At 73.3% G+C, this 55,441-nt stretch carries 54 protein-coding genes (2 of these 54 only partly in view); 29 read left to right on the forward strand and 25 right to left on the reverse strand.

The window, feature by feature from the left end; translation table 11 throughout:
* Positions 1–453: the final stretch of a cholesterol oxidase substrate-binding domain-containing protein gene (locus ACZ3UD_RS27410; protein WP_465593069.1), read on the forward strand. 1,437 nt of this gene lie to the left of the window's left edge; the window shows 453 of its 1,890 coding nt (coding positions 1,438–1,890); its start codon lies beyond the left edge, outside the window; the stop codon is at positions 451–453.
* A gap of 44 nt (positions 454–497) precedes the next feature.
* On the opposite strand, the gene ACZ3UD_RS27415 is transcribed toward ACZ3UD_RS27410, so the two are convergent.
* Complete coding sequence (locus tag ACZ3UD_RS27415) at positions 498–1,088, reverse strand: helix-turn-helix domain-containing protein (protein WP_387614249.1); 591 nt, start codon at positions 1,086–1,088, stop codon at positions 498–500.
* 189 nt (positions 1,089–1,277) lie between these two features.
* Here ACZ3UD_RS27415 and ACZ3UD_RS27420 point away from each other — a divergent pair, with 189 nt between their 5' ends.
* Positions 1,278–1,982, forward strand: coding sequence for an AzlC family ABC transporter permease (locus tag ACZ3UD_RS27420; RefSeq protein WP_465593073.1), 705 nt, complete (start codon positions 1,278–1,280; stop codon positions 1,980–1,982).
* A complete protein-coding gene (locus ACZ3UD_RS27425) occupies positions 1,982–2,290 on the forward strand; it encodes an AzlD domain-containing protein (protein WP_465593289.1) in 309 nt (102 codons plus the stop codon). The genes ACZ3UD_RS27420 and ACZ3UD_RS27425 overlap by 1 nt, the downstream gene beginning before the upstream one ends.
* A 129-nt stretch (positions 2,291–2,419) precedes the next feature.
* Here the strand turns inward: ACZ3UD_RS27425 and ACZ3UD_RS27430 are convergent, their stop codons facing one another.
* Positions 2,420–2,731 (reverse strand): hypothetical protein, encoded by a 312-nt coding sequence (locus ACZ3UD_RS27430; protein WP_465593076.1) that lies wholly within the window; start codon positions 2,729–2,731, stop codon positions 2,420–2,422.
* A gap of 166 nt (positions 2,732–2,897) precedes the next feature.
* On the opposite strand from ACZ3UD_RS27430, the gene ACZ3UD_RS27435 reads away from it, so the two are divergent.
* From ACZ3UD_RS27435 to ACZ3UD_RS27450, 4 genes are all read left to right on the forward strand, one after another.
* Positions 2,898–4,085 (forward strand): acyl-CoA dehydrogenase family protein, encoded by a 1,188-nt coding sequence (locus ACZ3UD_RS27435; RefSeq protein WP_465593079.1) that lies wholly within the window; start codon positions 2,898–2,900, stop codon positions 4,083–4,085.
* Between the two features lie 72 nt (positions 4,086–4,157).
* On the forward strand, positions 4,158–4,541 hold the full coding sequence (locus ACZ3UD_RS27440; RefSeq protein WP_465593082.1) for an ADP-ribosylation/crystallin J1: 384 nt from the start codon (positions 4,158–4,160) through the stop codon (positions 4,539–4,541).
* Positions 4,542–4,924: 383 nt separating this feature from the next.
* Positions 4,925–5,803, forward strand: coding sequence for an alkaline phosphatase family protein (locus ACZ3UD_RS27445; RefSeq protein WP_465593085.1), 879 nt, complete (start codon positions 4,925–4,927; stop codon positions 5,801–5,803).
* Between the two features lie 341 nt (positions 5,804–6,144).
* Positions 6,145–6,627, forward strand: a complete 483-nt coding sequence (locus ACZ3UD_RS27450; RefSeq protein WP_465593088.1) for a hypothetical protein — start codon at positions 6,145–6,147, stop codon at positions 6,625–6,627.
* Between the two features lie 360 nt (positions 6,628–6,987).
* On the opposite strand, the gene ACZ3UD_RS27455 is transcribed toward ACZ3UD_RS27450, so the two are convergent.
* From ACZ3UD_RS27455 to ACZ3UD_RS27505, 11 genes are all read right to left on the reverse strand, one after another.
* On the reverse strand, positions 6,988–8,730 hold the full coding sequence (locus ACZ3UD_RS27455; RefSeq protein WP_465593091.1) for a glycosyl hydrolase family 18 protein: 1,743 nt from the start codon (positions 8,728–8,730) through the stop codon (positions 6,988–6,990).
* Between the two features lie 382 nt (positions 8,731–9,112).
* Positions 9,113–9,274: a hypothetical protein gene (locus ACZ3UD_RS27460; protein WP_465593094.1), complete on the reverse strand. Its 162-nt coding sequence runs from the start codon at positions 9,272–9,274 to the stop codon at positions 9,113–9,115.
* Positions 9,275–9,435: 161 nt separating this feature from the next.
* A complete protein-coding gene (locus ACZ3UD_RS27465; RefSeq protein WP_465593097.1) occupies positions 9,436–10,011 on the reverse strand; it encodes a hypothetical protein in 576 nt (191 codons plus the stop codon).
* 151 nt (positions 10,012–10,162) lie between these two features.
* Positions 10,163–11,104, reverse strand: coding sequence for an ABC transporter substrate-binding protein (locus ACZ3UD_RS27470; protein WP_465593100.1), 942 nt, complete (start codon positions 11,102–11,104; stop codon positions 10,163–10,165).
* Between the two features lie 41 nt (positions 11,105–11,145).
* Complete coding sequence (locus tag ACZ3UD_RS27475; RefSeq protein ID WP_465593103.1) at positions 11,146–11,823, reverse strand: ABC transporter permease; 678 nt, start codon at positions 11,821–11,823, stop codon at positions 11,146–11,148.
* Positions 11,820–12,488, reverse strand: coding sequence for an ABC transporter permease (locus ACZ3UD_RS27480; protein WP_465593106.1), 669 nt, complete (start codon positions 12,486–12,488; stop codon positions 11,820–11,822). Before ACZ3UD_RS27480 ends, ACZ3UD_RS27475 begins: the two co-directional genes overlap by 4 nt.
* Positions 12,478–13,674 (reverse strand): ABC transporter ATP-binding protein, encoded by a 1,197-nt coding sequence (locus tag ACZ3UD_RS27485; RefSeq protein WP_465593109.1) that lies wholly within the window; start codon positions 13,672–13,674, stop codon positions 12,478–12,480. The genes ACZ3UD_RS27480 and ACZ3UD_RS27485 overlap by 11 nt, the downstream gene beginning before the upstream one ends.
* A 263-nt stretch (positions 13,675–13,937) precedes the next feature.
* Complete coding sequence (locus tag ACZ3UD_RS27490; protein ID WP_465593112.1) at positions 13,938–14,324, reverse strand: rhodanese-like domain-containing protein; 387 nt, start codon at positions 14,322–14,324, stop codon at positions 13,938–13,940.
* Positions 14,318–14,842: a cysteine dioxygenase gene (locus tag ACZ3UD_RS27495; protein ID WP_465593115.1), complete on the reverse strand. Its 525-nt coding sequence runs from the start codon at positions 14,840–14,842 to the stop codon at positions 14,318–14,320. The genes ACZ3UD_RS27490 and ACZ3UD_RS27495 overlap by 7 nt, the downstream gene beginning before the upstream one ends.
* A gap of 219 nt (positions 14,843–15,061) precedes the next feature.
* Positions 15,062–15,139 carry a putative leader peptide gene (locus ACZ3UD_RS27500; protein WP_452149056.1) on the reverse strand — a complete coding sequence of 26 codons (78 nt, stop codon included), beginning with the start codon at positions 15,137–15,139 and terminating at the stop codon, positions 15,062–15,064.
* Positions 15,140–15,203: 64 nt separating this feature from the next.
* Complete coding sequence (locus ACZ3UD_RS27505) at positions 15,204–18,302, reverse strand: hypothetical protein (protein ID WP_465593118.1); 3,099 nt, start codon at positions 18,300–18,302, stop codon at positions 15,204–15,206.
* A 552-nt stretch (positions 18,303–18,854) separates the two neighbouring features.
* Here ACZ3UD_RS27505 and ACZ3UD_RS27510 point away from each other — a divergent pair.
* The 5 genes from ACZ3UD_RS27510 to ACZ3UD_RS27530 all read left to right on the forward strand — a co-directional run bounded on the left by ACZ3UD_RS27510 (position 18,855) and on the right by ACZ3UD_RS27530 (position 24,296).
* On the forward strand, positions 18,855–19,697 hold the full coding sequence (locus ACZ3UD_RS27510) for a nitrilase-related carbon-nitrogen hydrolase (RefSeq protein ID WP_387614196.1): 843 nt from the start codon (positions 18,855–18,857) through the stop codon (positions 19,695–19,697).
* 11 nt (positions 19,698–19,708) lie between these two features.
* On the forward strand, positions 19,709–21,139 hold the full coding sequence (hydA, locus tag ACZ3UD_RS27515; RefSeq protein ID WP_465593122.1) for a dihydropyrimidinase: 1,431 nt from the start codon (positions 19,709–19,711) through the stop codon (positions 21,137–21,139).
* Between the two features lie 76 nt (positions 21,140–21,215).
* The gene (locus ACZ3UD_RS27520) at positions 21,216–22,229 is read left to right on the forward strand and encodes a TIGR03842 family LLM class F420-dependent oxidoreductase (RefSeq protein ID WP_465593125.1); all 1,014 of its coding nucleotides are present in this window, start codon (positions 21,216–21,218) and stop codon (positions 22,227–22,229) included.
* A 27-nt stretch (positions 22,230–22,256) separates the two neighbouring features.
* On the forward strand, positions 22,257–23,828 hold the full coding sequence (locus ACZ3UD_RS27525; RefSeq protein WP_465593128.1) for an NCS1 family nucleobase:cation symporter-1: 1,572 nt from the start codon (positions 22,257–22,259) through the stop codon (positions 23,826–23,828).
* 201 nt (positions 23,829–24,029) lie between these two features.
* Positions 24,030–24,296 carry a GlsB/YeaQ/YmgE family stress response membrane protein gene (locus ACZ3UD_RS27530; protein WP_465593131.1) on the forward strand — a complete coding sequence of 89 codons (267 nt, stop codon included), beginning with the start codon at positions 24,030–24,032 and terminating at the stop codon, positions 24,294–24,296.
* Between the two features lie 92 nt (positions 24,297–24,388).
* Here ACZ3UD_RS27530 and ACZ3UD_RS27535 read toward each other — a convergent pair whose 3' ends face one another.
* The 4 genes from ACZ3UD_RS27535 to ACZ3UD_RS27550 form a co-directional block, all read right to left on the reverse strand.
* The gene (locus ACZ3UD_RS27535) at positions 24,389–25,306 is read right to left on the reverse strand and encodes an ADP-ribosylglycohydrolase family protein (RefSeq protein ID WP_465593134.1); all 918 of its coding nucleotides are present in this window, start codon (positions 25,304–25,306) and stop codon (positions 24,389–24,391) included.
* Positions 25,307–25,413: 107 nt separating this feature from the next.
* The gene (locus ACZ3UD_RS27540; protein ID WP_465593137.1) at positions 25,414–26,001 is read right to left on the reverse strand and encodes a TetR/AcrR family transcriptional regulator; all 588 of its coding nucleotides are present in this window, start codon (positions 25,999–26,001) and stop codon (positions 25,414–25,416) included.
* 54 nt (positions 26,002–26,055) lie between these two features.
* Entirely contained in the window at positions 26,056–27,069 is a 1,014-nt protein-coding gene (locus ACZ3UD_RS27545) for an aldo/keto reductase (RefSeq protein ID WP_465593140.1), read from the reverse strand.
* A 106-nt stretch (positions 27,070–27,175) separates the two neighbouring features.
* On the reverse strand, positions 27,176–28,108 hold the full coding sequence (locus ACZ3UD_RS27550; protein ID WP_465593143.1) for a class I SAM-dependent methyltransferase: 933 nt from the start codon (positions 28,106–28,108) through the stop codon (positions 27,176–27,178).
* 180 nt (positions 28,109–28,288) lie between these two features.
* Here ACZ3UD_RS27550 and ACZ3UD_RS27555 point away from each other — a divergent pair, with 180 nt between their 5' ends.
* The 8 genes from ACZ3UD_RS27555 to paaE all read left to right on the forward strand — a co-directional run bounded on the left by ACZ3UD_RS27555 (position 28,289) and on the right by paaE (position 36,605).
* Positions 28,289–29,611: a sensor histidine kinase gene (locus ACZ3UD_RS27555; RefSeq protein WP_465593146.1), complete on the forward strand. Its 1,323-nt coding sequence runs from the start codon at positions 28,289–28,291 to the stop codon at positions 29,609–29,611.
* A complete protein-coding gene (locus ACZ3UD_RS27560; protein ID WP_465593149.1) occupies positions 29,608–30,267 on the forward strand; it encodes a response regulator in 660 nt (219 codons plus the stop codon). The genes ACZ3UD_RS27555 and ACZ3UD_RS27560 overlap by 4 nt, the downstream gene beginning before the upstream one ends.
* A gap of 651 nt (positions 30,268–30,918) precedes the next feature.
* Complete coding sequence (locus tag ACZ3UD_RS27565; RefSeq protein WP_465593152.1) at positions 30,919–32,352, forward strand: M20 family metallopeptidase; 1,434 nt, start codon at positions 30,919–30,921, stop codon at positions 32,350–32,352.
* Positions 32,353–32,667: 315 nt separating this feature from the next.
* A complete protein-coding gene (paaA, locus tag ACZ3UD_RS27570; RefSeq protein WP_465593155.1) occupies positions 32,668–33,669 on the forward strand; it encodes a 1,2-phenylacetyl-CoA epoxidase subunit PaaA in 1,002 nt (333 codons plus the stop codon).
* Positions 33,666–33,983, forward strand: a complete 318-nt coding sequence (gene paaB, locus ACZ3UD_RS27575) for a 1,2-phenylacetyl-CoA epoxidase subunit PaaB (protein ID WP_355670425.1) — start codon at positions 33,666–33,668, stop codon at positions 33,981–33,983. The genes paaA and paaB overlap by 4 nt, the downstream gene beginning before the upstream one ends.
* Positions 33,967–34,902 carry a 1,2-phenylacetyl-CoA epoxidase subunit PaaC gene (gene paaC / locus ACZ3UD_RS27580; RefSeq protein ID WP_465593159.1) on the forward strand — a complete coding sequence of 312 codons (936 nt, stop codon included), beginning with the start codon at positions 33,967–33,969 and terminating at the stop codon, positions 34,900–34,902. The genes paaB and paaC overlap by 17 nt, the downstream gene beginning before the upstream one ends.
* Positions 34,903–34,910: 8 nt before the next feature.
* The gene (gene paaD, locus ACZ3UD_RS27585) at positions 34,911–35,441 is read left to right on the forward strand and encodes a 1,2-phenylacetyl-CoA epoxidase subunit PaaD (protein WP_465593162.1); all 531 of its coding nucleotides are present in this window, start codon (positions 34,911–34,913) and stop codon (positions 35,439–35,441) included.
* Positions 35,442–36,605 carry a 1,2-phenylacetyl-CoA epoxidase subunit PaaE gene (gene paaE, locus ACZ3UD_RS27590; RefSeq protein WP_465593165.1) on the forward strand — a complete coding sequence of 388 codons (1,164 nt, stop codon included), beginning with the start codon at positions 35,442–35,444 and terminating at the stop codon, positions 36,603–36,605.
* A 14-nt stretch (positions 36,606–36,619) separates the two neighbouring features.
* Here paaE and ACZ3UD_RS27595 read toward each other — a convergent pair whose 3' ends face one another.
* Together ACZ3UD_RS27595 and ACZ3UD_RS27600 are read right to left on the reverse strand one after the other, a co-directional pair.
* The gene (locus tag ACZ3UD_RS27595) at positions 36,620–37,774 is read right to left on the reverse strand and encodes an NAD(P)-binding domain-containing protein (RefSeq protein WP_465593168.1); all 1,155 of its coding nucleotides are present in this window, start codon (positions 37,772–37,774) and stop codon (positions 36,620–36,622) included.
* 113 nt (positions 37,775–37,887) lie between these two features.
* Positions 37,888–38,259 (reverse strand): YbjQ family protein, encoded by a 372-nt coding sequence (locus ACZ3UD_RS27600; RefSeq protein WP_465593171.1) that lies wholly within the window; start codon positions 38,257–38,259, stop codon positions 37,888–37,890.
* A gap of 124 nt (positions 38,260–38,383) precedes the next feature.
* Between ACZ3UD_RS27600 and ACZ3UD_RS27605 the strand changes: the two genes are divergently transcribed.
* The 3 genes from ACZ3UD_RS27605 (at position 38,384) to ACZ3UD_RS27615 (ending at position 40,826) form a co-directional block, all read left to right on the forward strand.
* The gene (locus ACZ3UD_RS27605) at positions 38,384–39,313 is read left to right on the forward strand and encodes a hypothetical protein (RefSeq protein ID WP_465593174.1); all 930 of its coding nucleotides are present in this window, start codon (positions 38,384–38,386) and stop codon (positions 39,311–39,313) included.
* A 68-nt stretch (positions 39,314–39,381) separates the two neighbouring features.
* The gene (locus tag ACZ3UD_RS27610; RefSeq protein ID WP_465593177.1) at positions 39,382–39,918 is read left to right on the forward strand and encodes a hypothetical protein; all 537 of its coding nucleotides are present in this window, start codon (positions 39,382–39,384) and stop codon (positions 39,916–39,918) included.
* 161 nt (positions 39,919–40,079) lie between these two features.
* On the forward strand, positions 40,080–40,826 hold the full coding sequence (locus ACZ3UD_RS27615; protein WP_465593180.1) for an aminoacyl-tRNA hydrolase: 747 nt from the start codon (positions 40,080–40,082) through the stop codon (positions 40,824–40,826).
* Between the two features lie 167 nt (positions 40,827–40,993).
* On the opposite strand, the gene ACZ3UD_RS27620 is transcribed toward ACZ3UD_RS27615, so the two are convergent.
* From ACZ3UD_RS27620 to ACZ3UD_RS27630, 3 genes are read right to left on the reverse strand one after another with little or no spacing between them, the layout of a single operon-like run.
* Positions 40,994–41,740, reverse strand: a complete 747-nt coding sequence (locus tag ACZ3UD_RS27620) for a hypothetical protein (protein WP_465593183.1) — start codon at positions 41,738–41,740, stop codon at positions 40,994–40,996.
* A gap of 23 nt (positions 41,741–41,763) precedes the next feature.
* Positions 41,764–42,510 carry a hypothetical protein gene (locus ACZ3UD_RS27625; protein ID WP_465593186.1) on the reverse strand — a complete coding sequence of 249 codons (747 nt, stop codon included), beginning with the start codon at positions 42,508–42,510 and terminating at the stop codon, positions 41,764–41,766.
* The gene (locus tag ACZ3UD_RS27630) at positions 42,507–43,424 is read right to left on the reverse strand and encodes an ABC transporter ATP-binding protein (protein ID WP_465593189.1); all 918 of its coding nucleotides are present in this window, start codon (positions 43,422–43,424) and stop codon (positions 42,507–42,509) included. The genes ACZ3UD_RS27625 and ACZ3UD_RS27630 overlap by 4 nt, the downstream gene beginning before the upstream one ends.
* Positions 43,425–43,660: 236 nt before the next feature.
* On the opposite strand from ACZ3UD_RS27630, the gene ACZ3UD_RS27635 reads away from it, so the two are divergent.
* Both ACZ3UD_RS27635 and ACZ3UD_RS27640 read left to right on the forward strand, forming a co-directional pair.
* On the forward strand, positions 43,661–44,932 hold the full coding sequence (locus ACZ3UD_RS27635) for a sensor histidine kinase (RefSeq protein WP_465593192.1): 1,272 nt from the start codon (positions 43,661–43,663) through the stop codon (positions 44,930–44,932).
* A complete protein-coding gene (locus ACZ3UD_RS27640; protein ID WP_465593195.1) occupies positions 44,929–45,636 on the forward strand; it encodes a response regulator transcription factor in 708 nt (235 codons plus the stop codon). The genes ACZ3UD_RS27635 and ACZ3UD_RS27640 overlap by 4 nt, the downstream gene beginning before the upstream one ends.
* Positions 45,637–45,667: 31 nt before the next feature.
* Here the strand turns inward: ACZ3UD_RS27640 and ACZ3UD_RS27645 are convergent, their stop codons facing one another.
* From ACZ3UD_RS27645 to modA, 3 genes are all read right to left on the reverse strand, one after another.
* Positions 45,668–46,735: an ABC transporter ATP-binding protein gene (locus tag ACZ3UD_RS27645; RefSeq protein ID WP_465593198.1), complete on the reverse strand. Its 1,068-nt coding sequence runs from the start codon at positions 46,733–46,735 to the stop codon at positions 45,668–45,670.
* A gap of 87 nt (positions 46,736–46,822) precedes the next feature.
* On the reverse strand, positions 46,823–47,623 hold the full coding sequence (locus ACZ3UD_RS27650; protein ID WP_465593293.1) for an ABC transporter permease: 801 nt from the start codon (positions 47,621–47,623) through the stop codon (positions 46,823–46,825).
* A 95-nt stretch (positions 47,624–47,718) separates the two neighbouring features.
* Positions 47,719–48,567, reverse strand: coding sequence for a molybdate ABC transporter substrate-binding protein (gene modA / locus ACZ3UD_RS27655; protein WP_465593202.1), 849 nt, complete (start codon positions 48,565–48,567; stop codon positions 47,719–47,721).
* Positions 48,568–48,923: 356 nt separating this feature from the next.
* Between modA and ACZ3UD_RS27660 the strand changes: the two genes are divergently transcribed.
* The 4 genes from ACZ3UD_RS27660 to ACZ3UD_RS27675 all read left to right on the forward strand — a co-directional run.
* Positions 48,924–49,991: an RNA ligase (ATP) gene (locus ACZ3UD_RS27660; RefSeq protein ID WP_465593205.1), complete on the forward strand. Its 1,068-nt coding sequence runs from the start codon at positions 48,924–48,926 to the stop codon at positions 49,989–49,991.
* A 149-nt stretch (positions 49,992–50,140) separates the two neighbouring features.
* Positions 50,141–51,505, forward strand: coding sequence for a cytochrome P450 (locus ACZ3UD_RS27665; RefSeq protein ID WP_465593208.1), 1,365 nt, complete (start codon positions 50,141–50,143; stop codon positions 51,503–51,505).
* A 402-nt stretch (positions 51,506–51,907) separates the two neighbouring features.
* Positions 51,908–52,771 (forward strand): MHYT domain-containing protein, encoded by an 864-nt coding sequence (locus ACZ3UD_RS27670; RefSeq protein ID WP_465593211.1) that lies wholly within the window; start codon positions 51,908–51,910, stop codon positions 52,769–52,771.
* Positions 52,772–52,882: 111 nt separating this feature from the next.
* Positions 52,883–55,441 carry the 5' portion of a sensor histidine kinase gene (locus tag ACZ3UD_RS27675; RefSeq protein WP_465593214.1) on the forward strand. The gene runs 213 nt beyond the window's last position, so 2,559 of the gene's 2,772 nt are visible here — the first part of the coding sequence; its start codon is at positions 52,883–52,885; its stop codon lies beyond the right edge, outside the window.

Genomic DNA, 55,441 nt, shown 5'->3' on the forward strand with positions numbered 1-55,441 from the left:
CAGGCCAGGGGCGAGTTCCCGGTGAACGGCGCGGTGGAGATCCGGGTCACCGGCCTGGAGGACCCCGCGTACTCCGGCGTCCCCGGCGCCCGGCCACCGCTGCTGTCCGCGCTGCGGCCCCGGGCCGACCGGCCGGAGTGGGACACCGCGGTCTGGCTCGACGTGCTCGCCTTCCCCGGCACCCCCGGCCTGGAACGTTTCGCCCGGGACCTGGAGCAGTGGCTGCTGCGCACCTTCGACGGCACCCGGGCGGGCGTGCGGGTCGAGTGGTCCAAGGGCTGGGCCTACACCGCCGACGCGGCCTGGTCCGACCCGGACCTGCTCGGCCGGGTCATCCCCGACAGCCTGCGCGCCGGGGGCGGGCCGGGCTGGGACGAGGCGGTCGCCGTACTGGACCGGCACGATCCGCACCGGGTGTTCGGAAACCCCTTCCTGGACGGGCTGTTGGCGTAAGGCGGACCCGGGTCGTCAGGGGGGAGGAGGAGAGCGGTGGTTCGTCAGATGTGCTCCATCACGATCACCGCGAGGGTGTCCGGTACGAGGGCGCGGAACAGGTGCGGAGCGTCGCCCGGGTAGCTGATGTAGTCCCCCGGGCCCAGCTCGACCGGTGCCTCGGTCGGGCCGACCAGGGCCCGGCCCGAGCCGATCATCACGTGCTCGACGGTGCCGGGCATGTGCGGGTCGGAGGCCCTGGTCTCGCCGGGCTGGGCCTCGATCCGGTAGATGTCGCGCCGGGCGTTCGGCGGGCAGGAGGAGAGTACGGTGGCCGCGTAGTTGGCCTGCTCGGAGTGGGTCACCGGGCCCTCCCCGGCCCGGAGCACCTTGACCGTCGGGCGCGGAGGGTCGACCAGTCGGCTGAAGGGCACGTTCAGTGCGACCCCGAGCGCCCAGAGGGTCTCCACGCTGGGGTTGCCCGCGCCCGACTCCAGCTGCGAGAGCGTCGACTTGGCGATGCCCGCGCGCCGGGCCAGCTCGGTCATCGACAGTCCGCTGCGCTCGCGCTCGCGCCGGATGGAGGCGGCGATCTGGCCGATCAGCTCCGTGCCGGAGCCGTTGGCGCCCGTGGGCTGGGCGGTCTGGTCACTCATGCTCGCCACTCACGCTTTCTCCCGGCTCCCTCGTCGGTGTCGGTCGGTCGGTCTTCGGTGGTTGGTGCCGTTCATGCTGCCACGACCGTCCGCGGCGATGTTCGTTCGCTATGGCGGTCCCCTCGTTCGCCTTGACGAACCATGCCCGGTGGGTTCACTCTGATGGACATGCGTTCGCTTCTCCGAACAATGGAACATGCCACGCTCCGTGACATCGCCCTGGTCTGCCTCGCCGACGCCCTGGTCGGCGCCTCCTTCGGCGCGATCAGCGTGTCCGGCGGCCTGCCCCTCTGGGTGCCGGTCGCCCTCTCCGTCCTCGTCTTCGCGGGCGGCTCGCAGTTCGCGGCCGTCGGCGTGGTGCTGTCCGGCGGCGGCGCGCTCGCGGCCGTCGCCACCGGGCTGGTGCTCAACGCCCGGCTGCTGCCGTTCGGGTTCGCCGTCGCCGACGTGCTCCAGGGCCCGTGGTGGCGACGGCTGTTCGGCGCGCAGCTGCTCACCGACGAGAGTGCCGCCTTCGTGCTGCAGCAGCGCGACCCGCGGCGGCGCCGGGCGGTGTTCTGGATCTGCGGGATCTCGCTGTTCGTGGTGTGGAACGCCGCGGTGCTGCTCGGCGGATTCGCGGGCGGGCTGATCGGCGACACGGACGTGCTGGGCCTGGACTCGGCCTTTCCGGCGGTGCTGCTCGCGCTGGTTGTGCCCTCGCTCGCGGACCGTGGGACTCGTACGGCGGCGGTGGCGGGCGCGGTCGTGGCCGTCGCGGCCACGCCGTTCGTGCCGGCCGGGGTGCCCGTGCTGCTCGCCCTGGTCGGGCTGCTGTTCGCGGGCCGACCGGGAGTGAAGAAGGCGGCGGAGCCGGAGGCTGCCGTCGCGGCCGTGAAGGAGGACGTCCGATGATGCCGCTCTACGCCATCCTGCTGCTGGCGGTCGGGACGTACGCCTACCGGGTGGCCGGGCCGCTGCTCGGGCACCGGCTCGCGCTCTCGGATCGGCTCCGGCACCTGCTGGCCGTCGCGGCGGCGGTGCTGCTGGTCGCGCTGGTGGCGACCGGCGCGCTGACCCAGGGGCACGGCTTCGCGGGGTGGGCGCGCCCGGCGGGAGTGCTGGTCGCCGGGGTGCTCGCCTGGCGTCGGGCACCCTTCCCGGCGGTGGTCGTCGCGGGCGCGGCGACCACGGCGCTGCTGCGGCTGTGCGGGGTGGCGTGACGGCGGGCGGCAGCCGGCTGGCGGCGAACAGCTGACAACTTTCAGCGAACGGATGACAGATTTCGAAATCTGTCATCCGTTCGCTGTCGTCTGTCCGCCGCCGTGCGCCCCACCCGCGTCGGTTACCGGTTACTCCTCCGTCAACCGCTCCGCCTGTACCTCCGGCCGCTTGCTGTCCCACAGCATTTCCCACACCTTGAACACACAGTGGTAGTCGCGCATGCTCCCCTGCGAGATCAGCAGATAGGTGTCCCCGTTCCGGAGGAGCGTCCGCCGCCGGCTGCCCATCGGGTGATCCGGGGTGTACGTCGGCACGATCCGCCGTAGCTCCGCGACGGCCTCCTCGCGGGTGCCCTCGACCTCGCCGAGCACCTTGTTGCCCCAGGTCCGGTCCCTGCCGATGCCGACCGTCTCCTCGACCACCAGCGCCCAACGCGCCATGTTCCGCCTCCCCGTGTCCCCGTGTCGCTTTCCTCACGCCTTCGCGTCCGTCCGACGCCCGGCCGCGTGCGCGATACTCCCGGTACCCGGCACCCGGCCGACCACCGAACATCCCGCATATTCCGCCATATTCCGCCATATTCTGCCGAGAGTACAAGGAGCTTCAATGACGAAGCCGACCCGGATCGACCCGTCCGACCTGCTCGCCGTCGGCGACCTCCTCTCCGACGAGGAGCGGCTGATCCGTGACACCGTCCGCAAGTTCACCGAGGAGCGGATCCGTCCGCACATCGGCGACTGGTTCGAGCGCGGCGTCTTCCCGGTCCGTGAACTCGCCCCCGAGCTCGGTGCCCTCGGCGTGCTCGGCATGCACCTCGACGGCTACGGCTGCGCGGGCGCCGACGCCGTGGCCTACGGGGTCGCCTGCATGGAGCTGGAGGCGGCCGACTCCGGACTGCGCAGCTTCGTGTCCGTCCAGGGCTCCCTGGCGATGCGTTCGATCCACGCCTTCGGTTCCGAGGAGCAGAAGCAGCGCTGGTTGCCCGGCATGGCGGCCGGCGAGCTGATCGGCTGCTTCGGCCTCACCGAGCCTGATTTTGGCTCGGACCCGGCCAACATGCGCACCCGGGCGGTCCAGAAGGGCGGCAAGGGCGGCGACTGGGTGCTGTCCGGCAGCAAGATGTGGATCACCAACGGCAGTATCGCCGACGTCGCCGTGGTCTGGGCGCAGACCGAGCAGGGCGTGCGCGGCTTCCTGGTCGAGCGCGGCACCCGCGGCCTGACCGCCACCGACGTGCACGGCAAGCTCTCGCTGCGCGCCTCGGTCACCAGCGAGCTCGCCTTCGACGAGGTGGTGCTGCCCGCCGACGCCGTGCTGCCCGGGGTCACCGGCCTGCGCGGACCGCTCTCCTCCCTCAACGAGGCCCGCTACGGCATCCTCTGGGGCACCGTCGGCGCCGCCCGCGACTGCTACACCGCGGCCCTCGACTACGCCAAGAGCCGGATCCAGTTCGACCGCCCGATCGCCGGCTTCCAGCTGACCCAGCAGAAGCTGGTCGAGATGATGCTGGAGGTCGAGAAGGCCTACCTGGTGGCGCTGCGGATCGGTCGGCTCAAGGAGGAGGGCGCGGCTCGCCCGCCGCACATCAGCTTCGGCAAGCTCAACAACGTCCGCACCGCGCTGGAGATCGCCCGCAGCGCCCGGACCGTCCTCGGCGCCAACGGCATCACCACCGAGTACCCGGTGCTGCGGCACGCGAACAACCTGGAGTCGGTGCTCACCTACGAGGGCACCAGCGAGATCCACACCCTGGTCCTCGGTGAGGCCATCACCGGCGAGTCCGCCTACCGCTGACGGCCCGTCCGCCCCGTCGACCAGCGGAAATCCGGTAGCCGGGCCCGTCGCGGCCCGGCTACCGTTCCCGCCATGAACGGCCAGAGCACCGGGACGACCCGGACGCCCCCGACCACCACCCTCTGGCGCCCCACCGGGCCCGAGGAACTGGCGCTGGTCGAGGCCGCCGACTGGCGCGCCTGGCCGCCGAGGCTGCCCGAGCAGCCGATCTTCTACCCCGTCCTCAACGAGGACTACGCGATCCGGATCGCCCGCGACTGGAACGTGCCCGCCTCCGGCGTGGGCTACGTGACCCGCTTCAAGGTCGAGGCCGCCTTCCTGGCCCGCTACCCCGTGCAGCGGGCCGGCGGCCGGACCATCCTCGAACTCTGGGTGCCCGCAGAGGAGTTGGCGGAGTTCAACCGGCACATCGTCGGCCGGATCGAGGTCGTCCACGAGTTCCGGCCACAGCCGTGACACCGCGCACGGGTGCGGCGCGTTCGGGTACGGCGCGTACGGATGTGCCGCGTTCGGGTACGGCGCGTTCCGGCACGGCCGGTACGGATGCGGTGGGGCGGGTCCCGCTCACCTCCCCCAGCGGACCAGCACCACCGTCCTGCTCGCCGAGGCCGACCGCCGCTTCGTCCGCCCCGCCGACCGACGGCTGACCGAAAGCCGGCCCGACCGACGGCTGACCGAAAGCTGACGCGACAGGCGGCCGGCCACCTCCCGACACCTCGCGGACACCCTCCGTTCGACGGGACGACGCCGATCGGTACGGCGGGCGGTGAAGCATGGCGCGGTCGGCGGCGCCCTCGGCGGTCGCGGCCGGATGCGCACGACCGAAAGGAAGCCCCGCCATGTCCCCAGCCCAGTGGCCCCGCCCCCGCGTGCTCGTCGTCGGGATCGACGGAGTCCGCCACGACTACCTGGCCGAGGTGGCGATGCCGCGCCTCCAGGAGGTCGCCGAGGCCGGGTTCCTGGTGCCGGTCACCGTCGCGGACACCACGCCCACCATGTCCGGGCCGTGCTGGGCCACCATCGTGACCGGCGTCGAGCCCGCCAAGCACGGTGTCTGGGGCAACCACCTGGGCGGCAACCGGCTCGACGTCTTCCCTGACTTCGCCACCCGCCTCAACCGCGGCGACCGCCGCCGCACCTTCGTCGCGGCCGGCTGGGACCCGCTGATGATCAACGAGTCCGGCGGCCCGCTCTTCCGCGCCCCCGGCCGGCTCTCCTACATAGCCCCGGCCGAGGACACCCCCGAGGCCTGGGAGACCGTCGACGAGGAGGTCACCCGGGAGGCCGTCCACGTCCTCTCCACCGCCGACCCCGAGGCCTCCTTCGTCTATCTCGGCGCCGTGGACGAGACCGCCCACTTCCTCGGCTGCGGCGAGGAGTACCGCGCCTCGATGCGCACCGCCGACGAGCGCCTCGGCCGTCTGCTCGACGCCGTCTGCGGCCGGGCGAGCTACGCCGAGGAGCAGTGGACCGTCATCGTCGTCACCGACCACGGGCACGTCGACGCCGGCGGCCACGGCGGCCGCACCGTCGAGGAGCGGACCGCCTGGGTCGCCTGTGCCGGCCACGACATCCCGGCCGGCCCGCCCACCGGCGAGATCCGCCACCCCGACGTCGCCGCCCAGGTGTACGCCTCCCTGCTGCGTCCCATCGACCCGCACTGGACCCTCGACGGGCGCCCCTTCCCGGTCGCCCGGCCGGTGTCCGCGACGGTCTGACCTGCCGTTGCACCGTCCGGCGGGCCGTTCGAGGCGGTCCGTTCCCCCCGGGTGCAGCAGACCGGACTGCGGCGGGCCCGCGATTGAGTCACGCTCGATCGCGGGCCCGAACGGCCCGTACCCCGGGGACCGGGCCGCCGGACATACGCCTGAAGGTGGAGACGGTACCCCGTGGGTTGGATGCAAGATCGCGACCTCGTGGTGACGATCCGAAGGGGCGGTCCGGGCCAGGATGGATACACCCGGACGGCGGACCGCTCCGCCGGACGGTCCGGACGGGCCGCGCACGGTCGCTCCGGCAACCGACACATCAGCACCGGACACGGAGAGGGAAGTCGGGTATGAAGGGCATCGTGAGCAAGGTCGCGCTGGGAGTCGCGGGCACCGGCATGGCCGTTGCCGTGGCCGCCGTGGCAATCGGCCCGCGGGTGTCCGAGTGGTGGGACGGGCGCCATCAGGAGCAGGCCTCGTACGAGAGCGGGTCCCAGGCCAAGGCCGACCGCCGTTCGGTGCCCGCCTGGCTGCCCGACAACGCCTCCTCGGTGAAGTACGTGATGTCCACCTCGGGCGACGACCGCCTGCTGCGCGCCACGCTCCCCGAGGGCCGGCTGCCCGCCGGCTGCACCGCCGGGCTGCCGGGCAAGGGCCCGCACCCGGTGCCGCTCTCGCTCAAGGCGGGCTGGTTCCCGGAGAACATCGCGACCAAGGCGAGCGGCACCTGCGGGCACTACAATGTGACGCTCACCGGTAACCAGCTCTACGCGTGGCAGGACGGCGCGACGCTGCGGGCGGCCCTTCGAGCCGAGCACGTCGCCAAGCACTGAGGGTGCTGACCGGGCGCTGGTCCCGGATCAGCCGTCCTGACCAGGGAGTGGAACGGCCCGCCGGGCACCGGAAGGTGCGGGCGGGCCGTCGTCGTGCGCGTGTCGAGAGTCGTGCGCGCGCCGCGATCGACCGGTGGGCGGATCCGTCCGGGCGCACCCCTGCTGTCGTTCCCCCCGCCGGGCTGCGATAGGACGGATCGCGAACGAACCCACGTCACCGCGTCCGTACGTGACGATGTGTCGGCATGCGCGGCTGCGGGCCGCCGCGGGGTGACGGCTGTCGGCGAACAGATAACAGCTGACAGATTTCAACATCTGTCAGCTGTTATCTGTTACGCGTTTGCCGTCAGTCCGCAGCCGCTAGGAGATCGAGAAGTCGTCCCCGTAGACATTGCCCTGCCCGTACCAGCCGTGCAGGTACACCGTCACGGTGCCGGAGGCGCCGGTGGTGAAGGGGACGGACAGCTTGGTCCAGCCCGAGGAGTCGGCCCAGGTGCTCGCGGTGGCAGCGCCGCTGACGCCGATGTAGGCGTAGTTGCCCTGCACCCAGCCGCTCAGGGTGTAGCTGGTGTTGGGCTTCAGCGTCACGGTCTGGGTGCATTCGCCGGTCTGGCTCGCGCCGGGCGCGGCCTGCAGCGCGTAGGAGCCGGAGTGGACCGGGGTGGCGACCACGGCGCCGCCGCTCTGGCAGGTCCACGGGGCCAGGCTCCCGGTCTCCAGGCCGCCGTTGACCAGGCCGGTCGACGGGGCCGTCCCGGTGACGGTCAGCGAGTAGGTCGCGGTGTGGGTGCCGGAGGGCGCGGTGGCGGTCACGGTCAGCGGGTAACTCCCGGGCGCCACCGCCGAGGTGGTGGCGATGTTGAGCGTGGCGCTGCCGCCGGCGGTGACGCTGCCGGGGGTGGCGGTGGCGGTGACGCCCGCCGGGGCGCCGCTGACCGAGAGGTTGACACTCTGCGCCGAACCGGCGGTCACCGCCGTCGCGATGCTGGCCGATGTGGACGAACCTGCCACCACCGTACCGGAGTTCGGGTTCGCCGCGAGGGAGAAGTCGTTGGTCACCGTCGAGCCGCTGGTGAACGGCGCGAAGATGTGGCTGAAGTCCCAGGTGTTCTGGGCGATGCCGGAGCAGGAGTCGTCCCCGCCCTTGCCGACGCAGCCGCCGTTGTCGCGCTGGAGCGCCCAGAAGGACAGGGTGTTGATGCCCTTCGACACCGCCCAGTTGTACACCGTGGTGGCGTTCGCCACGGTGAAGGTCTCGGCCGCGCCGTAGTCGTCGATGCCTACCATCTCGGTGATCCCGATCGAACCCCACAGCTGCGCCGGGGTCTTGGCCGGGTAGAGCTTGGCCAGCTGGTTGTACAGGCCCTGCGCGGAGGTCTGGGTGTCGGCGGCCATGTCGTGGGTGGCGCCGTCGTAGTAGTCGAAGGTCATCATGTTGACGACGTCGATCCGCGCGTTGTTGCTGACCGCGTTGCGCAGCACCGCGAGGCCGCTGTCGGCCAGCCCGCTGGTGGTGGTCGGCAGTGTGTAGGAGAACTGGACGTTGCGCCCGTTGGCGGCGGCCCAGTCCTGCACGGTCTTGATCGCCTTGTTGCGGCGGTCGATCCCGGCCGTGTTGGTCAGCGAGTTGTCCTCGATGTCGAGGTCGATCCGGCTGATGTCGTAGGTGGTGATGAGGTTCTCGTAGGCGGCCGCGATCTGGTTGACGTCGGTACAGCTGTCGGCCAGTTCGGTGCCGGTGTTGTCGGCGGTGTAGCCGCCGAAGGAGGGGATCACGTCCCCGCCGTTGGCTCGGATGGTGGCGATGTCGGCGCCGAAGGTCGAGGAGGAGACCGGTTTGGAGGTGTCGCCGTTCCAGTACGGAGTGCAGGAGCCCTTGGTGGCGGCCTGCAGGAAGGCCATGGTCAGGTACTTGGCGCCGGACTGCGCGGCCAGCGTCGCGGGGCTCTGGCCCGTCCAGGACTCGAAGTAGGGGGCGAACACCCGGCTGGGGAGCGGGGTCGCGGCCTGGGCGGTGCCCGTCCCGGCGGCGACCAGGCCGGCCGAGGCAGCCAGGGTGGCACAGGCTGTCAGTGCGGCCTGGACGGTTCTGCGAATACGCATGGATTCTCCAACAGACGTGGTGGGGCAGGACGTTGGGCAGGTCGGAGCGGGCCGGGGCGTCGGCGGCCGTGTGGGGTCGGCCGTGCGGGCCCTGGTCCGGGGAGTTCGGTGCGGACGCGAGGGCGTGCGGAACCCACCGACTCGCGTGGAGGCGGGCGACGATGCGAACGTGCGCACGCCGGACGGAGCGGGGGTGGAGCGGAGCAGGGCAGGGCGGTGCCTCAGCCGCCGGTGGTCACACCCCCACAGTGCATCCCGGCCGGATCGACATGCTTATGTTTGGACTAGACCACTGGCCTGTCAAGAGTCCTGACTGTTCGTCGACATACGACCCCGGCTGCCGAAGGGAACGGATTGGCGGCCGGGGGGCGGGGAGGAATCGTCAGGCGGAGCGGCGCAGGTCGCCCAGCGTCTGCTCGACCAGTCGCAGGGCGGTGGTCTCCTTGTAGCAGCACAGCGGCGTCAGCTTGTCGAAGGCCTCGGTCAACCACGCGTCGTCGCCGAGGAGTTCCGTGCGCCGCTCGCAGGCGACGTGCATGAGCATGAGGCGGAGCGGCAGGACGTGGCGGGCGGGGTGCCAGGTGTGATGGTGGGTGAACCGGCGTCCCAGTCCGTGAACGCCGATGGCCGCGCACCCGGCGGGCGGGGCGCGGCCACGGCTGCCCGGAGCTCAGGACACCGGGCGGTTCGGGGGCGCGGATCGCGCTAGCGCGGCGACGGGCAGAGCGTGGTGCGCAGCGCGTCGTTGATCTTCGCGGCGGTGTCGGGACCGAAGCCCTGCGGGTGGTCGGGCGAGGTGAAGTGCTGGTTGGCCAGCTCGATCAGCTTTGCCTTGTCCTTGGGGAACTGGTACATCGACTGGCACTGCTTGCGGGCCTGTTCCACCGCCTGGTCGGGCTTGCCGCCGACGATCGCCGGGTCGATGGCGTTCAGTGCGGCGACCACCTTGCCGGTCAGGTCGGAGTCCGGCTTGGCGGGCAGCCCGGCATCGGCGGGTGGCGCGGGCTTGGCCGGGGCCGACCCGTCCGCGCCGGGCGAGGAGCCCGCGGGCGCGCCGGTGGCGCCGGTGGCGCCACCGGCGGTAGCAGGCGCGGAGGTAGCGGAGGTGTCGGGCGTTGCGGCGGCCGAGCCGGTCGAGGCGTCGGAGGGGGTGGCGGCGGCGGTGGTGGGGGAAGCGGCCGCGGCGGTGGCCTTGCCCGAGCTCGATCCCGAGCTGGAGCAGGCAGCGAGGCTCACCGCGGCGAGTGCCGTGAGGGTGGCGGCGAGGAGACGAATGCGCATGGCGCCACACTGTCATGTTCGCGGCGCCGAAGGGAAGGTCCCGCCTGACGGTGGACGGCGGGCGGTGGACGGCGGCCCGGAAGCCGTTGCCTCCGCGCCGCCGTCCACCGCACGAGCCGTTCGCCGTCCGGCTCATTCGTCGTACGGGTCGTCAGCCGAGCCCGTTGGCCTTCAGCCAGTCCTTGGCCACCGTCGACGGGTCCTCCTTGTCGACCGAGACGCGCTTCATCAGCCCCGTCAGCCCGGCGGTGTCGAGCTTGGCGGACACCGCGTTGAGCGCCGCCGTCGCGGTGGCGTCCACGCCCGCCTTGTTGACCAGCGGGGTGATGTTCTGCGCGCCGAAGACGTTCTTCGGGTCGGTCAGCGGCACGAGCTTGTACTGGACGATCTTCGGGTCGGTGGTGAACACGTTGCCGACCTGGATGCTGCCGTCCTTGAGCGCGTTCGCGGTGGTGTCGGCGGTGGGCTTCCACTCCTTGAAGGTGAGCCCGTAGACGTCCTTGAACTGCTGCTCGCGGCGGGACTTGAACTCCGGCTGGCCGCCGATGGTGAACTCGCCGGCCTTGGCGGTCAGGTCGGAGATGCTCTTGAGGCCGTACTTGTCGGCGGTCTCCTGGGTGACGCTGAGCGAGTCCTTGTCCTCGGCGGGCGAGGAGTCGAGGATCGCGAGTGAGGCGGGCAGCGTCGTGGTCAGCGCCGCGTTCACGTCCTGGGTGGTGACGGCGGTGGCCTTGGCGTCCAGGTAGGCGAGCAGCGCGCCGTTGTACTCGGGCAGGACGGTCAGGTTGCCGCTCTGCAGCTGCCCGTAGAGCACCTCGCGGCTGCCGATGTTGAACTTCTCCTCGACCTTGACGCCCTTGGCCTTGAGCGCCTGCGAGTAGATCGAGCCGAGCAGGACGTTCTCCGGGAAGTTCGCCGAGCCGACGACGACCGTCGACCCGGAGCCGCCGCCGGCCGCCGTGGCGCCCCCGGAGGCGGTCGAACCCCCGTCGAGCGGGTTGCTGCTGGAGGAGCCGCAGGCGGTCGCGCCCAGGGCGAGCGCGGCGAGGGTGCCGAGGAGGACCGCACGCCTGCTTCTCTTCGATGTCGACATGGTGACAGTTGTCCTTCCGGAGCGGATGGGAGAGGAGGGCTTCAGCGGGCCCGGCGCTGGGCGCGCATCCCGGGCGGGAGCGCGAACCGGGCGAGCAGGGCGAAGAACAGCTGGGCGCCGACCGCGAGCAGCACCACCAGCAGCGCGCCGCCCACGGTCACCGCGTACTGGCGGGTGGCCAGGCCGTCGATGACGTAGCGGCCGAGGCCGCCCAGTCCGACGTAGGCGGCCACCGTGGCGGTCGCGATCACCTGGACGGTCGCGGTGCGCAAGCCCGCCAGCAGGGTCGGCGCGGCCGACGGCAGGCAGACCTGGAAGAGCACCTGGGGGTGGGTCAGCCCGATGCCGCGCGCGGCGTCCCGGACGTCCGGGTCGGTGCCCCGCACCCCCTCGACGGCCGTCACCAGCAACGGCGGCGCGGCGAGCGCGACCAGCGGGATCAGCACGGCGGTGTCGCCGACCCCGGCGAGCAGCACCGCGAGCGTCACCAAGCCGAGGGTGGGCAGGGCGCGGGCGGCGCCGGCCAGCGCGGTGACCGCGGTGACGCCGCGCCCGGTGTAGCCGATCAGCAGCCCGAGCGGCACGGCCAGGATGGTCGCGAACAGCAGGGCCTCGCCGGAGAGCAGCAGGTGCTCGGCGACCCGGTGCACGATCGAGTCCGGGCCGCTGCGGCGGTCCGGGGCGGAGAAGAAGTCGCTCAGCCAGTTGAGCCAGTTCACGAGCCCGCTCCCTTCTCCCGGACGGCCCACGGCGCGAGCAGCCGCCGGGCGGCCACCAGCAGCAGGTCGACGACCAGCGCGAGCGCGGCGATCAGCGCGATGCCGGCCACGATCGGGGTCGGGAAGGTGCGCTGGAAGCCGTCGATGAACAGGTAGCCGAGCCCGCCGCGCCCGACCAGCGCGCCGACACTGGCCAGCGAGATGCTGGACACCGCGGCGACCCGCAGTCCGGCGATCAGGTACGGCACGGCGGCGGGCAGTTCGACCGAGGTCAGCCGGTGCCACGGCCCGTACCCCATTGCGGTGGCGGCCTGCCGGACGGACTCCGGGACAGCGCGCAGCCCGTCCACGGTGGTCGGCAGGAGGACGGCGAGGGCGTAGAAGGTGAGCGGGATCATCACGGTCGCCTGGGTGGCGAGCCCGGTGTAGGGGATCAGCACCACGAACACGGCCAGCGAGGGCAGCGCGTAGACGATGTTGAACACGGCCGACAGCGGCTGGTACAGCCGGGGGAACCGGGCGCAGGCCAGGCCGAGCGGGACGGCCAGTAGCAGGCCGATGAGCACCGGGAGCAGCGCGATCAGGGCGTGGTCGGCGAGCAGGTGGCCGAGGTAGCCGAGGTGGTCGCCGATCCAGTACCAGCGGACGATCGGTTCATCGTCCACCGTCGGCTCCGTCCGTCCGGTCGGTGCCGAGGGTCTTGCCGCTGGCTGGGGTCTTGTCGGTGCCGAGGGTCTTGCCGCTGGCTGGGATCTTGTCGGTGTCGGGGGTCTTGCCGGTGCCGACGTGCTCCTTGAGGGGGGCGTCGGTGGTTCGGTCGGCGGGCGCGAGAGCGGCGAGGATCGCCTCGCGGCTCGCGGTGCCTGCGGCCCGGCCCTCGGCGTCCAGCGCGACCGCGACCCCGGCGGGGGAGAGGACGGCGGCGTCCAGGGCGGTGCGCAGGGTGTCGGTGTCCGGGCGGTATCCGGCCACCGGCTGCAGCTCGGCGGTGACGGCGTTGCGGTCGATCCAGCCGATCGGGCGGCGCTCGTCGTCCAGGGCCAACTCCCAGCCCCCGTAGCGGACTCCCTCGCCCACCGGGCGCAGCGGGACGGCGGTGGCGGGGCGCAGCCCGAGGCCGCGCAGACCCCGGTCGCGGCCGAGGAAGGCGGCCACGCCGTCGTCGGCGGGCGTGGTCAGCAAGGTGTGCGGGTCGGCAAGCTGGGCGATCCGGCCGTGCTCGCGCAGTACCACGACCTGGTCGCCGAGCCGGACGGCCTCCTCGATGTCGTGGGTGACGAACAGCACCGTCTTGTGCAGCTCGGACTGCAGCCGCAGCAGCTCGTCCTGGAGCCCGGCGCGCACCACCGGGTCGACCGCGCTGAACGGCTCGTCCATCAGCAGCACCGGCGGGTCGGCGGCCAGCGCGCGGGCCACGCCGACCCGCTGCTGCTGGCCGCCGGACAGCTGGAACGGGTAGCGCCTGGCGGTCTCCGGGGCGAGTCCGACCAGTTCCAGCAGTTCGGCGGCTCGGGCGCGGGCCCTCTTGCGGTCCCAGCCGAGCAGGTAGGGGACGGTGGCGATGTTGTCGATCACCCTGCGGTGCGGGAAGAGCCCGGCCTGCTGGATCACGTACCCGATGCCGCGGCGCAGCTTGGCGGGTTCCAGCTGGGCGACGTCGGTGTCGTCCAGCAGCACCCGGCCGGAGGTGGGCTCGACCATTCGGTTGACCATGCGCAGCAGCGTGGTCTTGCCGCAGCCGGACGGTCCGACCAGGACGGTTATCCGACCGGTCGGGACCTCCAGGTCCAGGCCCTCGACAGCGATCGTGCCGTCGGGGTGGCGCTTGCCGGCGCCCTCGAATCTGATCACGGGGTGTTTCCTCGTCAGGGCGCCCCAGGGAGGCGGCGCCTGTGTCGGTCGGTCGTTCGGTCGGGTCGTTCGTATGACGGCGGATCCAACCGCCCGGGCGTTCTTCCGCCCGCGTGGCTGCCCAGCTTCGGACCGGCGGAAACTCCGATCAGATTATGACCTGCATCATCTCCTGTCCGTGATTTACCGTCCGGCACGCGCCGTGGAGCCCGGCTCAGGCCCGGCTTGAGCCCTTCGCCCCCGCCCCTGCCGGGGCCTTGACGTCAGCCGCCCGGACGGGTCGGCAGCCCGGCAGCGGCCCAGCCGACGAAGCCGCCGTCCAGGTCGGTCGCCCGGTGCAGCCCCAACTCACGCAGCGAGGCGGCGGCCAGGCTGGAGGCGTAGCCCTCGGAGCAGACCACGATCAACTCGACGTCGTAACCCGAGGCCTCGGGGATGCGGTGACTGCCGGTCGGGTCGAGCCGCCACTCCAGGACGTTGCGCTCGATGATCAGTGAGCCGGGGATCTCACCCTCGGCCGCCCGCTGCGCCGCCGGACGGATGTCCACCAGCAGCGCGCCCGCCAGCTGGGCCCGGTACGCCTCCTGGGCGCGGGGGCGGTGGACGCCCTCGCGGGCCCGTGCCACCAGGTCGTCGATCGTGGTCACCACTGCTCCGGTCCTTCCCCCGAGGTACGGACGAGCCCGCCGGCCCGCAGGTCGTAGTGTGCCATCGAGCTGAGCGGGGGCGAGTAGGCGTGCAGGGTGACGGCCGGGCCGGAGGCGGTGTTGCGGACGTCGTGCACGTACTCGGGGCCGAAGGCGCGGGCGGTGCCGACCGGGACCCGGCGGATCAGCAGGCCCTGCTCCGGGCCGCCGAGGGACAGCTCCTCCAACTCGCCGAGCGCGACGGTGAACGCGCCGCGCGAGCCGCCGTGGTCGTGGAAGCCGGTGGACTGACCGGGCAGCCAGCTGATCAGCCACACCTCGTGGTCGTCCTCGGCCACCAGGCGCTGGTACCAGCGCTCCTCGGTGGAGAGGCGGACCAGGTGGATCCACTGCTCGGGCCGCTCGGCCAGCTCGCGGACGATGCTCCGCAGGGAGTTCGGGGTCAGCGGAGCGCGGGCGCGCTCGGCGGCGGGTGTCTCGGGGGTGGGCGTCGGGGTCTCGGAGACGAGGTCCAGGTTCATGGGGCGTCCTCGGGTGCGGCGGGAACGTCGGCGGGGTGCGGCCGGGTCCGGTGGCTGAGGTGGTGCCCGGCGGGCGCGAGTCGGCGGAGCGACTCGGCACGGCACGCACGGTGCCGCCGGGCAGGGCGGGAGTGCGACAGGAGTCAGAACTGCGGGTACGGGTGCGCGGCGCGGGCCCTGGCAGACGTCACAGGGCGGGACCGGCGGGGAGGAGCAAGGTCAACGGGCACAGATGGAACTCGCCTGGCGTCGCAGATCGACGTGCAGGCGGCAGACCAGAGTGGCGCCGGAGTCCATGCACCGGATCCTTTCCGAGCCGGTCGGACGAAGTCAAGCCGGGGCGCCCGTCTGTTGCGCCCTGTCAACTCTCGGCAGGACGGCGCGGAGCCAGGGGAGCCGAGGCCGACGGCGCCGCAGCCGAGTGCTCGGACGACGCCGGGGGCGCGCCGCCCGACGCCGAGGACGCGCCCCCCGACGCCGGGGGCGCGCCCCCCGACGCCGAGGACTCGCCCCCCGACGCCGAGGACGTGCCGCCCGGCGACTGTGCGGGGACAGGCGCCGCGGAGGCGTCCGCGGCGGCCGACAGGGCCTGCTCGATCACCGGCCCCGCCTGCTCGCCCAGGTAGCGGCCGAGCGTCTGGTAGGCGTCGAACTGCTGGTGGTTGAACCACTGGTCGCTGGTGCCGTCGTTCGGGAAGGCCTGGTTGGCCACCGCGTAGGAGTGCAGCTCGTACGGCATGTCAGCGGTCAGCACGGCCTGGAGGACGATCAGCGTGCCGTGCCGGTTGGACTCCGGGAGGCCGTCGGTGCGGGGGTAGAGGATGTCGCCGGTGATCACCCCGCGGGCGGAGAGCCGGTCGGAGAGCTGGGCCGCCAGACCGCGCAGCGCTCCGTGGCCGTCCCGGTCGGCGGTGGCGCTGCCCGGGATCAGCAGCTCCGGCCGGTGCAGGGTGATCACGATGCCCAGCTCCTCGCGGGCCAGCGTGATCGCGGCGGCCAGGTTGGCGGCGTAGCCCGAATCCCCGCTGGCGTCGATGCACACCGCCGTCCGCACCCGGTGCCGCAGCAGCTCGACCAGCCCGAGGTTCTCGTAGTGGCCGCCGTCGGTGGTGAGCAGGAAGCGGTCGTCCGCCGGGAACCGGCCCGTCAGCTCCCGCAGTTGGTACGGGAGCCGGCGGACGGCGGGCTGCGCGGCGCGGCGCCAGTCCGGGGTGCCGGACCATGCCGGCCCGAGCACCGCGGGGTTGGGCAGCCACGTCCCGAGCCGGGCATTGGTCACCGCGAACAGCCCCTGGTAGACGCGGGATTGGCGCCCCATGGCGGAGGAGAAGGCCGCCCCGGAGACGGCCATCGCCGACTGTACGGTGAGGTCCCTGGCGATGTGTCGCCGGGTGCGCCGCTCCAGCAGGTCGGTGCGGGCGTACCCGACGTCCGGACCGCCCACGTAGTCGTGGGAGAGCGAGAAGGAGACCGCCCGACGGCCCGGCGGCGTGCGGGAGTTGCCGGAGAGGTTGGCCGCCGCGGAGAAGATCACCTGCGGGAAGTCGGGGTGCCGGGCCGCGTAGTGGCTCAGCCAGGTCTGCTCCCGGTAGAAGTCGTACCGGCGGGCGAACGACCGGCCGCCATCGGTGACCCGGCGGACCGCGAAGGCGGAGGCCAGCCGCAGCCGGTAGAACGGGTGCAGGCTCATCCAGGTCTGGTCGAGATTGAGTCCGACCGCAGCGAGCACCAGCGGCAGCAGCACCTGCACGGCCGTCGGCCAGGCGTACCCGGTGGCGACCGCCCAGCCGAGGGCCAGCAGCGCGCCGGTCGTCAGTGTGGTGAGGGCGGCCCACGCCGCGATGTACTGCGGCAGGTTGGCGGTCAGGCCGCCGCCGAGCCGGCCGGCGCCGCGTAGCGCCCCGGCGAACGCGGCCGCGCCGCTGCGGATCGTCCGGCGGTCGCGCCAGAGTATGCCGAGCAACAGGGCGAGGTAGCTGAGCACGACGGTCAGGCTGAGCCCGGCGCCGGTCAGCTGTGGACCGGCGGCCAGGGCCTGTTGGAGCCGGACGGCGCCCCAGGCCAGCCCTGGGACCGCGAGCACCCCGACGGCCAGCAGGGCGGCCAGCGCGAGTGCGACGGAGTAGAGCCGGTGCAGGGTGCGCGGCAGTGGCGCGTGCCAGCCGAGTGGCGGGAAGGCCAGTAGCCACAGAAGCCAGCACCCGGCCGCCGCGGCCAGCAGTGCGGCGAGGGCGGTCAGCGCGGGCGTCCGGAAGACCAACTCGCCCGGCACGGCGCCCGCGTGGCGCAGACCGACGGCCGCCAGAGCGTGCAGATCGGTGAGCGGGACGGCTCGGTAGAAGCGGCTGAGTCCGAGGCCGAGCACCAGGACGGCGGCCAGCAGCAGGGTGAGCGCCGACAGCATGCCGCGCAGCAGCGTCCCGAGGGCGACCAGCCACTCGCCGGCGCCGTCGGCGATGAACTTGCCGTGTCGACGGAGGTGGTCCTCCTCCGGGGAGCCGGGCTCCAGCACGGTGTCGGCCGTCAGGCCCGAGACGGCGTGCACCGGGCTGCCGGGGGCGGAGTCGCTGAGCGCGAGCTGCAGTGCGCCCACGGTGTACCCGCCGCCCGAGACGGAGACCAGGTACCGGGCCCGTTTGAGCCATGGGCGCAGCGCCTGGAGCGCGCCGAGTGTGACGCAGGCCGAGCGGATGCCGCCGCCCGAGGCGCAGAAGCCCAGCTCGGCGGGCTCGCGGCCGGGTGGCACCCGCGCGGCGTCGCGCCAGTGGGTGTGGGCGTCGGGTGGCCCCTCAGCTGACTGCCCGCCGGGCCCGTCGTACCGGGCGTCCCCGTCGTACCGGGCGGCCGTCGGCCATGGCGGGATCAGCGCCGGGCGTTCCGTCTCGTCCGTCCTGTCCGTCTCGACCGCGGGCTTCGACGCGGAGGACAGCAGTCCGCGCACCGCCCGCGCGGCCGTCACCAGCAGCACGCCCGCCGCCGCCACCCCGGCGGGCAGGAGCAGCAGCCACGCGACGGTGGCGAGCGCGGCCGCCACCGCGAAGGGGGTGTCGGAGCCGTGGTGGTCGAGCGCGACGCGCAGCAGCAGGCTGCCGGTGAGGTCGCAGCCGGCCGCTAGCAGACCGGCCCCGCCGACCGCCAGCGCCAGGGCGCGCCCGCGCCGCCGGCCGAACACGTACCGGCCGAGCAGCGCGGCGGCCACCAGCGTCACCCCGTACCCGGCGACCGGCCAGAGCTCGGCGCGCAGGGCGGCCGTGTAGTCCCCGGTGCGCCCGCCGACCAGCGCCTCGGCGGCGGTGCGGGAACCGGCCAGCCGCAGGGCGACCTCCCGCACCTGCGGTGCCTGGCGGTGGTGCAGCAGCCAGCCGAGGACGAGCGGCAGCACCGCCCCGAGGGTGAGCAGCAGGCCGGCCCAGGCGGGCAGGGCGGGCGGGCGCCCCGCCGACACCGGGCCGTCGCCCACGGCCGTATTCGAAGTACCCGAAGTACCCGAAGTACCCCCTGTACGCGCCGCACCCGAAGTGCCCGTCGTATCCGAAGCGCGCTCCGCGCGCTTGCCGAGCGCTGCCATCCACACCGCCCCCCTTGGGCCCGATGCCACCCCGTGTCGTCGCCGTGCCGTCGTTCGATTCGCCTGCCAGATCCCCGAGTTCGCGCCGCCAGGCGTCGATGTGGTGGCCCGCCGTGACGTCCATCGGCGTCTTACCCGGTGGTGGCCGACTCCGCACCCCGGGCGCTCGCTTTCACCCGAATGAGTAAGGAACGCGCGTGCGGGGTAGATCAGCGTTTCATCCCACCCAGGGCCATCCGCGTGTCCGCCCAACAAGATCGCCCCAGACACGTAACCGCCAACGTATTGTCAGGCCACCGAGGCCAGGCCTACCGTCTACAGATCGCTTTCTACGCACGTAGACCCCTGCGGTTCCCTGAGCGGACCGCAGGAGAGACCCGCCCCGTCAACCCTCAGACCGCGGGCCCGACCGCACGGCCGGACCGCGGAGTTGCGGAGGTACCCATGTCGCAGATCGTCCGTGCCGCGCTCGTCCAGACCCGCTGGACCGGCGACCAGGAGAGCATGATCGCGCTCCACGAGCGGTACGCCCGCGAGGCCGCCGCCCAGGGCGCGCAGATCATCGGCTTCCAGGAGGTCTTCAACTCCCCGTACTTCTGTCAGGTCCAGGAGCCCGAGCACTACCGCTGGGCCGAGGCCGTCCCAGACGGTCCGACCGTGCGCCGGATGCGGGAACTCGCCCGCGAACTCGGCCTGGTCATGGTCGTACCGGTCTACGAGGAGGAGCAGACCGGCGTCTACTACAACACCGCCGCCGTGATCGACGCGGACGGCAGCTACCTCGGCAAGTACCGCAAGCACCACATCCCGCAGGTCAAGGGCTTCTGGGAGAAGTACTACTTCAAGCCCGGCAACCTCGGCTGGCCCGTCTTCGACACCGCCGTCGGCAAGGTCGGCGTCTACATCTGCTACGACCGCCACTTCCCCGAGGGCTGGCGCGCCCTGGGCCTGGCCGGCGCGCAGATCGTCTACAACCCCTCCGCCACCAGCCGCGGCCTGTCCGCCTACCTGTGGCAGCTCGAACAGCCCGCCGCCGCCGTCGCCAACGAGTACTTCGTCGCCGCCATCAACCGGGTCGGCACCGAGGAGTACGGCGACAACGACTTCTACGGCACCTCCTACTTCGTGGACCCGCGCGGCCAGTTCGTCGGCGACGTCGCCTCCGACAAGGAGGAGGAACTCGTCGTCCGTGACCTCGACCTCGACCTGATCGAACAGGTCCGCCAGCAGTGGGCGTTCTACCGCGACCGCCGGCCCGACGCCTACGGACCGATCGCCGAGGCCTGAGGAGCACCGCGATGACCACCCGCGACCCGCAGCAGCGTACCGTCGTCCGCGGCGGCCTCGTCATCACCGCCACCGACGAACTCCACGCCGACGTCCTGATCGAGGGCGAACGCATCGCCGCGCTGGCCGCCACCGGCAGCGCCGCCGCCGAGGCCTGGACCGCTGACACCGTCGTCGACGCCACCGGCCACTACGTGATCCCGGGCGGCGTCGACGCCCACACCCACATGGAGCTGCCCTTCGGCGGCACCGCGGCCTCCGACACCTTCGAGACCGGCACCCGCGCCGCCGCCTGGGGCGGCACCACCACCATCGTCGACTTCGCCGTCCAGCCCGTCGGCGGCTCGCTGCGCGAGGGTCTGGACGCCTGGCACGCCAAGGCCGAGGGCAACTGCGCGATCGACTACGCCTTCCACACCATCGTCTCCGACGTCAACGACGCCGTCCTCAAGGAGATGGACACGCTCGTCGACTCCGGTGAGTCCACCTCCTTCAAGCTGTTCATGGCCTACCCCGGCGTCTTCTACAGCGACGACGGCCGCATCCTGCGCGCCATGCAACGCGGCGCCGCCAACGGCGGGTTGACCATGATGCACGCCGAGAACGGCATCGCCATCGACGTCCTGGTCGAACAGGCCCTCGCCGCCGGGCGCACCGCGCCGCGCTACCACGGCGAGGTCCGGCGCGAACTGCTGGAGGCCGAGGCCACCCACCGGGCCATCAAGCTCGCCCAGGTGGCCGGCAGCCCGCTCTACGTGGTGCACGTCTCCGCCGCCTCCGCCCTCGCCGAACTCGCCCAGGCTCGCGATGCCGGGCTCAACGTCTTCGGCGAGACCTGCCCGCAGTACCTCTTCCTCTCCACCGACAACCTCGCCGAGGAGGGAACGGACGGCTTCGAGGGCGCCAAGTACGTGTGCAGCACGCCGCTTCGGCCCCGCGAGCACCAGGAGGCGCTCTGGCGCGGGCTGCGCACCAACGACCTCCAGGTGGTCTCCACCGACCACTGCCCGTTCTGCTACGTCGGGCAGAAGGAACTCGGCCGCGGCGACTTCTCGAAGATCCCCAACGGCCTTCCCGGCGTGGAGAACCGGATGGACCTGCTCCACCAGGCGGTGGTGGACGGACGCATCAGCCGGCGGCGCTGGGTCGAGATCGCCTGCACCACCCCGGCCCGGATGTTCGGGCTGCACCCGCGCAAGGGCACCATCGCACCGGGCGCCGACGCCGACCTGGTCGTCTACGACCCCAGCGCGGTGCAGACCGTCTCCGCCGCCACCCACCACATGAACGTGGACTACTCGGCCTACGAGGGCCGCCGACTCACCGGCCGGGCACGGACGGTGCTCTCCCGCGGCACCGTCGTGCTGGACGACGGCAGCTGGCTCGGCCGGGCCGGGCACGGCGCCTTCCTGCGCCGCGACACCTGCCAGTACCTGACCTGAACCCTCCCTCTCCCACCCGGGGCCGCGCGGCGCACGCCGGCCCCGGGCCGCCCTCCCACCCCTCCCGGAGCCACCCATGGACATCGGCCTCGTCCTGCAGACCGACCCGCCTGCCCGCCTGCTCATCGACCGGATGATCCGCGCCGAACGGGCCGGGTTCAGCCACGGCTGGACCTTCGACTCCTGCGTGCTGTGGCAGGAGCCGTTCGTCATCTACAGCCGCATCCTCGCCGAGACCGAGCGGTTGACCGTCGGCCCGATGGTCACCAACCCCTCCACCCGCACCTGGGAGGTGACCGCCTCCCTGTTCGCCACGCTCAACGACATGTACGGCAACCGCACCGTCTGCGGCATCGGCCGCGGCGACTCCGCCATGCGGGTCGCCGGACGCCGTCCCGCCACCCTCGACCGGCTCTCCCAAGCCATGTACGCCATCAAGGAGTTGGCCGAGGGGCGAACCACCGAGGTGGACGGCACCGAGATGCACCTGCCGTGGGTGGGACCCGGCGCGGCGCTGCCGGTCTGGATGGCAGCGTACGGCCCGAAGGCGCTCGCTCTGACCGGACGTCAGGCCGACGGATTCATCCTGCAGTTGGCCGACCCGTACCTCACCGAGTACATGGTCAAGGCGGTCCGGGCCGCAGCCGTCGAGGCGGGCCGGGACCCGTCCTCGCTCACCATCTGCGTCGCCGCCCCCGCGTACGTCACCGTCGACGACTCGCCCGCCGCGCTGGCCCACGCCCGGGAACAGTGCCGCTGGTTCGGCGGAATGGTCGGCAACCACGTCGCCGACCTGGTCAGCCACTACGGCGAACACTCCGACCTGGTGCCCGAAGCGCTCACCGACTACATCAAGGGCCGCCAGGGCTACGACTACAGCCACCACGGCCGGGCCGGGAACCCCGACACGGCCTTCGTCCCGGACGAGATCGTCGACCGCTTCTGCCTCATCGGGCCGGTGGAGGCCCAGCGTGCCCGGCTGGCGGAACTCCGCTCGCTCGGCGTCGACCAGTTCGCCGTCTACGCCATGCACGACGCGGTCGAGTCCACCATCGACGCCTACGGAACGGACGTCATCCCCCACCTCTGATCCCTTCGCGCAAGACGGGAGTTGCCCATGGCCGACACCGAGACCGGCGGCGGCAGACAGCGGCAGCACCCCGACGGCCGGGTCGAACTCGACCCGGCCGACGGGGCGTTGCCCCCCAACGGCTTCACCAGCGACGACCTGCGGCCGGTCCCGGTGCGGCGGCGCACCTGGACCACGTACAACTTCCTGGCGCTCTGGGTCGGCATGGCCCACAACATCCCGTCCTGGACGCTGGCTTCGGGCCTGGTCGCGATCGGCATGGACTGGAAGCAGGCGGTGCTGACCATCGCGCTCGCCAACCTGATCGTGCTCATCCCCATGCTGCTCACCGGGCACGCCGGCACCAAGTACGGCATTCCCTTCCCGGTGTTCGCCCGGGCCTCCTTCGGGCTGCGCGGCGCCAACCTGCCCGCGCTGATCCGGGCGGCGGTGGCCTGCGCCTGGTTCGGCATCCAGACCTGGATCGGCGGTGAGGGCATCTTCCTGCTGGCGGGCAAGCTGTTCGGCGAATCCTGGCGCACGGCATCGGAGTTCGTCGGATACCCGTGGACGCAGTGGCTCTCCTTCCTGCTGTTCTGGCTGATCGAGATGGCCATCATCGCCCGCGGGATGGAGACGCTGCGGCGCTTCGAGAACTGGGCGGCGCCGTTCGTCATCGTCGGCGCGCTCGCCCTGCTGGTGTGGATCTCCGTCAAGGCGGGCGGGCTGGGGCCCCTGCTCTCCCAGCCCTCCCGACTCGGCTGGAACGGCGGGTTCTGGAAGGTCTTCTTCCCGTCGCTGATGGGGATGATCGGTTTCTGGTCCACCCTGTCGTTGAACATCCCCGACTTCACCCGTTTCGGCGGCAGCCAGCGGGCCCAGATCCGAGGCCAGGCGCTCGGTCTGCCGACGACGATGACGCTCTTCGCGCTGCTGTCGGTGCTGGTCACCTCGGGCTCCGAGGCGGTCTACGGTGAACCGGTGTGGGACCCGATCAAGCTGGCCGCGAAGATGGAGAACCCGGTCGCCGTCCTGTTCGCGCTGCTGACCGTCCTGGTCGCGACGCTGTCGGTGAACATCGCCGCCAACGTCGTCTCCCCGGCCTACGACCTGGCCAACCTGTTGCCCAGGTTCGTCAACTTCCGCACCGGGGCGTTGGTCACCGGCGTGGTCGGGATCGCGATCTTCCCCTGGAAGCTGACCGCCGACCCGCACGTCTACATCTACGTCTGGCTGGGCGTGGTCGGCGGTCTGCTCGGGACGGTCGCCGGGGTGCTGATCGCGGACTACTGGGTGGTGCGCCGCACCCACCTCCAACTCGCCGAGCTCTACCGGCCGTTCGGCGCGTACTGGTACGCCGCCGGGTGGAACTGGCGGGCAGTCACCGCGCTGCTGGTCGGCGGCCTGCTGGCGGTCGGCGGCTCGTACTCGGCCGTCGACGGGCACGGGGTCAAACAGGGCCCGTTCCCGGTGGACGGGGTGGTCCCCTTCCTCAAGCCGCTCGCCGACTACGGCTGGGCGGTGGGCTTCGCGGCGGCGTCGGTGCTGTACCTGGGGCTCAGCGCGGTGTCCGGCGGGTGGCGGCGCACGGGCGCAGGGAGCCACGCGGCGGGCGGGTGATCGGTGGCCAGGATGCGGGCGGCCGCCGTGTTTCGAGATGGACGGCGCGCCGGAAGGGCGCTACGTGCGACCGGTCGGCTCGGGACGGCCGGATCGCACGCGCCCCGCCCGGACGGCGGAACCGGGCCCGCGGGAGGCGGCGTCCTTCGGGGCAGGGCAGGCGGACGGGGCCGTCGCGCCGCGGACGGGAGGGATGGACGGATGAGTGTCATCGCATGGATCGTGCTGGGCCTGGTGGCAGGCGCCCTGGCCAAGCTGCTGCTGCCCGGGAGGGACCCGGGCGGCCTGATCGTGACGACCCTGATCGGCATCGCCGGCTCCTTCGTCGGCGGCTGGATCGCGTCGCACTTCCTGCACAGGTCGATCACGGCGCGCTTCTTCGACGGGCCGACCTGGGTGTCGGCGATCGGCGGCGCGCTGGTGCTGCTGATCGTCTACCGACTGCTGTTCGGCAACTCGCGGCGCTGATCGCGGAGTTGCCTCGGATCCGACGGGGCGGCCCGCTGGGGGAGCGGCGGCCGGCCCGGACGTCTTCCCGGGACGTCCGGGCGCCGTTCGGTTCAGAGCCCGGTCGACACCTCGGCGACCCATTCCGGCAGCTCCTCGCGGGCGGCGAGCCAGCCGGGCGGGACGTCCGCGAGCCCGGTGCGGGCGGCGACCACCCCGGCGGTGATGGCGCAGGTGGTGTCCATGTCGCCGGCGCCCTCCAGGGTGTGCCAGATCGCCTCGGGCAGTGAGTCCAGGTGCCCGGCGGCGGACCAGAGGGCGAACGGGACGGTGTCCGGGGCGGAGATCATCAGCCCCGAGCCGAGTACGGCGGCGGCGTGCCGGACACTGGTGTGCTCCGGCATCCGGGCGGCGATCCGCAGACCGGAACGGACCTCACTGTCCGGCAGTCGCCCGGCCACCTCGCGAAGCAACTCGGCCCGGCCGGGCGGGGTTTGCCCTCGGCTGCGGGCGGCGAGCGCCGAGGCGAGCGCGACCGCCACCGCCCCGGCGACCGCCTCGGGGTGGAAGTGCGTGGTGAGCGCCTGGAGTTCGGCCTGCCGGACCGTCTCCTCCAGGTTGTCGGCGAACCAGGCGCCCAGCGGGGCGACCCGCATCGCCGCGCCGTTCCCGTACGAGCCCTGGCCCTCGAACTGGCCCGCGGTGATGGCGCGCCAGTCCCCGCCGGAGCCGATCCCGCGCAGCACCCGGTGCATCGAGGGACCGTACTTGCGTGCGTACTCGCGGGTGTACTCCGCCGCGAACTCCTCGGCCAGCGCGTCCTGTCGGACCTCGCCGTGGGTAGTCAGGTGGCGGACCAGGACGAGGGCCATCGCGGTGTCGTCGGTCCAGTGCCAGGGCGCCGGGCGGGCCAGCCGGGCGGCCAGGGCGGCGGACGTCTCGTCGGCCGGGACCGAGAACCAGCGGTCGCCGAAGGCGTCGCCGAGGGCGAGCCCCCGCAGGCTGTCCAGGACCGGGCCGGCCGCACGCATGTCATCCTCCGAATGAGATCAACTGTGCGCGGCAGTCTGCCCGACGGCCGAGGCGCCGGCGACCGGATTTCACTCCGGAGGCCGGCGCCTGGATCTGATGATGTGCGTCACTTCGCCTTCAGACCACCGAGAACGAGCTTCCAGACGGCCTCGAAGCGCTCGTCCGCGGTCGGCTCGGACCAGGTGGGCGCGTAGGCCGGGTCGTGGAAGGGGGCAGTGGCGTCGAAGACCGCGCGGGAGGTGGTGAGGACGTGGGCGAGCTTGAACTCCTTGCTGTCCATGCCGTCCTGGACGATCTGCGCGATCTGCTTGACCAGGGTGTCGATGTGCGCCGCCACGGTGCCGCTGTTCTCGTCGACCAGCACCATGTAGGTGGCGAACAGCTCCGGATCGTCCAGCGCCTTCTTCCGCTTGGCCGCGAACAGCGTGCTCAGCCAGTGCTTGAGGCGCTCGGCCGCGCCGCCGGCGTCGATCGAGATGGTCTCCAGCTCGTGGTGCGCCTGGTCGAGCCAGCGCTGGGTGACCGCCTCGCGCAGGGCGGCCTTGCTGGGGAAGTGGCGGTAGACGCTGCTGTGGCTGACGCCGAGTTCGCGGGCGACGTCCACGACGGTGGCCTTGGCCGGGCCGAACCGACGCAGGACCTCCTCCGCCGCGATCAGGATCTGCTCGGCGGTGAGTGCGGTGTCCGTGGTCACGGGGAGGGCCGTCCTTAGGGTCGTGCGGTCAGGTGGTGCGGAGGATCCCGCTGGTCAGCGCTCGCTGTCCAGGTTCGCCATCTGCGCGGCAGCGTACCGGTCGCCGGCGGCGGCGCCGGCGGGGACGGCCGCCTCGATGGCGGCGAGGTCCTGTGCGGTCAGCGTGACGTCCAGCGCACCGAGGGCCTCGGTCAGGCGCTCCCGGCGACGGGCGCCGACCAGCGGGACGATGTCCTCGCCGCGCGAGGCGACCCAGGCGATGGCGACCTGGGCGACGCTCGCGCCCTTGGCGGTGGCGACCTGGCGCAGCGCCTCGACGAGCGTGAGGTTGTGGGTCAGGTTGTCGCCCTGGAAACGCGGGCTTTGGCCGCGGAAGTCGGTGCCAGCTAGCGGGCGGTCCTGGTCCCAGTGGCCGCTGAGCAGGCCGCGGGAGAGCACGCCGTACGCGGTGATGCCGATGCCGAGTTCACGGGCGGCGGGCAGCACGGCGGCCTCGATCGAGCGGGAGAGCAGCGAGTACTCGATCTGCAGGTCGCTGATCGGGTGGACGGCGGAGGCGCGGCGCAGGGTGTCGGCGCCCACCTCGGACAGGCCGATGTGGCGGACGTAACCGGCCTTCACCAGGTCGGCGATGGCGCCGACGGTCTCCTCGATGGGCACCTTCGGGTCGAGGCGGGCCGGGCGGTAGATGTCGATGTGGTCGGTGCGCAGGCGGCGCAGGGTGTAGGACAGCGCGGTCTTGGTGGCCGCCGGGCTCGCGTCGTAGCCGAGCCACTGGCCGTTCGGGTCGCGCTGGGCGCCGAACTTCACGCTGATCTGCACGCTCTCGCGGTCGCGGCCGCGCAGCGCCTCGTGGATCAGCAGCTCGTTGTGGCCCATGCCGTAGAAGTCGCCGGTGTCGAGGAGGGTGATTCCGGCGTCCAGGGCGGCGTGGATGGTGGCGATGCTCTCGGCCTCGTCGGCCGGGCCGTAGAGGTCGGACATGCCCATGCAGCCGAGGCCGAGGGCGGAGGTGACGGGCCCGGAAGTGCCGAGCGCGCGCTGTGCGGGGCGGGTGGTCGAGGCCATGAGTACTCCAGGGACGGGGGCGGCGCCGGGTGGCGCGGGTGGTGTGACCCGGGTCTCACTATGGCATGACAGCGAACAGATTTCAAAATCTGTTCGCTGTCGTCTGTTATCTGAAATTTGAAATCTGTCGACTGTCATCTGTTCGGATCGGACGCAGGGGCGAGGGCAGGGGCAACGGCGGAGGCGGGCGAGGTCGAGGACGAAGCCCGGGGCGGCGTCGGGGTCGGGGGGGGGGCGGCGTCGGGGTCGGGGGCGGAGTCGGCGCCCAGTTCTCCCGTCCGCCCGGCGAACGCAGTAGGTAGGCCCGGGCGGGCGGCAGGTTGCGCCACACCGTGCGCTCGCCCAACCCGTACGTCGCCTCGAATCGTCGCAGCAGCCGTACCACCACCCGGTGGCGGGCGCTCCGGCGGGGCCCGGAGGCGAGCGTGCGTGCCGTCGTGGTGCCGAGGTAGCCGAAGTAGGTCAGCTCGCCGCCGGGCGCCAGCAGTCGAAGGTAGAGGTCGAGGAGGTCCCGGACCTGGGCCGGCTCGAAGTTCGTGAACGGCAGGCCGGACACGATCACGTCGTACCGCTCCTCGGAGCCCCCGGCGGCTCCCGCGCCCTCGGCCCCCGCGCCCTCGGCCCCCGCCTCCGGCAGTTCCTCCACCCGGCAGGCCGAGAGCCGCAGCCCCACCCCCGGTCGGCGCGCCGCGAGGACCGGGTCCTCCCGCAGCCGCTCGGCGAACCGCGGGTTCGCCTCGACCACGTGCAGCCGGTCGCCCGGGCGCAGCACCTGGGCCAGCCGCCGGGTCACCACGCCCGTCCCGGCGCCCACCTCCAGCACCGAGATCGGCCGGTCCGGACGGCTGGTCGCCGGCACCACCAGCGCGTTCACCAGCTCCGCGCCGCTCGGTGCCAGCGCGCCGGTGTCGTGGAAGGTGCGCAGCGCCTCGGCGAGGAACAGCAGGTGGTCCCCGCCGGGCGGCGAGCCGAGTGCGCCGTGCGAACTGGTCTGTGGCGGAAGGGCGTCGGGGCGGTGGCGGAGCTGTCCGTTCGTCATGCCGTCGACGCTAGGGAGACCGCGAGGGCCGGGAATCGGCCGGTGAGCGGCATCGTCCCCCGACCAAAGTCGAGGGTGCGGCTACCCGGGAGACGGGGGCGCCGCGTCGCCGCCCGCCCTAGCATCGAGCGAGCGAATGGACGGACGGACAGGCGGACGGGGCGGGAGGGGAGGAGCCTGATGCGCACAGGCCTGCTCGGCTGGTTCGGCCCGGACCACCGGCCCTGGACCGACACACTGCTGCTGCTCGGCGTCCTCGCCCTCACCGCTGAGGAGGGCCTCGGCCAGTGGCTGAACACCGATGGCCCGCTGCGCCTGCCCCGGACGGCCATGACCGCGCTCGCCGCGCTGTCCCTGCTGTTCGCCCGCCGCTACCCGGTGGCCTCCGCCGTCCTGCCGGTGCTCACCGGCGGCCTGTTCAACCGGGCCTTCCCGGCCCTGTTCAGCGTCTACTACCTCGCCTCCCTCGGCCGGATCGGACCGGCAGTGGCCGGCGGTGCGGCGATTGCGGTGCTCAGCGCGACCGGCGCTGATTCGCTGATCGGCTGGGCGGGCACCACCGGCTCCCAACTCCTCGTCCAGGCCGCTGTCCTGTCCGTCGGGCTGTGGCTGCACGGCCGCCGGGTGCTGATCCGCACCCTGCATGAGCAGGTCGAAACGCTGCGTCGCGAGCGGGAGTTGCGTGCCGAGCAGGCCAGATCCGCCGAACGTGCCCGGATCGCCCGGGAGATGCACGACGTGCTGGCCCACCGCCTCGGTCTGCTGGTGCTGCACGCCGGGGTGCTGCGCGACCAGGCCCGCGCCGGCACCGCCGCCGCCGACCCGGACCGGCTCACCCACCGCCTCGAACTGCTGCGCACCGCCGCCGCCCGCTCGCTCGACGACCTGCGCGACGTCCTCGGTGTCCTGCGTGCCGATCCGCCGGAGTGGCCCGCCGCCGAGGACGAGCGGCCCGAGCCGACCGGGACGACCGGGACGACCCGCGTCCCGGCGCCCGCCCTGCGCGACCTCACCGAACTGGTCGGCGAGGCGATCCAGGCCGGGCAGCAAGTCGAACTCGCCCTCTCCGGTGACCCGGAGGCCGTACCGACCACCCACCGGCTGGCCGTGCACCGGGTCGTCCAGGAGGCGCTGACCAACGCCCGCAAGCACGCGCATGCCGCGCCCGTCACCGTCCGGGTCGGCTACGGCGGTCCCGCGACCACCGTCGAGGTCCGCAACGGTCCGGGCGGGGCGTCGCCGAACGGGTCGGGTACCGGCGGAGGGTACGGCCTGGTCGGGCTCGGTGAACGGGTCGGCGCACTGGGCGGTCACCTCGACGCGGGCCCGGACGGCACCGGCGGCTTCCGGCTCTCCGCCCGGTTGCCCGCGCCGGACCGCCCGCCGCAGCCGTTCCCCGCCCCCGGCGGTGGTCCGACCCCGCAGCCACCGACTGCGGAGCCGCCTACGCCGGAGCCACCGACCCCGGAACCATCGATCCCGCAGCCCAAGGACGCCTCATGATCCGCACGATGGTGGTCGACGACGACGCGCTGGTGCGCCTCGGTCTGGTCGACCTCCTCGCCCAGGACCCGGCCCTGACCGTGGTCGCCGAGGCGGCCGACGGGCTGCAGGCCGTCGAGCTCGCCCGCGGCCACCGGATCGACGTCGCGCTGATGGACATCCGGATGCCCCGGCTCGACGGCATCGCCGCCACCCGGCGGCTGCGCGAACTGCCCGACGGCCCGCGGGTGATCGCGCTCACCACCTTCGACCTGGACGAGTACGTGTACCAGGCGCTCGCGGCCGGGGCCGACGGCTTCCTGCTCAAGGACACCCCGCCCGCCGAGATCACCCGGGCCGTCCACGTGGTCGCCGGGGGCCAGGGGATGCTGCACCCGGCGGCCGCGCGACGGCTGATCGACCGGTACCACAAGGTCGGCGCGCCCCGGTCGGTCGCCGCCCGCAGCCGGGTCGCCGGGCTCACCCCGCGTGAGACCGACGTGCTGCGCGAACTCGCCGACGGGCTGTCCAACGCCGAGATCGCGGGCGTGCTGGGGATGCGGGAGAGCACCGTCAAGGCGCACGTCAGTCGGATCCTGACCGCGCTCGGCGTGGGCAACCGGGTCCAGGCCGCGCTGCTCGCACGGGATGCGGGGGTGGTCGAGGACGGTGCCTGACGACGGGCGCGCGCGAGGGCGGGGCGGGGCGCAGTGCCGGACGGTGTTCACACGGATGTTCCCCGGACGTCAGGCCGGGCGTCGCGGCGGGCTTCCCTGAGCCGCCGCGTGCCCCCGGTTCGTACCGCCTGCTGAGCCGCTGTCACCCATCCGGCCTGGAAATGCCGTGCCTTGGCGGTTTGCGCTGCCGAACCCGGGCGGCGGGTCCATGGTGGAGATGGGCGCGATCCGGCGACCGCGCCCGCGTGCCGATCTGGGCCCGCGCGCCGAGCGCCCGTCGCCGTTGTCCGACGGGTGTCCCAGGTTGGGGCCGGGTACCGGCACGCTGGGAGCAGGGCCACCTCGCAGGAAACCGAACGGTTCTTCTAGGCTCACATCTCGGCTTCCCTGCGGCGGTCCGGCTTCCGACCCCGCTGCCAGGAGACCGCCGTGCACGGGGCTCCGGGCGGACCGGGGCACCGGATCGAGCGAGGAGGACGCAATGCCAAGCACGCCGCCCAGCCGTTCCACCGTACTTGGGCCAGACGGGCCGTTCCGACCGGCCGTGAATCATCCCAGCCGACCGGTGCGGTCCGGGCGGGCCTGGTACCCCGGCGGGAGCGGTCGGCCGGTACGGCCGCTGAATACCGGCGGCGGCCGCGGAGGCGAGCGTTGAGTCCCCAGATCGTCGGGTCGCCGGCCGCGCCGGGTGCCGCCGCCGAACCCGACCGCGTACCGGTGACCGTTCCGGCCGCCGCCGACGGCGAGGCCCTCGTCGTCGCCGCCGGTGCCGCTGCCGCCTCGGGAACTGTGTCCGGAACCGCTTCCGCTACCGCCACGTCTGCCCCGTCTGCCAAGTCCGCCACTTCTGCGGCTTCCAGCGCTTCCACCATCTCCGCGACGGCCAAGTCCGCCGCTGCCGGTGCCACTGCGGCGCTGCCCGGCCTGCCGCAGGCGCTCAGCGCCCGTGCCCGTACCCTCGCCGGTGCCGTCCGGCGGCGCTGCGTCGACCTGGCGCGGATCGAGTCGCCGAGCGGGGACGCGCCCAGACTCGACGCGCTGGCCGAGGAGTTGGCGGCCGGCTTTCGGGCCACCGGGGCCACCGCCCGCCGCGAACCCGGGCCGGCCGGTGACCATCTCGTCCTGGAGTGGGAGGGGCGCGACGAGACGCTGCCGCACCTGCTGATCGTCGGCCACCACGACACCGTCTGGCCGGTCGGCACCCTGGCCGACTGGCCGGTGGCCGAGCAGGACGGGCGGCTCACCGGGCCCGGCGTGGTCGACATGAAGGGCGGACTCGCCATCTTGGAGGGCGCGCTGGCGCTGCTCGCGGACCTGGGGGAGCGGCCGCACCGCACCGTGCGGCTGGTCGTGGTCTCCGACGAGGAGGTCGGCAGCCCGGATGGACGTCGCCTGGTCGAGCGCCAACTGCGCGGCGCGGCGGCGGCGCTGGGGCTGGAACCGCCGCATCCGGACGGCCGGCTGAAGACCGCGCGGCGCGGCAGCACCCGGGTCCGGCTCACCGTGACCGGGCGGGAGGCCCACGCGGGCAACGACGCCCACGACGGGGTGTCGGCGGTGGACGAGCTCGTCGACCAGCTGGTGCTCGTCCGCGGCTTCGCGGGCCAGCCCGGTACCGAGCTCAACGCCGGTCGGATCAGCGGGGGTTCGCGGGCCAATGTGGTGGCCGGTCGGGCCGAGGCGGAGCTCGGCCTGCGGTTCGCCACCGCGGAGGCGCAGCGCCGTACGCTGGACAACCTCGCCCGGCTGACCGCGCTGCGCCCGGGTGCCCGGGTGCGGACGGAGGTACTGTCCAGCCGCCCGGCCTGGCCCGAGCGGACCGGCAACCCGCTGCTGCGGCACGTGCGTTCGCTCGCCGCGGTGCTCGGGCAGCAGTTGGACGGCGCCCCGGCGGGCGGGGCCGGGGACACCAACCTGCCGGGTTCGCGCGGACTGCCGACGCTGGACGGCTTCGGCGCGGTGGGCGCCGGCGCCCACGCCCGGCACGAGTACATCCGGCTGGACGAGCTCGCTCCGCGGATCGCGCTGCTGGCGGCGCTGCTCGCGGTGCCGCTGCCGCGGTTGCGGGACCGCGGGGAGGGGTGAGCCGAGACGGCGACGGCTGGCGGGGGGCGACTGACAGGAGACGGCTGACAGAGCACAGATAACAGCTGACAGACCACAGCTAACAGATCACAGATAACAGCTGACAGATTTCAGACTCTGTCAGCTGTTATCTGTTTCTGTGCCTGTCCGCACCCGACGTGGGCCCACAGTCGTCCCGACTGCGCCTCGCAGTCCTTCGCCGTCCCTTGCCATCCCTCCTCCCCACCGCGCAGAATGGTACCGACCGAACGGTCAGTCGGTTGGCGCTCGGCGTCGAAGCAGGGAACGCCGAAGCAGGAATCAGGAGAGGGGACCGTGGTGACAGCAGAGGTGGCCGAGCCGGTCCCCGCGCAGACACCGGAGGACCGTTTCGAGGCGGTGGTCGCCGCCGAGCAGCGGATCGAACCCAGGGACTGGATGCCCGACGCCTACCGGGCCACCCTGATCCGCCAGATCGCCCAGCACGCCCACTCCGAGATCATCGGCATGCAGCCCGAGGGCAACTGGCTGACCCGGGCCCCCTCGCTGCGCCGCAAGGCGATTCTGCTCGCCAAGGCCCAGGACGAGGCCGGCCACGGCCTCTACCTCTACGCCGCCGCCGAGACCCTCGGCGTCGACCGCGCCGAGCTCACCGAGAAGCTGATCAGCGGCCGCCAGAAGTACTCCTCGATCTTCAACTACCCCACCCTCACCTTCGCCGACGTCGGCGTGATCGGCTGGCTGGTGGACGGCGCCGCGATCTGCAACCAGGTCCCGCTCTGCCGCTGCAGCTACGGTCCGTACGCCCGCGCGATGGTGCGGATCTGCAAGGAGGAGTCCTTCCACCAGCGTCAGGGCTACGAGCTCCTGATGACCCTGATGCGCGGCACCGAGGCGCAGCGCCGGATGGTCCAGGACGCCGTCGACCGCTGGTGGTGGCCGTCGCTGATGATGTTCGGCCCCTCGGACGCCGACTCGCCGAACACCGCCCGCTCGATGGCCTGGCGGATCAAGCGCCACACCAACGACGAGCTGCGCCAGCGCTTCGTCGACATGACCGTCCCGCAGGCCGAGCACCTGGGTGTCACCCTCCCCGACCCCGAGCTGCGCTGGAACGAGGAGCGCGGCGGCTGGGACTTCGGCGAGCCGGACTGGTCCGAGCTGACCAGGGTCATCCACGGCCAGGGCCCCTGCAACGCCCAGCGGATCGACCGCCGGCGGGCCGCCCACGAGGACGGCGCCTGGGTGCGCGAGGCGGCCGTCGCCTACGCCGCCAAGCGCGCCGCCGAACAGACCGCAGCCGCCGAGCAGCACACCGAACAGGAGAACGGAAAGTGACCGAGCCCAAGGCTGAGTCCCCGGCCGAGTCCAAGGCCGGCTGGCCGTTGTACGAGGTGTTCGTGCGCCCCCGGCGCGGCCTGAACCACGTCCACGTCGGTTCGCTGCACGCCTCCGACGACCGGATGGCCCTGCTCGCCGCCCGCGACCTGTACACCCGCCGCAACGAGGGCGTCAGCCTGTGGGTGGTCCGCTCGGACGCGATCACCGCCTCCACCCCGGACGAGCGCGACCCGTTCTTCGAGCCCAGCGGCGACAAGGTCTACCGCCACCCGACCTTCTACGACATCCCCGAGGATGTCCCGCACATCTGACGGGGGAGCCACCGTGTACGACCACACCACGTCCACCACCGAGGACGACCACGTCTACCTCGGCCTCGTCGACGCCACGCCCGGCCCCGAGGGCGAGGGCCGCTGGGCCTACGGGACGGGCTTCGCCGACCCGCTGCTCGGCGTGGACACCGCCCTGCCCGCCGGCCTGGACGGCGCCGACCTCGCCTGCTACTGCCAGATGCTCGGCGACGACGCCCTGATCCTCGCCCAGCGGCTGATCGAGTGGTGCACCCGGGCGCCCGAGCTGGAGGAGGAGGTCGCGCTCGCCAACCTCGGTCTCGACCTGCTCGGCCAGGCCCGGCTGCTGCTCACCCGGGCCGGGCAGGCGGACGGCTCCGGCCGCACCGAGGACGACCTGGCGTACTGGCGGGAGGAGCACGAGTTCCGCAACGTCCGCCTGGTGGAGACCCCGAACGGCGACTTCGCGTACTCGATCGCCCGGCTGCTGCTGTTCGCCACCGCCCGCGGTGCCCTGTACGAGGCGCTGAGCGCGCACCCCGACCCGGTGCTGGCCGCGGTCGCCACCCGGGGCGTCAAGGAGCTGGCCTACCACCGTGAGTACGCCACCGCCTGGACGCTGCGCCTCGGCGACGGCACGCCGTACTCGGCGGAGCGGATGCAGGCCGGGCTGGACGCGGCCTGGCCGCTGCTGGAGGAACTGTTCACCGCGCACCCGGTGGAGCCGCGGGCGGGCGTCGACCCGGCCGAGCTGCGCGAACCGGTGCTGCGCTCGCTCGGCGCCGTCATCGCCGAGGCGGGGCTGACGGTGCCGGACGTCCCGCCGCTGGCCACCGTGCTCGGCCGGGCCGGCCGGGACGGGGTGCACACCGAGGCACTCGGCCCCCTGCTCGCCGAACTGCAGGTGGTGGCCCGCGCACACCCGGGGGCGACGTGGTGACGGACACCGTGACCACCACCCGCGACCTGGCCTGGTCCGTCGCCGCGGCCGTCCCGGACCCGGAACTGCCCATGCTCACCCTGGCCGACCTGGGCGTGCTGGCCGAGGTCGAGGTGGACGGCGCCAGCGGCGCGGTGACCGCCTGGCTGACCCCGACCTACTCGGGCTGCCCGGCCGTCGCCGAGATGGCCGCCGACGTCGACCGCCGGCTGCGCGCGGCCGGGTACCCGGACGTCCGGGTGCGGCTGCGGCTGGACCCGCCGTGGTCCACCGACCTGATCACCGCGGAGGGCCGCCGCAAGCTCGCCGAGGCGGGCATCGCCCCACCGCGCCCGACCTCGGCCGTCGGCGCCGCCGGGGCCGGTCCGGTGCCGCTGACCCTCGGGCCCACCCGCATCGGAGCCGCGGCCCCCGTGCCCTGCCCTCTCTGCGGCGGCACCGACACGGAGGAGCTGTCCCGCTTCGGCTCCACCGCCTGCAAGGCGCTCTGGCGCTGCCGCGCCTGCCGTGAGCCCTTCGAACGCGTCAAGGAGATCTGAATGCCCGCCGCCTCTCCCGCAGCCACCCCTGCCGCGTCCGCCACGTCCGGCACCTCCGCCACGGACACCGTGCGCCCCGGACGCCGCCCGAGCTTCCACCGGCTGCCGATCGACCGGGTGGAGCGGCTCTGCGACGACGCCGTGGCGGTGACCTTCGCGGTGCCGGACGGCCTGGCGGCCGAGTACGCCTTCCGCCCCGGGCAGACCCTGACCCTGCGCAAGGTGGTGGACGGCGCCGACGAGCGCCGCTCGTACTCGATCTGCGCTCCCGTCGGCGGTCCGCTGCGGATCGGCGTCCGGGAGGTGCCCGGCGGGCTGTTCTCGCGCTGGCTGGTGCGCGAGGCCCGGCCCGGCGAGGAGGTGGAGGTGCTGACCCCGTCCGGCCTGTTCACCCCCGAACTCGGCGTCCCCGCAGACCACGTGCTGCTCGCGGCCGGCTCCGGCATCACCCCGATGCTGTCGATCGCCGCCTCCGTGCTGGCCGCCGACCGCCGCTCCACCGTCACCCTGCTCTACGGCAACCGGCGCAGTGACACCGTGATGTTCGCGGACGAGCTGGCCGACCTGAAGGACCGCTACCTCGGCCGCTTCCAGCTGGTCCACGTGCTCTCCCGGGAAACCAGGGACGCCGAACTGCTCAGCGGCCGGCTGGACCCGGAGCGGGTCCGGGCCCTGCTCACGGCGCTGGTGGACGTCGGCAGTGTCGGGCACTGGTGGCTGTGCGGCCCGTTCGGCATGGTCGCCGGGGCGAAGGAGCTGCTCGCCGAGCTGGCGGTGCCGGGCGAGCGGGTGCACCAGGAGCTGTTCCACGCCGAGGACGAGCCGCTCGCCGAGCGCGACGAGGACTGGGACCGCACGGACGGCGACGCCGAGGGCGTGCCCGGCGAGCGCAGCGAGGTCACCGTCGTCCTCGACGGCCGCGGCAGCACCCTCACCCTCCCGCGCGACCGTTCGATCCTGGACGGGGCCCAGCGCTCCCGCCCCGACCTGCCCTTCGCCTGCAAGGGCGGGGTCTGCGGCACCTGCCGCGCCCTGGTCACCGAGGGCGAGGTGGAGATGCGCCGCAACTTCGTGCTGGAGGAGAAGGAGCTGGCGGCCGGCTACGTCCTCACCTGCCAGGCCCGTCCGCTCACCGACCGGGTGACGGTCGACTACGACCGCTGAGCCGCTGTCGCGCTTCAGACGGTGATGAGCTCCTTCGCCGGGTCCCCGAGTAGTTCGACCAGGTCGTTGACGGCTGCGCGCCCGGCCCGGTTGGCGCCGACGGTGCTGGCGGAGGGGCCGTAGCCGACCAGATGGACGCGCGGGTCGGCGGTGGCGCGGGTGCCGGTGAGCGCGATGCCGCCGCCGGGGGAACGCAGGCCGAGCGGCGCGAGGTGGCCGACCGCGGGGCGGAAGCCGGTCGCCCAGACGATCGCGTCCACCGCCAACTCCTGCTCGCCCCAGGCGACCCCTTGTTCGGTGAGCCGGTCGAACATCGGCCGGCGGTGCAGCGCGCCCAACTCCTCGGCGCGCCGGTAGGCGACCGAGGGGCCGAGGCCGGTCACGCTCACCACGCTGCGTACGGGCAGGCCCTGGCGGACCCGCTCCTCGACCTTGGCGACCACGGCGCGCCCGTACTCGGGGGTGAACGGGCCCTCGTGGTAGACGGGTTCGGAGCGGGTGACCCAGACCGTCTCGCCGACCGCCGCCACCTCCGACAGCACCTGGATCGCCGAGGCGCCGCCGCCCACCACCAGGACGCGCCGGCCCGCGAACTCCTCGGGGCCGTGGTAGTCGGCGTAGTGCAGCTGACGGCCCGCGAAGTGGCCCGGGTAGTGCGGGAGGAAGGGACGGGTCCAGGTGCCGGTGGCGTTGATCAGCGCGCGGGTGGACCAGATGCCTCGGTCGGTCTCGACCAGCAGGCGGGAGTCGGGGCGCTCGGACTCGGCGCGCACCGAGCGGACCGTGATCGGGCGCACGACCGGGAGCGCGTGCCGGGCCTCGTACGCCGCGAAGTACCCCGGTACCACCTCGCGCGCGGGGGCCTCCGGGTCGGTCGGCGGGAGCTCGGCGTCCGGGAGGTCGTGGAAGCCGTGCACGGTGGCCATCCGCAGGGACGGCGAGCGGTGCGCCCAGGCGCCGCCGGGAGAGGCGTTGGCGTCGAGCACGACGAAGCCGCCGTCGGCTCCCTCCTGGTAGGGGGCGAAGCCGCGGCGGCGCAGGTGGTGGGCGGCGGACAGGCCCGCCTGTCCGGCGCCCACCACCAGGACGTCCACGCGCCGCTGCGGGGCTTCGGGCCGCTGTCCGTCGGGAAGCCGCGGGGCGTTGTTGGTTGCACCGTAAACAGTCACGCCGATGAAACATCTGGGGGGTCGGTGGCTGTTCCCGGTGCCCACGCCGGTCGCCGTGGTCGCGTCGAGGCGCGTCATCGGCGCCGTGGTGCCGCCCGCGCACCGGTGGCGGTTCAGGCGATCGGGGAGATCACCGCGGCGGTGCCGTAGGCGCAGACCTCGGTGCCCACGTCCGCCGCCTCGGTCACGTCGAAGCGCATCATCAGCACCGCGTTGCCGCCGCGAGCCTTGGTCTGCTCGATCAGCCGCTCCATCGCCTCGTTGCGGCTCTCGACCAGGGTCTTCGTCAGACCCCGCAGCTCACCGCCGATCAGCGACTTCAGCCCGGCGCCGATCTGGCTGCCGATGTGGCGGCTGCGCACGGTCAGTCCGAAGACCTCGCCGATCACGTGGTCGACCCGGAAGCCGGGGATGTCGTTGGTGGTCACGACCAGGACGTCGGCGTTCGGGCCCTGCCCGCCGCCGTACTCGTTGATGTCAGCCATGGAGCCCATCCTGCCGGGGTGGTGCGTCCGAGTGACAGAGGCGCGGCCGGGACATGGCCGAGAAGGCTTCGCCAAGCTGGTTCAGACCGGTGATCGGGCGGCCGAAAAGCCGTACCGTAGCCCCATGGGCGAGCGAAGCGATCATCCACAGGGGCCGGGCGCGGCGGAGTACTCCGGCGCGCCGGAGATCGAGGCGACGGTGGTGCTGGGCCTGCGGATCACCGACTGGCCGGCACTGCGCGCGGCCGCGATCAGGGCCGTCGAGGAGCTGGACTTCGAGGGCATCGACCCGGCCGGCCAGCGCCGGGAACTGCTGCGCGAGGTGGCCGAGGACGCCAACGCGGCGCTCGGCGCGCTGCTGCACCCCGACCGGCTGGTGGCCGCCATCCCGGGGGTGGAGGCGATCGGCGGCACCCTGGAGATCAGCGTCACCGAGGACTTCACGCCGGACTTCGCCGAGTTGTTCCCGCTGGACGACGAGGACGAGGACGGCGGCGCGGGCGCCGACTGGACCCTCACCCCGCGCACCGCCTGCCTGCTGCACGCCCAGCTGATCGGCCTGGGTGACGCCGCGTACGACGACCTCGACGAGCACGGGGACGACCCGGTGGTCGAGGCCGAGGACACCGACTGGACGGTCTTCGCCCGGCTGCCCCAGTGCACCTGGCGCCTCCACCGGGGCTGGCGCCGCTCGATGGCCCGGGCCTTCGACGACCTGGCCGACGACCTCGCACTCGGAGAGTGGCCGCTGCCGCGCTGCCTGGCCGAGGAGATCGCGCTGCGGATGGCGCTGGTGGATGCCCGGGTGCTGCTGGGCTCCCAGCCCGAGTCGGTGGCCGACATGATGGGCGACCTGCCGGCCGACCTGTACGACTACGACTGGGACGGCTGCCACGACGAGCTGTTCGGCGTGTACGGGCCGGACGAGGGGGACCCGGAGCTGGGCGCGGAACAGCGCACCGAACTGCTGCTGGCGGCGACGCACCCGGAAGGGTGGTTCCTGATGTACGAGGATGCGGAGGAACGGGACCCCCAGCGCGGGTACCGGCGCTGAGCGGGCGTCGACTGGTGGTCCTTCCGGTGGGCCGGGCGCGGCGGCGGGTGGGCGGTTAGGCTGCGGACATGTCCGATGTGTCTGGTACGTCCGGTGTGCCCGGTCCGCTCGGTGGTGCGGGTGTGCCCGGTCCGTCCTCGGGGGAGTCGGGCGGGGACGAGCCGGGGTTGGCCCGGATCGCGCTCGGGCTGGACGGTGTGCAGGCGGCGCAGCGCGGGCGGACGGCCGAGGCGCGGGCCAGCTTCGAGGCGCTGTGGGAGGCGCTGGGCGAGCGGGACGTGTTCCACCGCTGCGTCCTGGCGCACTATCTGGCCGACCTGCAGGACGACCCGCGAGCCGAGCTGGAGTGGGACCGGCGGGCCCTCGCGGCCGCCGACTCGCTGACCGCCGAGCGTGCCCAGACGTACGAGTCGGCCCTCCAGGTGCGTGCCTTCTATCCCTCGCTGCACCTCAACCTGGCCTCGGACCACCTCAAGCTCGGCGAGCCGGACCTCGCGCGCGAGCAGCTGGAGCGGGCGGTGCGGAGCTTGGACGCGCTGCCGGAGGACGTGTACAGCGCGGGCATCCGGGCGGCGGTGGACGAGCTGCGGCAGCGGCTGCGCTGAGCGGTTGGGTCGGGTGGTTGGGTTGGGCGGTTGAGTGGGGTGGCTGCACTGGAGGGCTGTGCTGAAGGACTGTGCTGAGCGGCTTTGCCTTGCGACTGTGCTGGGGGTGGGGGTGGGGGGCAGGCCGGGGTGGGTGGTGGCGGGGCTGGCATGCTGGACGGGTGACTTCTCCGTTCGATGCCCCGGCCCCCGTTCCCGCTCCCGACGACGCTTCCGCTTCCGGGGACTCTCCCGCCCCCGAGGGCCGTGACGCGCGGCCGCAGTACGTGCTGCCGCTGGTCGTCCGGCTGGAGAAGGCCACGCCGCCGGGGCGGACGGACGCGCTGGAGACCTCGGCGCGGGCGGTGCTCACGTTGCTCGCCGACCCCCGGGTGACCGAGGCGGAGGGCGAGTGGGCGGAGCAGGTCACGGCCTGGGAGGACGCCCGGATCCGTAAGGTGGTCCGGCGGGCCCGGGGTGGGGAGTGGCGCCGGGCCGGGGAGCTGCCGGGCATCACGGTGCGGGGGCGGGAGGCGGAGGTGCGGGTGTTCCCGCCGATTCCGCTGGACGGCTGGCCGAAGGAGCTCGCCAAGCTCCAGGTCTCCGGGACGGATCTGGAGGAGACGGCCGAGGTCGGCGCGCCCGAGCCGGGGCTGCCGGTGTTGTGGCTCAACCCGGAGCTGGAGATGAGCGCGGGCAAGACGATGGCGCAGACCGGGCACGCGGCTCAGCTCGCCTGGTGGCGACTGGACGACGCGCAGCGCAAGGAGTGGGCGGAGTCCGGGTTCGCGCTCGCGGTCCGCACGGCCTCGCCGGAGGCGTGGGAGGGGCTGGTCCGCAGCGGGCTGCCGGTGGTCCAGGACGCCGGCTTCACGGAGATCGCGCCGGGCAGCTGCACGGTGATCGCGGACCATCCGGCGCTGCGGTGACGGGTGGCGGGGGACGGGGAGTCCGACCGGGCTCGGGTGGCGAGTGGCAGGTAGCAGGGAACAGATAACAGGGAACAGATAACAGCGAACGGATGACAGATTTCGACATCTGTCATCCGTTCGCTGTTCGTTGCCAGCTGCCGGATGCCCCGCGTCGGCCGCCGTCGTCAGGAGCCCGAGGCCTCGTACCGCCGCATCGCCCGCCACCCGCCGTACACCGCCGCGGCCGTCCAGAGTGCCATGATCAGCAGCCCGGTCCAGTGCCCGTAGTGGATGCCCGGTTCGGGCTGGGTGCGCGTCGCGTACAGGCCGGCCCGGTCGGGCAGGAACTGGCCGGCCTCGCGGACGCCCGGGATCGCGGCCAGCCAGGTGGTGCCGAGGAAGACCATCGGGGTGAGCAGGCCGAGCGCCGCGCTGAAGTTGCCCAGCATCGCGGTCAGTCCGAGGCAGATCAGCACCATCATCGGGTGGTAGAGCACGCCGGCCAGGAAGCTGCGGGCCAGGCCCGGGGTGGACAGGTCCAGGCCCACGGTGGCGCGAACGGCGAGGAAGGAGCCCGCCGTCGACGCCACTCCCACCAGCAGGCCGAGCACGGCGCCGAGCGCGAGCTTGGCGCCGTACAGTCGGCCGCGCCGGGGGACGGCGGTGAGCGAGGTGGCGATCACCCGGGTGTTGAACTCCTGCCCGATCAGCAGGATCCCGAGGCAGGCCACGGCCACATGGCCGAACAGCAGGCCGTAGTAGATCCCGCCGGCCGGGTCCTCGCCGGGGGTGTGGTCCTTCGCTCCGTAGGCGGCGTTGACTGCTGCGGTGACTCCGACCGTCATGACCACGGCGGTCAGCGGCGCAGACCACTGTGAGGGCAGGGTGGTGAACTTGATCCGTTCGGCGCGCAGGGCGTTGCCGAGACTCATCCTCATCTCTCCTTCACTCAGGGTCACTTGGCGCGCCGCATCGCCCGCAGCCCGCCGTACGCCGCCAGCGCCGTCCAGAGCGCCATGATCAGCAGTCCGGTCCAGTGCCCGTACGCGGTCTGCGGGTCGTCGGCGTAGCGCAGCGCGTACTGCCCGGCCCGGTCGGGCAGGAACTGGAACACGTGGCGCGCCCCGGGCAGGCCGCCCAGCATCGGCGAGAGCAGGAACACGGTCGGGGTCAACAGGCCCATGGCTGCGGTGAGGTTGCCCAGCATCGCGGTCAGTCCGAGGCAGAGCACCACCAGCAGCGTCGGGTACAGCACTCCGGCCGTGGCCGCGCGGGCGAAGGCGGAGCCGTGCCAGTCGGCGGGCACGGTGGCCGCGTACCCGGCGAAGGCGCCCGCCGTGCCGAGCGCGCCCACGCCGAGGCCGATCAGAGCGCCCAACGCCAGCTTGGCGCCGTAGAGTCGACCGCGCCGGGGGACGGCGGCGAGCGAGACGTCGAGCATCCGGGTGTTGAACTCCTGGCCGATCAGCAGGACGCCGAAAGCGACCAGCACCGCCTGGCCGAAGTTGAGCCCGTAGAAGATGCCGACGCCCGGGTCGTCGGTGATGTTGTGGTCCTTGTCGCCGAGTGCCGCGCCGACGGCCGTGGTGACCCCGGCGGTGAGCAGTACGGAGAGCAGCGGCGCCAGCCAGAGCGAGCGCAGCGTGGTGAGCTTGATCCGCTCGGCGCGGAAGGCGTTGACGGCGTACGACGGCGAATTCATACGGCGGCCTCCGCCCGGTAGTCGACGCTGTCGGCGGTCATCCGCATGAACGCCTCCTCCAGCGAGTCCTGTTGGACCGCGATCTCGTACAGCACCACGCCGTTGGCGGCGGCGAGCGCGGCGATCCGCTCGGGTTCGGCGCCGGCCACCTCCCAGGCGCCGCCGTCGACTTCGACGGCGTCCAGGCCGTGGCCGTCCCCGCCGAGCAGGGCGGCCAGCTTGGCCGCATCGACGGCGCGGACCCGGATCCGGGTGCGGCCGTGGCGGTCGATGAACTCGGAGGTGGCGGCGTCCGCGAGCAGCCGGCCTCGGCCGATCACCACCAAGTGGTCGGCGGTGAGCGCCATTTCGGTCATCAGGTGGGAGGAGACCAGCACCGCCCGGCCCTCGGCGGCCAGGTCGCGCAGCAGGGTGCGGATCCAGCGGATGCCTTCCGGGTCCAGGCCGTTCACCGGTTCGTCCAGCAGCAGCACCGGCGGGTCCCCGAGCAGCGCCGCGGCCACCCCGAGGCGCTGGCGCATCCCGAGCGAGAAGCCCCGGATCCGGCGCCCGCCCGCCTCCGTCAGTCCGACCTGGGCCAGCACCTCGCCGACCCGCCGCTGCGGCAGGCCGTTGCTCGCGGCGATCCAGCGCAGGTGGCCCTGCGCCGTCCGGCCGCCGTGCAGGGCGTGGGCGTCCAGCAGCGCGCCGACCTGCCGTAGCGGCGTGGTGAGTTCGGCGTACGGGCGGCCGCCGACCAGGGCATGCCCGGCGGTGGGACGGTCCAGGCCGAGGATCAGCCGCATGGTGGTGCTCTTCCCGGCGCCGTTCGGGCCGAGGAATCCGGTCACCACGCCGGGCCGGACCCCGAACGACAGGTCGTCGACGACCCGCCGGCCGTCGTAGTCCTTGGTCAGGCCCTGGATCTCGATCACGGCCGCCCTTCCTTTCCACAGGTGGTCACCGCCAGTGCTCCGGACGGTGGTTCCATTCGACCGGAGCGGGACCGTGGGCGGATCCCGCCGGGGTGGGGACGCGCCTCCCTCCTGGGAGGGAGCTCGCGACGGCCCCGCGGGGGACCGAAGGAGGGCTGTTGACCTGGCAGGATGGCCCGGTGCCAAGAATGACCGCGTCCCGGATCGGACGACTTAGAGGCGGAGCGCCCGGGTGCGTGCTGCCCAGGTTCCTCGCGCCGCTAGTGGCCGGTGCCACCTACGCCCGGCTGTTGCACCTGCTGGTCGGGTGGATCTTCGCCGGCGTGGTCCTGCTGATCTACCCGGGGACGTACCAGAAGAGCCTGGGTGAGATCCTGGCGGGGGCCGTCTGGTTGGACACCGTCCTGCTCGCGCTGGTCGCGCTCATCCCGGCCGCTCGCCGGGCCGAGGGCGTGCAGGCCCGGCTGCTGCTGGTGCCCGACCGTGAGGAGGACATCGCCGTCGAGCCCTCCCGCACCTGGGCCGACCGGCGGCGCACGGCGGGCTGGCTGATCGGGCGGGTGGTGCTCGGTTCGGCGATCGGCTTCGCGACGGTCTTCGGCCTCAGCCCGGCCTTCGACCTGCTGACCGGGCCGCATGCCCTGTGGTACCTCCCGCTCGCCCCGGTGCTGGCGATCGGCTACGGCTGGCTGGTGGTGTGGACGGGGCGCCTCCAACTCGCCATGGCCGCACGGCTGCTGGGGCCGTCCCCGGCGGAGCGGTTGGCGGAGGCGGAGCTGCGGGCCGAACGGCTACTGGAGCGCAACCGGTTGGCCCGCGAGCTGCACGACTCCATCGGCCACGCACTGACGGTGACGGTCCTTCAGGCTGGCGCGGCGCGCGAGGTGGGGGACCCGGCCTTCGTCGCCAAAGCGCTCGAAGTCATCGAGGAGACCGGGCGGCAGGCGATGGAGGACCTCGAACGCACCCTCGTCCTGCTGCGCGAGAGCCCGGCGGGGGCGGCCGGCGGCGCGGCCACCGAGCAGCCCGGCGTCGACCAGCTGCCCGCGCTGTTCGACACCGCCCGCGCGGCCGGCAGCCCGGTCGAGGCGCGGATCGAGGTGCCAGTCGGCGTGCTGCCCGGGGTACTCTCGCGGGAGTCCTACCGGATCGTCCAGGAGGGCGTCACCAACGCGCTCAAGTACGCGCCCGGCGAACCGGTCGACGTCCAGGTCGCCGTCCGGGAGGGGAAGTTGGAGCTGCGCTGCGCCAACCGGCTGGTGCCGGGGGCGGGCCGGGGCACGTCGCGCAAGGGCGGCAAGGGACTGCGCGGCATCCGCGAGCGCGCCACTCTGCTCGGCGGCGAGGCAAGCGCCGGGCCGTCCGCCGGGCCGCCGGCCGGACTCTCGGCTGGGGCGTCCGTCGGCTCGTCCGTCGGCTCGTCCGTCGGCTCGTCCGTTGGGCTGTCCGCCGACGGGAACGGGGAGTGGGTGCTCGAGGTCCGACTGCCCCTACGCTTGGGCTCGTGACGAATGATCTTGCGGATGACCGCCGGACCGCGGGCGCGGCCGGCCTGACCGACATCCTGCTCGCCGACGACGAGGAGCTGGTCCGGGTCGGGATGCGGGCCGTTCTGGAGGCCCAGGGCGACCTGCGGGTCGTCGGCGAGGCGGCCGACGGCGCGGAGGCGGTGGCCCTGGCCCGCGAGCTGCGCCCGCAGGTGGTGCTGATGGACGTCCGGATGCCCGTCCTGGACGGCCTGGCGGCCACCCGCGAGCTGCTGCGACCCGACGGGTCGGGGGAGCGGCCGCCGCGGATCCTGGTGGTGACCACCTTCGAGAACGACGACTACGTCTACCAGGCGCTGCGCGCGGGCGCCGACGGCTTCCTGCTCAAGCGCTCCCGCCCGGCCGAGATCGCCCACGCGGTACGGCTGGTGGCGGCGGGCGAGTCGCTGCTGTTCCCGGCCGCGATCCGCCGCCTGGCGGCCGGGCACGGCAACCCCACCGCCCGCGCCGCCATGGCCCGGGCGGCGCTGACCGAGCGCGAGGCGGAGGTGCTGCGGCTGATGGCGCGCGGGCTCAGCAACGGGGAGATCGCCGAGCAACTGTTCCTCGGGGTGCAGACGGTGAAGACACACGTCAGCAGCGTGCTGGCGAAGCTCGGCGCGCGGGACCGCACCCAGGCGGTGATCGCGGCGTACGAGTCGGGGTTCGTCGAGCCGTCGGAATGACCCCGGCGGGCCGGGCCGGCCGGCTGCGCGGTCAGGCCGGGTAGGCGTGGGTCTGGGTGGCCTTCACTGAGGCCCAAACCGCCGCCCCCGGCGCCAGCCCCAGCTCCGCGACCGCGGCCGGGGTGAGGTCGGCGGCCATCGGCAGCTCCCCGGACAGCTCGGCGCGCACCTGGTCGCCGTGCAGGTCCAGGCCGGTGACCTCGGCCTTCCACAGGTTGCGGGCACTGGACTGCGGCCGCTCCCGGTACAGGGTCACCGCGGAGGGCGGGAAGGCCACGAAGGCCGGGCCGGTCAGCTCCTCGGCGGTGGCCACGACCGTGCCGTCCGGGAGGGTGACCCGGGGGCCCTCGGCCCGGCCCTGGTACAGGTTCAGTCCGACCAGGCGGGCGATGTAGTCGGTGCGCGGCCGCCGGGCGACCTCCGCCGGGCTGCCGGACTGCACCTCCCGGCCGTCCTCGATCACCACCAGCCGGTCGGCCAGCACCATGGCGTCCAGCGGGTCGTGCGTCACCAGCACCGCCACCGCCTCGAACCCGGCCAGATGGCTCCGCAGTTGGGCCCGTACGTCGAGCCGGGTGCGGGCGTCCAGAGCGGCCAGCGGCTCGTCCAGCAGGAGCAGCCGGGGTCGAACGGCCAGCGCCCGGGCGAGTGCCACCCGCTGCGCCTGGCCGCCGGACAGCCGGCCCGGACGTACCGCGGCGTGCTCGGCCAGGCCCATCCGGTCCAGCCAGGCCGCGGCCTCGGCCCGGGCCTCGCGCTTCGGGCGGCCCTGGCAGCGCGGGCCGAAGGCGACGTTGTCGAGGGCACTGAGGTGCGGGAACAGCAGGTAGTCCTGGAACACCACGCCGACCGGCCGCGCCTCGGCGGGGGTGTGCAGGCGCCGCGCCGGATCCTCCAGGACGTGGCCGTCCAGGCGCAGGTGGCCGCCGGTGAGCGGGAGGAGGCCGGCCAGTGCGCGCAGGGCGGTGGACTTGCCGGCGCCGTTCGGGCCGAGCAGTGCGACCACCTCGCCGGGGGCGGCGGTGAGCGCGAGGTCGAGGGTGAACGCGGCGCGGTCCACCCGGAGGCGGGCGTCCAGGGCGGGGCTCGGGGTGCTCATCGGCTCTGCATCTCGGTTCAGGGGCGGTTCGTTCGCTTCGGGGCCGGTTCGGGTCGGGGGCCGGGTTGGTTCAGGGGGCGGGTCGGGTCAAGGGGTCGACATCCAGCGGTCGCGCAGGCCTACCAGGACGGCGACGGAGACCGCCAGCAGGACCATCGACAGCGCGATCGCGGCCTCCGGATCGGACTCCATGGCCAGGTAGACGGCCAGCGGCATGGTCTGGGTGCGGCCCGGGAAGTTGCCCGCGAAGGTGATCGTCGCGCCGAACTCGCCGAGCGCCCGGGCCCAGGCCAGGACGGCCCCGGCGGCGATCCCCGGGGCGATCATCGGCAGGGTGACCCGGCGGAACGCGGTCAGCCGGGAGGCGCCCAGGGTCGCGGCGGCCTCCTCGTAGCGGGGGTCGGCCGCCCGTAGCGCGCCCTCGACGCTGATCACCAGGAAGGGCATCGCCACGAAGGCCTCGGCGATCACGACCCCGGTGGTGGTGAAGGGCAGCGTGATGCCGAGGGCGGAGTCCAGCCAGGAGCCGACGATCCCGCGTCGTCCCAGCACCAGCAGCAGCGCCACACCGCCGACCACCGGCGGCAGCACCAGCGGCAGGGTGACCAGCGCCCGGATCACCCGCCGTCCGGGCAGCTCGGTGCGGGCGAGCAGCCAGGCCAGTGGGACGCCGAGGACCAGCGAGACCGCGGTGGCGGCCGTCGCGCAGATCAGCGACAGCCGCAGGGCGTCCCAGACGGCGGTGCTGGTGAGCTGCTCGGACAGGCCGCTCCACGGCGCCCGGACCAGCAGGCCCACCAGCGGAAGGATCAGGAACGCCAGCCCGAGCAGCGCCGGGAGCAGCAGCGTGACCGGGACGCGCTGCGGGCCCGGGCGGCGGCGAGACAGGACCCTCGCCGGTCCTGCCGTCGCCGGGGCGCCCTGGTCCCCGGAGCCGCCGCGGCCGTCGGCACGGTTGCCGTCGCGGCCGGTGGTGCGCTTCTTCACGGCGCCTGGAAGCCCGCCGCGGTCAGCACCTGCTTGGCCTCGGGCGACTGGATGTAGGCGACAAAGGCGGCGGCGCCGTCCTTGTTCGGTGCCTTGGCGAGCGCGGCGATCGGGTAGTCGTTCACGGCCTTGTCGGCCTCGGGGAAGTCCACGCCGTCGATCTTCGCAGCATCGGACTGCACATCGGTCTTGTACACCAGCGAGGCGTCGACCTCGCCGAGCTCGACCTTGGTGAGCGCGCCCTTGACGTCCTGCTCCAGGGTGACCGGGGTGAGGTTGAGGCCCGCGGCCTTCAGCGCGGTCTGGGCGGCGGCGCCGCAGGGCACCTCCTTTGCGCACAGCGCGACCTTCACACCGGGGGCGGTGAGGTCCTTCAGGCCCGCGATGTGCTTGGGGTTGCCCTTGGGCACGGCGATGGTGAGGGTGTTCTTCACGAAGGTCTTCGGTTCGCCGCCGGCACCGCCCGCGTCGGTGACGGTCTTCATGGTGGCCGGGCTGGCGGCGGCGAACACGTCCGCCGGGGCACCCGAGTTGATGCTGGTGGCGAGGGCGGAGCTGCCGCCGAAGTTGAACGTGACCTTGGTGCCCGGGTTGGCGGCCTCGAACTTCTTGCCGAGGTCGGTGAAGGTCTCCTTGAGCGAGGCGGCGGCGAACACAGTGATGTCGCCGTGGGCCTTCGGGGCGCTGCTGTTGCCGGTCGCGCCGCCCGTGGTGCTCGCGCTGCTGCTCGCGGCCGAGGAGGTGGAGCCGCCGTCGCTGCCGCAGGCGGTGACCCCGAGGCTGAAGGCGAGGGCCGCCGCGGCGGCGACGGCGAGTCTGCGGGTGGCGGTGGTGTGGGTGCTCATCGGTGCTTCCCCTCCAGGGTTCGCGCCGGAAGGGGCGCGGAGGCGTGACCGCAGGTGCGGCCGTGATGGCGATCATAGTGCCGCAGATGCGAGCGATAAATCCTCTGTCGCTTCGCACAGGCGGGGTGGGGGAAGGGGCTCGGGCCGGCTGTGGGAAGGCTCAAACGTGCACGGACGGTTCGTGTTCGCGGACGGTCCGGCGGGGCGGACCGCTGGGCGGGGGTGGCAGGTGGCCCGGCGTGGAAAATACGTCGCACCGAGGCCGGTCGAACGGCCAGAGTGTTCGCAGCCCGGCCGTACGGCCGAGGAGCGGTCGCGTCGGTCCCAACGGCCGAGCCCAGGGGAGGAGTCCACCCATGTCCACACTTCGGGTCACCGCCGAGAGGCTGGTCATTCTCGAGCATCCGAACGCCGATGCTCTGGAGTTGGCGCAGGTCGGCCTCTACCGCGCGGTGGTCGCGAAGGGTGCCTACCGGACCGGCGACGTCGCCCTCTACATCCCCGAACAGGCTGTTCTCCCCGACGAGTTGATCGAGGAGATCGGACTGACCGGCAAGCTGGCCGGTGCGCGGGCGAACCGGGTGAAGGCGGTACGGCTGCGCGGGGAGCTCTCCCAGGGCATCGTCTGCCGGCCCGCCGCGCTCGCCGACACCGACCTGGCCGGGGCCGCGGACCGGGGCGAGGACTTCGCCGAGCTGCTCGGGATCGTCAAGTGGCAGCCGCCGGTGCCGACCTCGATGAGCGGTGAGGTGGTCAGCGCGCCGGACCTGCTGCCCTGGGTGGACGTCGAGAACCTCAAGCGCTACCCGGACGTCTTCGAGTCAGGCGAGCCGGTGGTGCTGACCGAGAAGCTGCACGGCAGTTGCTGCCTGGTCACCTACACCGCCGCCACCGGCGGGGTGCGGGTCTCCTCCAAGGGGATCGGCGCGCAGGGGCTGGCGCTGGCCGAGGACGGGCGCAACCTGTACTGGCGGGCGGTGCGCGGCTACGGCATCGCGGAGGTGGCGGCCCGACTGGCCGAGCGGCTGGGCGCCGAGCGGGTCGGCATCTTCGGCGAGGTGTTCGGCGAGGGCGTCCAGGACCTGACGTACGGGGCCTCCGCGCGCACCGAACGGCCCGGCTACGCCGCGTTCGACGTGTCGGCCGTGCTCGACGGGCAGCTGACCTGGCTGCCCGCCGCCGAACTGCTGGAAGGCGAACTGTCGTTGGTGCCCGAGCTGTGGCGCGGGCCGTTCGACGCCGGGACGGTGCTGGCGTACGCGCAGGGCAGGGAGGCCCACTCCGGGCGCGAACTCCACCTGCGCGAGGGCGTGGTGGTCCGGCCGGTCGCCGAGCGCTGGAGTCCGGTGCTGGGCGGGCGGGCGATCGCCAAGGTGGTCAGCGACGCCTATCTGACGCGCAAGGGCGGCACCGAGTACGAGTGAGCCGGGCGCTCGGCGCCCGCGGTCGGGGCGGGTGCGCGGTCGGGGCGGGTGTGCACGATGCGCGCCCGCCCGCGCGTTTGCGCCCGACGCTTCCACGGCTGAATACCCGTCAGTAAGGTTGAAGGATCGCCAGCGCAGAAGGAGTGCCGATGACCACCGCAGCCGCCGTACCCGGACCGGCCGGGAACCCCCTGGTCGGGTCGCTCTTCGACCTCACCCGCCGTCCACTGCGCACCTACCTCGCGGCCCGTCGCGACTACGGGGACGTGGTGCGCTTCCAGGCCGGGCCGCCCGGCCTGCGCGTCGAGTTCTACGGTGTGTTCTCGCCCGAGGGCGTCCACCAGGTGCTGGGCACCGAGGCGGCCAACTTCCGCAAGGAGAACAGCTTCTACGACGAGCTGCGGACCAGCGTCGGCAACGGGCTACTCACCAGCCAGGACGGCGACTACCAGCGCCAGCGCCGGCTGATCCAGCCGCTGTTCACTCGGCGTCGGGTGGACGGCTACGCCGACGCGCTCGCCCAGGAGGCGCAGGCGCTCGCCGAGCGGTGGCGGGCCGTGCCGGGCGGGGTGGTGGACGCGGCGGAGGAGATGTCGCGGTTCGCGCTGCGCGCGGTGGCGCGGATCCTCTTCGGCGCCGACGTGGAGGAGGCGGTGGAGGTGGTGAACCGCAGCTTCCCGGCGCTCGGCGAGTACATCAAGGAACGCGGCTTCGCACCGGTTCGGCTCCCGCGCAACTGGCCGACGCCCGGCAACCGGCGCGGCGCCGACGCACAGCGGGCGCTGTACGGGATCTGCGACCGGATCATCGCCGAGCGGGCCGCGCGCGGGGGCGGCGACGAGGACGCGGACGACCTGCTGACACTGCTCGGAAGGGCCCGCGGCGAGGACGGGGAACGGCTGGATCCGGCCGAACTCCGGGACCAGGTCCTGGTGTTCCTGCTCGCCGGGCACGAGACCACGGCCACCTCGCTGGCCTTCGCGCTGCACCTGCTCGCCAAGCACCCGGAGCAGCGCAAGCTCGCGCAGGAGGAGGCGCGGACCGTCCTGGCCGGGCGGGCGCCGACGGCGGCGGACCTGGAGCGGCTGCCGTACATCACCCGGGTGCTGAAGGAGGCGATGCGGCTCTTCCCGGCGGCGGCGCTGGTCGGGCGGCGGGCGGTCGAGGAGGCGGTCATCGACGGGTACGTCATCCCGGCGGGGGCCCAGGTCGTGGTCGCGCCGCTGGTCACCCAGCGGCACCCGGACCACTGGGTGGAGCCGGAGCGCTTCGATCCGGACCGGTTCCTGCCGGAGGAGGAGAAGGCCCGGCACCGGTACGCCTGGTTCCCGTTCGGCGGGGGGCCGCGGGCATGCATCGGGCAGCACTTCTCGATGCTGGAGGCGGTGCTGACCCTCGGGGTGCTCTTGCGGGACTTCGAGGTGGAGGTGGTGGACCAGCGGGTGGCGCTCGCGCAGGGCATCACGCTGCGGGCGGCGAGTGCGATGCGGGTGCGGGTGGCGGCGGTGGGGTGACGGGTGGCTAGCGGCTGACGGCCGGCAGCTGTCGGGTTTCGGCGTTCAGCGCTCAACTTTCAGCGCTCAGCGGACAGATAACAGATTTCGAAATCTGTTATCTGTCCGCTGTTCGTTGTTTGCTGCCTGTTGTCCGCCGTTCGCTGCCCGCCGTCGGTCGTTCGCCGGGTTCCACGCCGGGTTTCGGGCACACGACCGGTCCATTCGAACACATCGCTCCTGGCGTGCGGGCAGCTTTTCAGATCTTCGGGTGGTCGATTCCGACCCCTCGATAGCGTCCCACGCACCCCAGGTCGAAAGGGCACATGCGATTGGCATATGCCCCGCGTGCAGTCCGCCCGGCCGGGGGTGCCCGGGCGCACCGCGTACCGCTCCGGGCCCGACCGGTCGACCGGAGGTCCCATGGGCACCCTGAACGACTTCAGCTTCGGCTGGCTGACCCCCGTCCTCTCGTACCTGATGGCTTGCGCCGGCGCCGCCCTCGGGCTGCGCTGCACCCTGCGCGGCCTCGCCGCGAGCGGCGCCACCCGCCGGAACTGGCTGGTCACCGCCGCCGCGGCGATCGGCTCCGGCATCTGGACCATGCACTTCGTCGCCATGTTCGGCTTCACCGTGGACGGCACCGAGCTGCGCTACAACGTGCCGCTGACCGTGCTCAGCCTGGTCGTCGCGGTGCTGGTCACCGGCCTCGGCCTGACCGTCGTCACCTACGGCAGACACCGGGGCCTCGCCCTGCTCGGCGGCGGCTCCACCACCGGGGTCGGCGTCGCCGCGATGCACTACCTCGGGATGGCCGCCGTCCGGATGCACGGCGGGCTGCGCTACGACGCCGGGACGGTCGCGCTGTCCGTGCTGGTCGCGGTCGGCGCCGCCGCCGCCGCGCTCTGGGCCGCCGTCACCATCCGCAACGTGTACGCGGCGGGGGCCGCCTCGCTGGCCATGGGACTCGCCGTCAGCTGCATGCACTACACCGGCATGGCTGCCGTGCACGTCCAGCTGGACCCCGCCCGCACCGGCCTCGGCGGGGTCAGTCCGATGGAGTTCGTCTTCCCGCTCGCCGTCGGCCTCGGCTCCTTCCTCTTCCTCGCCTCGGCCTTCGTCGCGCTCTCCCCGACCGCCCAGGAGCGGGCCGGCTACCTGGCGGCGGGCGAGCTGACCGTCGAGGAGTTCCCGGCGCCGCCCGCCCACCCCGACGTCGAGTTCCCGGGAGCGGAACTCCCCGACCCGTACCGCCACGGCTCCGAGCGCCACGACCGCGCCGTGTGAGCGGCCGCGCCCGAGGCCGATCCCCGTCCGGCGCCAGTCCCCGCCGAAGTCCGTTCCCGCCGAAGTCCGTTCCCGTCCGACGCCAGTCCCCGCCCGAAAGGCCCCTCACCCATGCGAGAAGACCGCGGTACCGCCCCCGGGGCCCGCCGTGGTGCCCACGCCGGGCCGCCCGCCCGTCCACCGCGTCCCGGGTCCTGGCTGCGCGGGCTGCGTCCCCGGACCGTCCGCGCCCGGATCATCGCCCTGCTGATGGTCCCGGTCGTCTCCGTCATCGCTCTCTGGGGCTTCGCGACCGTCACCACCGCCCAGGGCGTCTGGGACCTGCTGCGCCTGCGCGACGCCCAGCGCACCCTGCTCGCGCCCGTCGCCGGAACGGTCGCCGGCCTGCAGGCCGAACGCGCCGCCGCCGGCCAGCTGTTGGCCACCCCGGGCGCCGCGCCCTCCGCGCCCTCCGCGCCCTCCGCCGCTCGGGAGAGCGCCCTGCGCGAGGCCGCCGACACCACCGACCGGGCGCTCGCCCCGCTGTTCCCTGACCCCCGCCACCCGGGCCAGGGTTACAACCGCGCGGACGCCCAGGGCCTGGGCGCCGACGCCGCCGCCCGCCTGGACGCCCTCGGCACCTCCCTCGACGCCCTGCCCGAACTGCGCGCCCGGGTGCTGGCCCGGACCGTCGGCTGGCCCGAGGCGTACGCCGCGTACGGCGCGGCCGTGGACCGGGCGCTCGCCGTGTCCGGCGCCGTAGCCCCGCAGCAGGACGGCAGGTCGGCCGCCGACACCCGGGTTCTGCTGGACCTCGCCCGTTCCCGCGAACTCCTCGCCCGAGAGGACGCGTTGCTGCGCACCGCCCAGCTCTCCGGTGCGCTCGGTGACGACCAGCTGCGCGAGTTCTCCGGCGCGGTCTTCGCCCGGCGCGAGTTCGAGCAGGGCACGGCCGCCGACCTGCGCCCCGCAGACCGGGACGCGCTGCTCGCCGTCACCGACGGCCAGGACCATCGGGAGCTGGTCGGCTACGAGGACAGGATCCGTACCGCCGCCGACGGCCGGGCCGCCGTCGCCGCCGTGCCCGCCGACCGGTGGGCGATGGTGGCCGGGAACGTGACCGGTGGCCTGCGCGCCGTCGAGGACCGGGCCGGACGGCTCGCCGCCGAGCGCCAGAACCCCTACGCCCTGGGCCTGTTCACGCCGGCCGGGATCGCCGTGCTACTCGGCCTGCTCGGGGTGGTCGCCTCGCTGGTGATCTCGGTGCAGATCGGCCGCGGTCTGGTCACCGAGCTGATCGGCTTGCGGAACTCGGCACTTGACCTGGCCGGCCGCAAACTGCCTGCCACGATCCGGAGGTTGCGCGCGGGAGAGGAGGTGGACATCGAGGCCGAGGCGCCCCGCCCGGTGGGTCGCGACGACGAGATCGGCCAGGTGCACCGGGCGCTCGGCACCGTCCAACGGGCGGCCGTCACGGCGGCGGTGGAACGGGCCGAGGTGCTGTCCGGGGTCTCCGGGGTGTTCGTCAACCTCGCGCGCCGCAGCCAGGTCCTGGTGCACCGCCAACTCACCCTGCTGGACGCCATGGAGCGGCGCACCGAGGACCCGTCCGAGCTGGCCGACCTGTTCCGGCTCGACCACCTCACCACCCGGATGCGCCGCCACGCGGAGGGCCTGATCATCCTCTCCGGGGCCGTCCCCGGCCGGGCCTGGCGCCGGCCCGTCCCCCTGGTGGACGTGGTGCGCGCGGCCGTCTCGGAGGTCGAGGAGTACGCCAGGGTCGAGGTGCACCCGCTGCCGCGGGCCGCCGTGGTCGGCCACGCGGTCGCCGACCTCACCCACCTGGTGGCCGAACTGGTCGAGAACGCCACCGGGTTCTCCCCGCCGCACACCCGGGTGCATATCCGGGGCGAACAGGTCGGCAACGGCTACGCGTTGGAGATCGAGGACCGCGGCCTCGGCATGGGACCGGCCCCGCTGGCCGCCGCCAACCGCCGGATCGCCGCCGCCGAGCAGACCGACCTGTTCGACAGTGACCGGCTCGGCCTGTTCGTGGTCAGCCGGCTCGCCCGGCGGCACGACGTCAAGGTCTCGCTGGTGACCTCCGCGTACGGCGGCACCACCGCCGTCGTCCTGCTGCCCACCGGGGTGTTGGCCGACGAGCGGCACGGCAGGGCGCAATCCTTCGATCCGGTAGCGGAGTTGGACGTCGTCACCGCTCCGTGCGGTCCGGCCGCCCCCGAAGGTCCGGCCGTGCCGGAGAGCCTGGCCTCCCCGGAGTCGCCGACCGCCGCGACGTGGCCGGAGCCCGCCCCCCTCCCGGCCGAGGGCCTGGCCTTCCGGGGCGGAGGGGTGACGGAGATCGAGCTTCCGGCGGCGGGTGGGCCGCTGCCGGAGGGTGGGGCGCTGCTGGCCTTCGGCGTCCGGGGCGGCGACCCCGGGCCGATGTGCCGCACCCCCTTCCGGGCCTCCGGCGCCCGGACGGCCGGACCGGCTGCGGACGGGGGTCCGGGTGCCGCCTCCCGTCCGCAGTCCGGTCCGGCGCAGCAGTACCGCACGGCGGCCGCGTCGGCGGCCGAAGAATCCCAACCAGGTGGAGGGCCAGATGAGTTGCCGCGCCGGGTGCGGCAGACGAGCCTGGTGCCCCAATTGCGCGAGGCCCCGGCCGGACCGGCCCCACGCATCCGCCGT

This window comes from Kitasatospora sp. NPDC023118 (assembly GCF_055560875.1).

Excerpts from the sequence above, each read along its gene's own strand:
- ACZ3UD_RS27415 (WP_387614249.1), bottom strand. The coding sequence starts at position 1,088 with ATGAGTGACCAGACCGCCCAGCCCACGGGCGCCAACGGCTCCGGCACG.
- ACZ3UD_RS27420 (WP_465593073.1), top strand. The coding sequence starts at position 1,278 with ATGGAACATGCCACGCTCCGTGACATCGCCCTGGTCTGCCTCGCCGAC.
- ACZ3UD_RS27425 (WP_465593289.1), top strand. The coding sequence starts at position 1,982 with ATGCCGCTCTACGCCATCCTGCTGCTGGCGGTCGGGACGTACGCCTAC.
- ACZ3UD_RS27430 (WP_465593076.1), bottom strand. The coding sequence starts at position 2,731 with ATGGCGCGTTGGGCGCTGGTGGTCGAGGAGACGGTCGGCATCGGCAGG.
- ACZ3UD_RS27435 (WP_465593079.1), top strand. The coding sequence starts at position 2,898 with ATGACGAAGCCGACCCGGATCGACCCGTCCGACCTGCTCGCCGTCGGC.
- ACZ3UD_RS27440 (WP_465593082.1), top strand. The coding sequence starts at position 4,158 with ATGAACGGCCAGAGCACCGGGACGACCCGGACGCCCCCGACCACCACC.
- ACZ3UD_RS27445 (WP_465593085.1), top strand. The coding sequence starts at position 4,925 with ATGTCCCCAGCCCAGTGGCCCCGCCCCCGCGTGCTCGTCGTCGGGATC.
- ACZ3UD_RS27450 (WP_465593088.1), top strand. The coding sequence starts at position 6,145 with ATGAAGGGCATCGTGAGCAAGGTCGCGCTGGGAGTCGCGGGCACCGGC.
- ACZ3UD_RS27455 (WP_465593091.1), bottom strand. The coding sequence starts at position 8,730 with ATGCGTATTCGCAGAACCGTCCAGGCCGCACTGACAGCCTGTGCCACC.
- ACZ3UD_RS27460 (WP_465593094.1), bottom strand. The coding sequence starts at position 9,274 with ATGCTCATGCACGTCGCCTGCGAGCGGCGCACGGAACTCCTCGGCGAC.
- ACZ3UD_RS27465 (WP_465593097.1), bottom strand. The coding sequence starts at position 10,011 with ATGCGCATTCGTCTCCTCGCCGCCACCCTCACGGCACTCGCCGCGGTG.
- ACZ3UD_RS27470 (WP_465593100.1), bottom strand. The coding sequence starts at position 11,104 with ATGTCGACATCGAAGAGAAGCAGGCGTGCGGTCCTCCTCGGCACCCTC.
- ACZ3UD_RS27495 (WP_465593115.1), bottom strand. The coding sequence starts at position 14,842 with ATGAACCTGGACCTCGTCTCCGAGACCCCGACGCCCACCCCCGAGACA.
- ACZ3UD_RS27500 (WP_452149056.1), bottom strand. The coding sequence starts at position 15,139 with ATGGACTCCGGCGCCACTCTGGTCTGCCGCCTGCACGTCGATCTGCGA.
- ACZ3UD_RS27510 (WP_387614196.1), top strand. The coding sequence starts at position 18,855 with ATGTCGCAGATCGTCCGTGCCGCGCTCGTCCAGACCCGCTGGACCGGC.
- hydA (WP_465593122.1), top strand. The coding sequence starts at position 19,709 with ATGACCACCCGCGACCCGCAGCAGCGTACCGTCGTCCGCGGCGGCCTC.
- ACZ3UD_RS27520 (WP_465593125.1), top strand. The coding sequence starts at position 21,216 with ATGGACATCGGCCTCGTCCTGCAGACCGACCCGCCTGCCCGCCTGCTC.
- ACZ3UD_RS27525 (WP_465593128.1), top strand. The coding sequence starts at position 22,257 with ATGGCCGACACCGAGACCGGCGGCGGCAGACAGCGGCAGCACCCCGAC.
- ACZ3UD_RS27530 (WP_465593131.1), top strand. The coding sequence starts at position 24,030 with ATGAGTGTCATCGCATGGATCGTGCTGGGCCTGGTGGCAGGCGCCCTG.
- ACZ3UD_RS27535 (WP_465593134.1), bottom strand. The coding sequence starts at position 25,306 with ATGCGTGCGGCCGGCCCGGTCCTGGACAGCCTGCGGGGGCTCGCCCTC.
- ACZ3UD_RS27545 (WP_465593140.1), bottom strand. The coding sequence starts at position 27,069 with ATGGCCTCGACCACCCGCCCCGCACAGCGCGCGCTCGGCACTTCCGGG.
- ACZ3UD_RS27550 (WP_465593143.1), bottom strand. The coding sequence starts at position 28,108 with ATGACGAACGGACAGCTCCGCCACCGCCCCGACGCCCTTCCGCCACAG.
- ACZ3UD_RS27555 (WP_465593146.1), top strand. The coding sequence starts at position 28,289 with ATGCGCACAGGCCTGCTCGGCTGGTTCGGCCCGGACCACCGGCCCTGG.
- ACZ3UD_RS27560 (WP_465593149.1), top strand. The coding sequence starts at position 29,608 with ATGATCCGCACGATGGTGGTCGACGACGACGCGCTGGTGCGCCTCGGT.
- paaC (WP_465593159.1), top strand. The coding sequence starts at position 33,967 with ATGTCCCGCACATCTGACGGGGGAGCCACCGTGTACGACCACACCACG.
- paaE (WP_465593165.1), top strand. The coding sequence starts at position 35,442 with ATGCCCGCCGCCTCTCCCGCAGCCACCCCTGCCGCGTCCGCCACGTCC.
- ACZ3UD_RS27600 (WP_465593171.1), bottom strand. The coding sequence starts at position 38,259 with ATGGCTGACATCAACGAGTACGGCGGCGGGCAGGGCCCGAACGCCGAC.
- ACZ3UD_RS27605 (WP_465593174.1), top strand. The coding sequence starts at position 38,384 with ATGGGCGAGCGAAGCGATCATCCACAGGGGCCGGGCGCGGCGGAGTAC.
- ACZ3UD_RS27610 (WP_465593177.1), top strand. The coding sequence starts at position 39,382 with ATGTCCGATGTGTCTGGTACGTCCGGTGTGCCCGGTCCGCTCGGTGGT.
- ACZ3UD_RS27620 (WP_465593183.1), bottom strand. The coding sequence starts at position 41,740 with ATGAGTCTCGGCAACGCCCTGCGCGCCGAACGGATCAAGTTCACCACC.
- ACZ3UD_RS27625 (WP_465593186.1), bottom strand. The coding sequence starts at position 42,510 with ATGAATTCGCCGTCGTACGCCGTCAACGCCTTCCGCGCCGAGCGGATC.
- ACZ3UD_RS27645 (WP_465593198.1), bottom strand. The coding sequence starts at position 46,735 with ATGAGCACCCCGAGCCCCGCCCTGGACGCCCGCCTCCGGGTGGACCGC.
- modA (WP_465593202.1), bottom strand. The coding sequence starts at position 48,567 with ATGAGCACCCACACCACCGCCACCCGCAGACTCGCCGTCGCCGCCGCG.
- ACZ3UD_RS27660 (WP_465593205.1), top strand. The coding sequence starts at position 48,924 with ATGTCCACACTTCGGGTCACCGCCGAGAGGCTGGTCATTCTCGAGCAT.
- ACZ3UD_RS27665 (WP_465593208.1), top strand. The coding sequence starts at position 50,141 with ATGACCACCGCAGCCGCCGTACCCGGACCGGCCGGGAACCCCCTGGTC.
- ACZ3UD_RS27670 (WP_465593211.1), top strand. The coding sequence starts at position 51,908 with ATGGGCACCCTGAACGACTTCAGCTTCGGCTGGCTGACCCCCGTCCTC.